Source organism: Sporosarcina ureae DSM 2281 (assembly GCF_000425545.1).
GTDB classification, from domain to species: domain Bacteria; phylum Bacillota; class Bacilli; order Bacillales_A; family Planococcaceae; genus Sporosarcina; species Sporosarcina ureae.
Window position 1 is genome coordinate 1 of sequence record NZ_AUDQ01000007.1, and the last position, 57,671, is coordinate 57,671.

Here is a 57,671-nt window from a genome sequence, read left to right on the forward strand (position 1 = left end):
CCCACAGGAGTGATTATACATTCGGATCAAGGGAGTGTGTATACGTCATACGCGTATCAAGCCTATATCAAGGATAACGACCTGATCGGCAGCATGTCACGTCGAGGAAACTGTTGGGACAATGCGGTGATTGAATCATTTCATTCGAGTCTGAAATCTGAAGAATTTCAATACGTTAAATTTAATTCATTACGCAATAATATTGTAGTTGAACGAGTAATTGCCTATTTAAATTATTATAATGAAGAACGTATCCAAGAAAAATTAGGCTACCTGACACCGATAAAATATGGTGTCAAAGCAGCCTAATCATGGTGTTTTATATGTGTCTCATATCGCTAGGTCAGTCTACATTGGGGATGTACAAGTGTACCTTTTTTAATGAACTCATTAAATAGTATAGGCAGTTATATAAGCGTAACATAGTAAAAAAATAAATAGTGTATTTATTGCTATGAATAAAAAGATTATGTGAATATATGATTAAACGTTCACTTTTCTATGATATCATGGTTTAATAGTAAATAACTTACTAGTTAGAAAGTGAGGAGAGAGTAATAAAGATTCGAAGTTCACTTCGGTTATATGATGAATTCTTTTTGAGGTTAGTATGTAATGAGTCTCGATGAAAAGGAGGAAAGGTATAATAATAGAATGAAATGATCGCTCCGACCACCATTCGTTGTAAGCGGTTTCAAAACGAAAAATAGCCTCGAAACAAATCCATACCCTCACTTCAGAAATAAAAGCACGTCTCGTAATAGAAAATTTCACTAAAAAAGAAATCATTCATGAAATGTAAAAATTAGCGATGTTGCTAACTAAAAAGGGAGTTTTGGAAAATGAAGAAATTCATACTGATGATCGTACTACTAGCTGTATCTGTATTAGTACTTGCCGCTTGTGGTACCGATGATGAGAAAGCATCTGAAGGTACTGAAGATCAGGGCTATAAATTAGTGAATGAAGGAAAATTCACATTTGCTGCAAGCGGGCTGTACAAACCATTTAGTTTTGAAGAAGACGGTACACTTACAGGCTTTGATATAGAAATCGGAAATGCGCTTGCTGAGAAAATGGGACTTGAAGCGAACCCCGTGACGAATCCATTTGAAACGATTTTACAAGGGCTAGTTGGGAATAAGTTTGATGCAATTATTGGTTCTATGGCGTATACAAAAGAACGTGCAAAGCAAGCGGACTTCACCGAGCCTTACTATTATTCGGGTGGAATGATTTTCGTTGCAAAGAATAATAACGAAATTACATCTCCTGAAGATTTAAATGGCAAGAAAATTGGTGTAGTAGCTCAGTCCACATATGAAGAACCTGCTAAAGAATTGTCGGACGATATCCAGTATTACAGTAGTGATGTAGTAGCATTAAAAGATTTAACCGTTAAAGATCGTTTAGATGCAGTGATCACCGCGGACATCGTGGGCTATGAAGCGATAGAAAACGGATTTGAAATCAAAGAGGTCGACAAGCCGATGTGGGTAGAACAACCTTCCGTCGCGGTGAATAAAGAAAATCCAGAATTAACAAAAGCGCTTGATGAGGCATTACAAAAGATGATTGACGATGGGACGTATGAGGAAATCTCAAATAAATGGTTCGGTCGTAATTTACTTGATATTGATTTAGAAGGTGTCGAGTTATTGGAGTAAATATAATCTCCACCCATTTTTTAGAAAGTTGGTGTGCCGGTGCCTGAGTTTTTGATTACATTTTATGACGTATTCAAAAATACGTACAAAGGATTTTTACAAGCAGGTTTACTAACCATCGAAATCACGGCGATCGCAGTTGTAATCGGAGTGGTCTTAGGTGTCATTTTTGCCCTAATGAAAATTTCAAACTCCAAAATACTGCAGACGATCGCAAATATTTATATTACGCTAATTCGAGGAACACCGTTAATTGTTCAGATTATGTTCCTATACTTCGGTATCACATCCATTATTGTTTTAGATAACTTTTGGGCAGGTGCCATTGCATTAGGTGTCCACAACGGTGCGTACATTGCAGAAATTTTCCGTGGATCTATTCAAGGAATTGACAAAGGGCAACGCGAAGCAAGTCTTGCACTAGGGATGAATAGTTCATTGACGATGAGACGGATCGTCTTTCCGCAAGCTTTACGTCGTGCGATTCCGCCGCTCGGAAATCAATTCATCATTACATTAAAAGATTCGTCATTAGTCTATGTCATTGGTGTATCTGAAATGTTTGGCGTGGCAAATCGTGTAGCTGCTTCTAACTTTAAACAATTCGAAACGTTTCTCGTAGTGGGTCTTTATTATCTTATTCTCGTTCTTATTTTTAGCGCTCTATTAAGATGGTATGAGAACAAATTGGATGTGGATAAATAATGGGGGCAGATACGATGATAAAAGCAGAAAATATTCACAAGTCATTTGGAGATTTGAAAGTGTTAAAAGGTATCGATATGGAAGTGCACCGTGGAGAAGTGGTGGTTCTCATCGGGGTCAGTGGTTCAGGAAAGAGTACCTTCTTGCGGTGTTTAAACTTTTTGGAATTGACAAATGAAGGCGTAATCACAATTGATGGAAAGCAAGTCAATCAGAAGAAAGACAATTTAGCCAAGATCCGAGCGGAAGTGGGAATGGTGTTTCAACACTTTAATTTATTTCCGCACAAAACCGTCTTAGAGAATGTGATGGAAGCGCCTTTAATGGTCAAGAAAATGGACAAAGTACAAGTGAAGAAGATGGCCCACGAGATATTAAAAAAGGTAGGGCTATCCGAAAAAGCAGCAGTCTATCCTAATAAATTATCTGGTGGTCAAAAACAACGTGTTGCGATCGCTCGAGCACTTGCCATGGAACCGAAAGTCTTATTATTCGACGAACCAACTTCTGCTTTAGACCCTGAACTTGTTGGGGAAGTGTTGCAAGTCATGCAAAACTTAGCGGAGGAAGGGATGACGATGATCGTTGTTACGCACGAAATGAAGTTTGCAAAAAATGTTGCAGATCGAGTGATTATGCTAGACGAAGGAGTCATCATCGAAGATTCTGATGCAGAGACATTCTTCAATCACTCGACAAATGAACGAACACTGCAATTTTTAGAAATGGTGGACGTTTAAGATCAATCAAAGCTCTATTTCGAATTTTACAAGAGGTACTAGATTCCCGAACAGCTCCATGTTCAGGTTTCTGGTACCTCTTTTATTACGTGTAAAGAAACTTCATGGTTGCTAAATTAGGAGTTTTTAAGGAGTTATTCTATTTGCGTTTTATTGGACAACTAAAGGGCAAAATAAAAGTAAAGATGTATATAGAAAACTTCTACTAGTCTACAGATCACCTATTTTGTAAGACATTACATTGTGAAACAGAAAGGAGAAATACAATTTATGAAAAGTTACGGAAGATTTTTAGCTATGATTGCAACCTCTACTGTTGTGATGTTTGGACTCATGTACGTAAACACCTATGCATTCGATCACGTGTTTTTTAGTGAAACACGTCTGTATATGGCCTTGTTGATGGGGGCTGTGATGGCGGTGATCATGATGGGGTATATGTGGAAAATGTATGAGAATAAAAAGATGAATGCGGGGATCATGGCGGCAAGCGTCATCATATTCGCTTTATCTTTATTTTTAATCCGAAGTCAGACCACAGTAGACGACACTTCCTGGATGAAAGCGATGATACCTCATCATTCCATCGCGATTTTGACTAGCGAACGAGCAAATATTTCTGACCCGCGTGTAAAAGATTTAGCGGATGGAATCATTGAAACGCAGAGAAAAGAAATTAAAGAAATGAAAGAGCTGATTGACGATTTGAAGAAGAAAGATGAGAAGAAGGAAGACTAAGCGCACTGAACGTACCGGTTTCTTAAAGTGTAAGAAATCGGTACTTTTTATTATGTAAAATTTCTAAAGAATATAGCGAGAGATATGGAGACTCCTGAATAAGATCTGTACGTAAGAGATTTCCCAGGAAACGTTGAAGCTTTCGAAATATATACCGATGCTATTTTAGCTAATCTAGCGGAGCAATAGAACGGATTTTCACTCGAAGTATATGTGATTAACTTCTGATGATTCTGGCCATACTGTCAGGAGAAATAGCAAGCACTTTGTTGAGGAGGAATACAGTGGAAAAGAAACAACCTAAAAAGAATGACGGTCAAATGGAAGAGCGAGAAATACTTACGACGCGCCAAGGGCATCCCGTCCAGGACAATCAAAACATCAGAACAATTGGCGACCGTGGCCCTGCTACGCTAGAGAATTATCATTTTATCGAAAAAATCTCTCATTTTGATCGTGAGGAAATACCTGAACGAGTAGTCCATGCAAGAGGCTCGGGTGCGTTTGGTTACTTTGAGACATATGGGAAAGCTGGGAATGAGCCCGTTGAAAAGTACACCCGTGCCAAAGTGTTTTCGGGTGCTGGAAAAAGAACGCCTTTAGTCGCACGTTTCTCTACTGTAGCGGGTGCTAAAGATTCGCCCGAAACGGCACGAGATCCGCGAGGCTTTGCGGTGAAGATGTATACAGAAGATGGCAACTGGGACTTAGTGGGAAATAATTTGAAGATATTTTTCATTCGGGATGCGATGAAGTTCCCTGATATGATTCACGCATTCAAAGCTGATCCAGCTTCCAATATACCGCATCCGCAACGCATGTTTGATTTTGTGTCTCGATCGCCAGAATCTATTCATATGATCACATTTTTGTTTTCACCATGGGGCATTCCCGCAACGTATCGTCACATGCAAGGCTCAGGTGTGAATACATACAAGTGGGTCAATGACAAAGGCGAAGCGGTTCTAGTGAAGTATCATTGGGAGCCAAAGCAAGGTATCCGTAATTTAACACAGGAAGATGCCGATGCGGTACAGGCAAAAAACGTTGCACATGCGACGCAAGATTTATCTGAAGCAATCGAACGTAAAGAGTACCCTGAATGGGAACTTTTTGTGCAAATTATGGAAGATGGGTATCACCCAGAATTGGATTTTGATCCGCTTGATAATACAAAGCTTTGGCCGGAAGAACAGTTTCCTTGGCTGCCAGTAGGGAAGATGGTGTTAGATCGCAACCCTGATGACTTCCATATGGACATTGAGCAAGCGGCTTTTGGAACTGGAGTACTTGTAGATGGAATGGATTTTTCAGACGATAAAATGCTTCAAGGCCGTACATTCTCGTATTCCGATACACAACGTCATCGAATCGGCACGAATTATCTCCAGTTGCCTGTAAATGCACCGAAAAGAGAGGTCCGGACAAACCAGCAACGTGGTCAAATGGACCAACGCGACGCCAACGAGTCGGGAGACAATCCACATATTAATTATGAACCATCCATGCTCGGTGGATTTCGAGAAGCAACAGGGGAAAGCCGGCCTCCGCACAGACCTACGTATAACGCAGCGGCAATGAGCGCGCCAATTGACCGACCGAATAATTATGGGCAAGCAGGCGAGACGTTCCGACAGTTTGAAGAATGGGAACGAGAGGAATTAATCAATAATCTTTCCGATGCGCTCGCAGCGTGTGATGTACGCATACAAAAAGCGATGATCGAACACTTTACGCAAGCGGATTATGAATACGGGCGTCTTGTACAAGCGGGTATTGAACAGAAAATAAAAGAACTGGAAGGATCGGCGGCAGAACCTAACATCCCTGGTCGTGAGTCAGGTCAATCAAAATTTGGACAGGGCACACCTGATTCTAAAACGGCTGTGAAAGATGCAGTGGACAAAGGCCATGAAGCAGATCCTTATTGATGAAAAGGTTTAGCGTCTTTTATCTAAGCTGAAATATGGTGTGAATGAAGAGTGAGTAGCATCTGTATAGGAAACAAATGTGATTGTGCAAGCAACTACATTTGTATCGTATATAGATGTTTTTTTCATTTTCCAATCCTATTTATCACTTTGACGGTTTTATGCAGAGTTTAATAAAGTAAATGACAGAGTAGTTAGAATATTCAATGGAGAAATGATATACTTTATACTAAGTAGTGTCTGTAGGCGATTGCACGGAATGAGTAACATATGCAAAAGATGCAAGTGGAACTAGAGTAGAATACTTGTTTTCATGATAAAAATATCACTTACAACCCGCTAAAAAGATGGGGAGGTGAAGTTGTGAATAAGACCTTTTGGATTCCATTAATAGTTTCATTTGGAACGATGATAGTACTCTATATCATAGGCTTTATAGCGAATATAGATAGTCTTATATTTAATATTTCACTCTCGCATACTGAGATTTCACTAGTACCGATCGGTGTTGGCATAGTCATGGGGTTTATTAGTGAACGGATAATCAAATCGAAATCACATGCCAATTAATCTTAAATTAGAGCATGATCTAGCATCGCACGTAGAGTAGTAGTTATTTTTCAAAAAATGCAAGTAGTTATTTATAGTGAAGTATGTAGTGGCTACCGTTGTTCAACGAGCGAAATACGAAAAATCATACTATGTAAAAGGGGGGCACAGTGTATGAATATTTCTAAAATAGATGAAATCAATAGTCTTTATCGAAGATTAATAGACACGTGGAACAACCGTGATGCAAAAGGAATGGCTGAACTATTTACAGAACAAGGAATTCAAATTGGTTTTGATGGAAGCAAAATGGTTGGACGAGAAGATATCTTATCGCATCTCGCATCCATCTTTGAAAATCACCCCACTGCCCCTTTTGTAACTAAAGTAAAAGACGTTCGGGCAGTAGGAACAGATACGGCAATAGTACAAGCTATCGCAGGGATGATTCCACCTGGAAAAACAGATATTGAGCCCACAGTAAACGCCCTTCAAACTCTTGTCACAGTTAACAAAGACGGTAATTGGAAAATTGAGCTCTTCCAAAATACGCCCGCTCAATTTCATGGGAGACCAGAACTAGTTGAGCAAATGACAGATGAGTTAAGGCGATTAATTAACGAATGATAAAGTCGTAACCGCGTCATGTATTTTGGCCATGAAGTGGAGAAACTTTACTTCGTGCTAATCATTATCTATCTCTATATATCCTTTAAGAGCGAGCAGGTTTTCGTCCCAATATGGTCCAAAGAAACTAAGCCAGTCCCTCAATTCAATCAATGGTTCGGAAGTAAGCGTATAGCGGATTTCATGTCCCACTTCTGACGTCTAACAAGCCTCGCATTAAAGAGAATGTGAAGATGCTGATTTACTGCTGTACGGCTTAAATGATAGAACTCCACACTATCAGTTATGGATCATTCTTTTTCAGCAAGCAATTTTAACAGACTACGACGAGTTGGATCAGAAATTGCTTGGGAAATATCTTGCTTAGATGATTTCTCCACACTTAAGCCTTTAGTACGGCAGGAAGTTTCTCTTTTACAATACGTTCCCAACCGCTCTCCATAAATCCACGAACAACTGTGTGAGGTTGTTCAAATTCGGATACTTTACAAGGTGAGTCTCCAAATTGCTCTGTATGAAGTGCAAATTCATATCCTACAATTGGTTTAAGTGAATATGGCATCCACCATGCAGCAATGCCATACTTTTTCAAGCGGCGTTAAGTATAACAGTTTTACGAATATCTTCTAATTTTTCTTGTGAATTCATGATTCATACTTCCTATCTAAATATTGACATTTGGTATCGATGTGAAAAAACTATGACTATTTGATTAAACATCATTACTTAAACAAAAACGAGAGTTTGGCTCGAGTCGCTCTGATTTCCATGTTGCTGACGAATATCTGCTCTGCGTATTGGATGACTGATTGGATTCATTGAAGCATATAGATTGAAGGTGATTGATCGAAAAAGGCGAATGAGTAAAGTAGGAGGGAATATACATGAATAAAGGACAAGCTCAATCGAACGAGAATGCTGGGAAGAAAGAGTATATCGAAACACCTGTTAAAACGATTTTTAATAAATTTGCCAACCAAAAAGACGTGACCTTCATATACGGAGAACCGATTGAACTTGGTTTGCAAAAAGTAGTCCCTGTGGCGAAAGTTAAATATGCAGTAGGTGGGGGTGGTGACGGTAGTGGAGGGGAAGGTGGAGGCGGTGCTTTTACAATTAAACCCATTGGCGTCTATGTAATTACACCAGACCAGGTGAAGTTTGAGTCTACGTTGGATGTGAAGAAACTCACTGCGTTGACTGTGGTTGTTGGTGGAGTTCTAGGTTTATTGGCACTTTGCAAGGGGAAATGAACGAAGCTCGAAAAAGTTATAGCTGTTCGATTTGTTCCATTCATTACGCTAATCTAATTTTTGAAATCAAAACTTTTAGAGCGTGTCTTCTAGGTAACTTACTAACCTAGAAGACACGCTCTATTATTCAACACCCTATGGACTATGGAAAGAGGAGCTGTCTCATTTCGGGCTTGTACTTTTCCGTGAGCAGCATAATCTAACGCTTTTTCCATAAATTAAAACCCTTGCGCTTCTTCACTTTCCTTTTTTCAATGGGAACATTCGGCGTAGGTGCAGGGTTGTAGGGCTCTACATATAGACCCGAATAGGATTTATACCATGTAAAGATATGCTCGACAATTACCTTAATAACAGCATAAGCTGGAATTCCTAGTATAACACCTGGCACGCCGAATAATTTCCCAGCTGTCAGCAATACGATAATAATAGTTACGGGATGTATTTTTAAATTACTGCCCAAAATCAACGGTTGGATCAATCTGCCTTCAAGTGCTTGTTCAACGGCAAACACAATAATGACTTTCACCAACATGAAAGGTGAAGATGCTAATGCAATAATGACAATCGGTATAATCGCAAGGAACGATCCTAAATAAGGAACTAAGTTTAGGACTCCTGCTACGATCGCAAGTAGAACGGCATACTCAAGGCCGACAATCGCTAAACCAATCCAGAACATCAATCCTACAAAAAATGCTACTACTAATTGCCCACGGATATATTGACTGATTTTCGTATTAATTTCTTTTAATACTCGATACGTAGTGGCACGCATCTTCGTCGGCAACAGTTTCATCGTATGATACGGTAAATCACGTCCGTCTTTCAATAAAAAGAATAAAAGAATCGGCATAGTGAGCAATGCGATGACCACATTGGTCACAGTTCCGAGTACGCTACCGATACCCGAGAAAGCAGAATCCATAAAGCCTTTCGATTGTTCTGTTATCGAGTCTATAATACTTTGATCGATATCGTCCAACTTACCTTGCAATTGAGAAAATAAATTACTACTTAATAAGCTCTCAAATTGTGCCAATAATTGAGTCCAATATTCCGGCCAGTTTTGAATGAGGCTGGTAGCTTGCTCGCGTATAATCGGAATGAGGATGATCACGCCCCATGCCACTAATCCACTGATGACCATGAAGACTAGTGCAATTCCCCAAACACGCTTGATTTTCTTTCTTTCCATCATATCGATCAATGGATTTACTAGATAAAATAGAATCCCCGCCATGATGATAGGTAATGCCACTACACCGAGAAACTCTTTTACAAAATGAAACATATGCATAACTTTCGAAAAAACTAGTAAGTTCAATAAAATGACTAATGATATCAATAATATAGCGACTACTTTATTATCCAAAAACCAGTTTCGGAACCAAGTAGTCATAGTTCGTATTTTATCATTTTCCATGTCTTGCACCTCTTCTCGTGAAATAACTTGGATTCAACATCCATCTTATGTCTCACCAGAAATCCGTTCGCTAGTATCTACGTCTTGACCCGCCAACCGCTTTTCAAAAGTCTTCCGCCAGCTAGGGGACAACTCTTCAACTTCCAGCAATCGACGCACCGATTCCCAGTCATGCTTGTCCTGATGCATCAGCCGATTCGCTTCAGCTACTGAAATAGCATGTGCTTGGCGTGTTAACGGAACTAACCGATCGGTCGGCGAAACCAACCCTTCTTGCAACACGCGGAAATAAAAGCCTGTAAAACCTGTATCCTGTACAAGAAGCGGCAAATCTTTTCGGTCATAGACAAGCGCCAACTTAAAACAAGGCTGGCGAGGCTGACTCACTTGAACAATCGCTTCGCCAAGCTGAAAGGAGTCACCAATACAAACATCTTCCTCTGTCATCCCAGTTATAGTAAGGTTTTCGCCGAACGCTCCGTACGGAAGTGTCCTCTCCAATGTGCGTTCCCAATGAGGATAATGTTTACATGGATACACACAAACTGCTTTATGAACACCACCGTGATGAACGAGATCTCCCTGACCATCTCCAATGAAGTGTACAGAGGATAAAAAAACCGCTTGCTGCACCCGCTCTTTGAAAAAGCCGGTCGTAACAGATTTCTTTCCAAAAACGATATCTTTAGGTTTCCCTACATTTAATGAAAGAATCTCCACCTTATTCATGGAATCACCCCCCAGCACAATCAATATATCACTTGGATATAAGTGTATCACTATCACTAGAACTTGTTAAATATCTTTCGGGATCTACTCTTCGTCTTTATCCAACACTTCTACACCTGTTCAAACTAGTAAACTAGAGAGAGTACGCCAGACTGTAAAATGAAAGAAAACCATACGCCACAAACTATATAAGAAGCTAAGCCTGACGAAATGAAAACGATCTACGTTACAACCAGATCCAAAAGAAAGTTGGATGACATAGCTTCCATCGTTGTCATGACACTTTATCGAAGAATTATAGAATGGAACGAAGGAGTAAGCGTCTCAGATGTACATGGCCTTTCCTATCCTGCATTGCTAAACATCCGTTGACAGTTGGAAGCCTACTTAGCTTTCACATACATACTTTAAGACGATTCATTGCTAGAAGACCGAGCCAAGGCATAACCTCTCGCTCGTGTATATAGTGTATTGTCAGTCGATGCCCATACTTAGTCCGTATTTGCCGGAATAGTAAGCAGTTGTTTGCCTATCGTGGTAGCGTGGACTAATCCCTGCATCAATAATTCTTTTATAGTTTCAAATCCAAGCAATTCAGTTCCACCCAATACAAATACATGTTTCATCCTGCTTCACTCCTCTTAAATCACCTCTTTACTTTCTACCCTCTTGTTTAAAAAGTATTCAAATTAGAAAAAGAATCTACTTACCATTAATAAAGGAGTCCTTGGTACTGAATAATAGAAAATAAAAAATGTTCTTTAATTCATTTATAGTTCATATCTTCCTGGTTTAATTACATAAGCTTATATGCAATGGATCATGCTTTCGTTCACTTCATTCTTTAAAAAGGCCCATAATGTTGAAGATATTGTGATCCAAAATGAGATCGATTACGTTAGCTATAAAATGATAACTAACTAGATGAGGAGGGGACACGATGAAAAAAGGTACATACAATCGTTTTTGGAGATGGCACTTCTTTGGTGCATTGTTCATGGCTCCACTTCTAATTACGCTTACGCTGAGCGGAATTGGGTACTTGTTTTACAATGATGTGGAAAACGTTGCGTACAAGGATCTTTTCTTTGGTACTAGCGAAGAAACGTCCCAACTGACGATCGACGAAGGAGTTTCTCTTGTGAAACAGGAGAACAAAGGATTTGAAGTTTCGAAGATTATGATCATGGACGAGCCGTATAATACGAGGCTGACATTGAAGTCCGAGTCAGGCGAAGAGAAATACGTATTTTTAGATGACCATAACGAAATAGTCGGCTCTCAAAATCCAAAGTATACGTACGCCAATATTATGAGAAATGTTCATAGTTCACTTTTCGTTGGCGGAACTGTCGTCAATTACTTAGTTGAATTAGCTGCATGCTGGGCAATCTTTTTATTATTTTCTGGACTGTATATGACATTCAAAAGTCGTGCGCTGAAGAAACCGAAGAAATCGACACGACGACTTCAATTTAAACGGATTCATGCGTTAATCGGTACAATCATCACTATTCCCATGATTATTCTCATTTTTACAGGTCTTCCTTGGTCCGCATTCATGGGGAATTTCATCTATACTGCCTCTCAAGAACATCCTTCTATCGGAACGCCGTTGCTAAAACAACAGCCACCTACTTCTGATATGAGTGAGATTCCTTGGGCAACTCGTAAAGAAGCAGCCCCTACATCCGAAAAACCGGATCCTCACGCGCATCACGGTGGGAATGGGGAAATGCCTGGAATGGATATGGGCCATAACGGGATTTCTGTTGAAGAATTGATGGGGAAAGTACAGGATGAAAGGATTTCGAAACCGTATTCAATCGTCTATCCGTTTTCTGAAGATGGTGTGTTCACGGTATCCAAAGGTAGTAACACCGGAGTAACAGGGTTAGATGTACATCCTTCTGAAGAGATGACTTCTTATTTCGATCAATACAGCGGCAATTTGATTTCCAAAGTAGGCTACGAGGAGTATGGAATCTTGGCGAAGTGGTTTACGTGGGGAATTCCTCTGCACGAGGGTCATCTGTTTGGCTTGCCGAATAAAATTATCAATGTAATTGTCTGCCTCGCATTTTTATTCCTCATATTCTATGGCTTCAAGATGTGGTTGTCGCGCAAGAGGAATGGAAATATTTCGGCACCACCTAAGACGACGAGTAAAATTTCGATAGGGTTTGTTGTGCTGATGGTGATCTTAGGTGTCATCATGCCGCTCTTCGGGATTTCATTGTTGGTCGTACTTGCGATCGAAGGGATTTTGTATTTGTTTCATCGTGGGAAAGGTGATATGCGGACTGAGTAATAGTGAAAATAGAAGACGCTGCCTAGGAAGTCAGTACGTTGACTCTAGGTAGCTTTTTTTAAGTTCTGTTTCGTCGCAGTCAGAGAGCTACTACATTCTTTTATAAAAATATGAACAATTCAATTTCGCCTTCAAAAACACCTCAAAAACGAATTCTCGATATCAAATTCCTCATATCTACCGCATTCTCTCCCTTACACAATTCAATTTCCAGGTTTTGACGATTTTCTGTTCTTGTCATATGCTGATTTCAATACAGCTACTAACAGAACAGTTAGAAAAGTCATCGGAAAAATGATATACTTTATTCTAAGAAGTGTGAGGAAAATACATGAACAAGCGGGCAATGAAACGTATTTATTTAAAGAATCTAGTCGATTTGAAAATTGATTTTGCGTTTAAAGAATTGTTTGGTAGCGAGAAGAACAAAGCAATTACGATTGTTTTTCTGAATGCCATTCTCTAACGAACCGACCGGGATTCCATTAAAGAAGTAACCTTCAGAAATCCGGAAATCGGCGCGGTATATGAAGACGACAAGCTATCGCGTCTGGATATTCTTGTCGCCACGCAAGACGGACATCCTATTAATATTGAAATGCAATTTACCAACCAATACGACATGGTCAATAGAAGTCTCTATTATTGGGCCAGATTATACAGTGAGCAAAATAAAAAAGGATTGGCATACAAGACGCTACAACCTACGATCATGATGAACATCTTAAACTTTGACTTGATTACGCAAACCGATGCGTATCATTTACACGAGGATGAAAAGAAATTTCGTATAGCGGACGGATTGGAGTTACATTTCATTGAAATACCTAAGCTACTTGCGCATTGGTATGATGAAAAGTTGGATCCGTGGAGTGATGTATTGGCTCGTTGGTTGCTTCTGTTGAGTATAGTGGATCAGCGGAAACAACATATTTACGAAGACATATACAAAGAACTGGAGGCGATTGCGATGACTGACAAACATTTACAAGAAGCATTTTCGAGTTGGAATGAAATGAGCCTCAATTCGGAAGAACGACTTGCTTATGAAGTGCGCTTGAAACAGGTTCTAGATCAGGAAGCTGCGGTCAATGAAGCAAAGTGGAGATTAGAAGTTGCTGAAAAAAGAGCAACGGAACGAGGAATAGAACAAGGAATAGAGCAAGGAAAAACAGAGGAAAAGGAACATATAGCACGTAAACTTCTACTGAAGGATCTGGATATTGAACTCGTAGTTGAAACAACGGGGTTATCGTTAGAGCGTGTACAAGAGATGAAAGCAGAATTAGGATTGTAATTTGTAGCTAATGAATTTCAATGTTTCGGAACCGGCACTTTATATACACGGCATAGTTGATAAGACGCTTACTTTCGACCTGTTATAGGGGAGAGTAGATGTCTTTTTATTATTGAGGTGGGGGTGAAAAACAATTATTACTATCTAATTAACCATTCTTAATAAAACAAACTTGTAAACTTGACGAACAGGTACGTCTTAAGAGACTCGAAAATAAACCAACTACCCCTACCGTTTAAGTGTGTCGGTTTTCAATTATATTTCAATATACTTCTTACCTACAAACTTACAGCGTCATAATCAAAGTTACTGTAGCATTCATCACATCAGTTGACGTCTGCCCCTACATCGCCCTCCACCTTTAAGCGAAATACTTCTCTCTCTTTGCAAAAACACGACATCAATACAATAACTTCCTACATCTTTTTGAGTTTGCCTGCGACCATTGATAAAATATCAACTTTTCTAACGGAATTAATCTCCAGTAGAATCTATATATCATCTGGATATGTGTATAATGATCACCAGGAATTGGTCAATGTCTTTCGTAGTCAGTATTTCCAGCTGATTGAAGTCGGAACATCATTTATGCTAGTAGACCACTCGCTAATAATTAAATACATTCCAGGGGAGCGAAACAGCGCTAAAACCCTTCTCATTTCATTGACTGCAATCCAGCTTTTCCACCTCCAGCACCTCCCCACTCGCACCCCAAACCCAATCAATGCTATAATAAACACATTCTATATAATCACTACCTGTGCAAAGATTGATGGAGGGAACCTTACATGAAAACCGAAGCGAAACTACAAAAAGAAGCAATGAAAGTCCTAAAAGAGACAAGCCGTACATTCTACATACCAATTAAATTACTCGAATCAAACGTTAGAGAAGCTGTTGCGTCTGCGTACCTGTGTATGCGTGCAATCGACGAAATCGAAGATCATGAACAACTAGACGTGACGATCGTCATCGACTTATTGAATAAAGTAAGCGACATACTGGATCACACAATTGCAACAGGTGAATCGATGGCGTCTGCATTGGACGAATTGTTCGCACCATATCGTGATCAGTTGCCTGAAGTGACGTTACGCTTAGCTGACTGGGTAGAGTTCTGTCCGGAAACGGCACGTAATAAAGTACTCGAATCGACTGCGATCATGGGGCGTGGCATGGCGGAGTGGGCAGGTAAGGACTGGGTGATCGAGACGCGTGAAGATCTCGATGATTATACGTACTTTGTCGCTGGATTAGTGGGCGTCATGCTTGCGGATATTTGGCGCTGGTATGATGGCACCGAGACGGATCGAGACCTTGCGATAGGCTTTGGCCGTGGGTTGCAGTCTGTTAATATTCTTCGTAACTACAAGGAAGACGCAGTGCGTGACGTGAACTTCTTCCCGAATGACTGGAAGCTACCGGAAATGTTCGCGTATGCGGAAGAGAATTTGGCACTTGCGGATGCATATATTGAAGACATTCATACGAAGACCATTCTAAACTTCTGTAATATTCCATTGGCGCTAGCGCATAGTACACTCGATGCACTTAAAGAAGGACGCGAGAAGATGTCGCGGATCGAAGTGGTATCGGTCGTGAACAAAGCGATTCTAAAATGACCTATAGGTAATCGAGTGAATGGAGGATGGCGATGCTAGATTTACTGATCATTATGTTAGAACGGGTCGGAATGATTGTGGCGGTCGCTTTCCTTCTGACTCGTTTTCGATTTTTCCAAAATATGATCCATCAAGATGTATTGGATCGTCGGCAAGAGCTGACAGCGATACTCTTTTTTGGATTGTTTGGCATTTTCGGAACGTATTTCGGTGTGGCGCTGGATATGCAGACGTTTCATTTTGAAAATATGTCGTGGCAACTCCAGACCGATGAGGCGATTGCGAATTCCCGTGTGATTGGGGTGGTCGTCGCAGGTTTACTTGGTGGCTATCGACTCGGGATCGGTGCTGGACTCATTGCCGGGATTCACCGGATGTCTTTAGGTGGATTCACGGCTATTTCGTGTGGGATTTCCACTATTATTTCTGGAATCCTTGCAGGTTACTTCTATAAGAAGGGCAAGCACATCAGTCCACTTTTAGCATTCGCGATTGGTGCGGCTGCGGAAGCGTTGCAGATGTTGCTCATTCTTGTTATTGCGGACCCGTTTGAGAAAGCGTTTGCATTGGTACAAGCGATTGGCTTGCCGATGATTTTAGCAAACGGTATGGGGGCTGCGTTATTCATGCTGATTGCGTATAACGTTATTAGTGATCAGGATAAAAAGACGGCGTTGCAAGCGCAGAAAACATTACGTATCGCGGATCAGACGCTTGGCTATTTACGGACAGGTATGCGAAAAGATACCGCTTCGGCCGTGTGCGGTATTCTCATGAACGAGTTGCAGCCAGGTGCTGTCGCGATGACAGATAAAACGGATATTCTTGCGTTTGTCAGCTCCAAAGGCACGATTATGCAAGGCTCGATTCAGACGGATTTAACGCGTCAAGTAATTCAAGATGGACGGCTCATTGTCACGGATTCCGTCACGCATGATCACCCGAGTGTCTCGGCATCAGGGGCCATCGTCATTGCGCCACTCAAAACGCGCGGTGAAACGATCGGGACGTTGAAACTATTCTATCCTTCACGTAAAGCAATTACGGATGCCACGATTGAATTAATATCGGGACTCGCTGAATTACTCAGCAACCAACTTGAAATTGCCGAAGCGGATCATGCTTATCAACTAGCGAAGGAAGCTGAAATTCAAGCGTTGCAAGCGCAGATCAGTCCGCATTTCCTGTTCAATTCAATGAATATTATCATTTCATTGATACGGACAAATCCGGATGAAGCGCGGAAATTGCTGTCGTCGTTGTCGTCGTTGTCGTTTTTCTTGCGTCAGAATCTTGAAGGGACGACTGCGAAGATGGTTACGTTACAGCAAGAGCTTGCGCACGTCGAAGCGTATTTGATGATTGAAGAAGCGCGTTTTATTGATAAACTGAAGATATGTATCGACGTCGATCCGAGCGTCATGCAGGAGAAGATTCCGCCACTGACGTTGCAACCGATCGTTGAAAATGCGATTACCCACGGTATTAAAGATTTGGACGCAAACGCGATGGTCCATATTTCGATACATGAAAGTGGAGACGTCATTCATATTATGGTGGAGGACAACGGTGAGGGAATTGGTCCTGAGCGTCTCGCCGTGCTTGGGCAGGAACAAGTTCAGTCTGAAAAAGGTACTGGGCTCGGTCTGTATAACGTCAATCGACGCTTACTGATGACGTTTGATAAGAATTCAGGACTCGCAATAGAAAGTACACCGAATAAAGGAACGAAGATTTCATTCTACATTCCGAAGTCGGAGGTGAACGGATATGACGGAAATGATTCGCGCATTGGTCGTGGATGATGAAAGGTACGCGCGCGAAGAAATGATTTATTTGCTTGAGCAATTTGAACGGGTGAAGATTGTCGGGGAAGCCGACTCGGGAGAATTAGCGATTATTAAGGCGATGCAACTGCAGCCGGACGTGGTTTTTCTCGACATAGAAATGCCGAAAGTGGATGGCATGGAAGTGGCAAGGACACTCGGCTCGCTAAAGAAAGTACCGCTGGTCGTCTTTGCGACAGCCTATCCGCAATTCGCGGCCGAAGCGTTTCGTGTTCATGCGATCGATTATTTACTGAAGCCGTATGATGAAGAGCAATTGCGGCAGACGATTGCCCGTGTGGAACAGTTGCTACAGCCAAAAACCGATGCGTCACCGAAACGAATCGATCGATTGCCGGTCGAAATGGAAGGCGAGATCCACTATATCCCGATTGGCGACATTCTCTATGTACACCGGGAAGAAAATTGGACGAAGATTGTTACACCTACGCGAGATTACGAAACGCGCATGACATTGAAAGAACTTGAGAACAGATTGACATATTCATCGTTCTTCCGCATCCATAAAAGTATTCTCGTGAACCTCGTGCACGTCAGTAGTTTGACGCCGTGGTTCAACGGAGCGTATCAACTAGAAGTGGATCAACGTCCGGAGAAATTGTCAGTTAGCCGAAATTATGTCAAAGAATTACGTCAACGCCTCGAAGGATAAAAAATCTCGTAACATGTTAATCTCCCGGAGTGCATCTTACTTCGCGATACTGACATGTTGCGAGATTTTGTCATCATTTGGACACCTTTCTATTATAGTTAATGTAAGCGTTATCACTTTAAGGGAGGGAAAGTAGCAATGATTACATTTTTATTTTCTATTGTATTATTAATAGTCGGATATTTTACGTATGGTAAGTACATCGTCAAAATGTTCGGCGTCAAGGAAGAACGTGCGACACCGGCGTATACGAGCGCGGACGGAGTCGACTATGTGCCGATGAGCACTAGCAAGAACTCACTGATTCAATTACTAAATATCGCAGGTGTAGGCCCGATTTTTGGCCCGATTATGGGGGCGTTATACGGACCCGTCGCATTTATCTGGATCGTCGTCGGGGCAATATTCGCAGGCGCTGTACACGATTATTTGACAGGAATGATCTCCATTCGAAATCGCGGAGCACACTTGCCTGAACTGGCAGGAAAATTCCTCGGGAAATTTATGAAACACGTCGTCAACGCATTTGCACTTTTATTACTCGTTCTAGTCGGTACCGTATTCGTTTCGGCACCAGCAGGATTGCTGTACAACCTGATGAATGGTTGGATGGCTATGGGAATCATCCTTGCACTTATTTTCCTTTATTATATTTTGGCCACACTATTACCGATCGATAAAATCATCGGTCGTTTCTATCCAATCTTCGGCGCACTACTGGTGATCAGTGCAGTTGGTATCGGAGGCATGATGGTCATCAAAGGTGTTCCGATTCCGGAATTGACATTTGCGAACTTACATCCAGATAATATTCCGATCTTCCCGTTATTGTTCTTGACGATTTCATGTGGAGCGCTATCTGGTTTCCATGCGACTCAGTCTCCGATTATTTCCCGGACAACGAAGAATGAAAGCCAAGGTCGCAAAATTTTCTACGGCATGATGATCGCAGAAGCTATTATTGCGATGATCTGGGCAGCGGCTGGTATGGCGTTGTTCAACGGTGTAACATTGAATGAATTACTTGCAGCTGGCGGACCAGCAGTTATTGTGAGCGAAGTATCTATCACGATGCTAGGTGCTGTTGGAGGAACACTTGCGGTAATTGGTGTCATCATCTTACCTATCACATCAGGCGACACGGCATTCCGTAGTGCACGCATGATTATTGCGGACTACATTAAGTACCCACAAGCGAAAATCATGAGCCGTCTATGGATTGCACTTCCGATGTTCGCAATCTCGATTGCCTTAACTCAAATAGACTTCAACATCCTATGGCGCTACTTCTCCTGGGCCAATCAGTCCACGGCCGTCATTGCGTTATTTGTCGGAGCGATGTATCTCTTCATTGCCGGTAAGAACTACTGGGTCGCACTCATACCTGGGACGTTCATGCTGATGGCGACGACGACGTATATACTAAACGCAGCCATTGGATTCGGCTTACCAATGAATGTCTCTTTAATTGGAGCGACTGTCATCTCGATCTTCCTAGTAGCTCTGTTCTTTAACGCTGCAGTAAAAGCTCGAGCTGCACAGATTCCACTAGAGGAAGATATTACAAACTGGGATTCTACAAGAACCATTTAATACGCTATATTTACAACCTGTTGAGCTTCGGTTCAGCAGGTTTTTCTATGTAGATTTATATAGTAATTTAGATTGTGATACACTGTTAGTGGAGTTAAAAGCCAATTTACTCGAATGAGGAAAATATACACAATAATCATCTCAATTACAACTTAAATCACTTAAGTAACTAATAGTGTAAATATACACTATTAGTGCAAAGGAGGAATAAAGCGTTGAATAAGCAGACGGTTATGGACTTAGTGTCGCCCCGCTTGAAGTTAATTCGGACAGAAATGAACTATACACAAGATCAAATGGCGGAGATTATAGGCATCTCTAAGAAGACATTAGTGCAGCTAGAGAAAGGCCGACAGGAAATTGGTTGGGCTACGGCGGTAGTGGTTTGCGCGCTGTTTCGTGAGAGTGCTCTGTTGCGCTCGGTTATGGGAGAAGATCCAATTGAGTTGGCTGAAATGGCAGTGCATGCAGAGATTCATTCGCGGGAAACCGCAGCGAGCGCGTCGATCAATTGGTGGACGGAGATGGGGCAATGGCAGCAATATAAGTTGCAACAACATACCGCGGGTGGACATTATCGCATAATCGGAGCGGATCATAAGCGTTTATTTAGTACGGGGGATCGTGAAAAAGCTTTAGCTGAATTCAAAAAGTATATGGACATGCTCTAATTATTATATGAAAATAATACGTGAAAAACAGATAAAAACCGGCTGTACTCCTTTAAGAGTGAGCCGGTTTTTCAATGTGAAATGAATATTTTTGAGTGGTTGTACATACGCCTTTTTCGTATGTGCGCTCTTCGAATTCTACATGATCTTCGCTATCTATTGTCAGTACCGTTGTGCATCGTGTGCCATAGTCTTTTGACGCAATAAAGATCGAAGACAGTAAACTCTCGAGATCTTCACCAACGCCAGTATCAGGTAGTTGCTCAGTCGGAAATCGTTCCGCTCGTTGCATCATGCCGAATAATACATCTGGATTGAACGTCTCCGTTTGTTCCAAATATTCCGCCAGCAAAGCTTTCGTTTTATCCACCTTAGGCCACGGAGTATTTAGAAATGCATTACTAAGTCCGTGTGTACCGTGAGTTAACTGTTGGATAGATCGCTCGATGTTCGAGTAGTAATACATCTCTTTTGCTGACCCAGCAAGTACGTTGCAGCCGGCATAATCCTCTCGGTTTGTATGCAGTTGCTCCATGAATGCGCGTGCTGATAGCTCCGATTGTAGATAGGAAGATACGATGTGACCGCGTGAGAGTTTGCCTGTTTCTGGTAGCGTGAAGTCACGATAATTCGTCAGCGCAGCGACTTTCCCTTGTTTATTAATGCCGAGCCACGTGCCCATTTGTTCGAGATCGCGCCCTGCTAAAATGTCGGGATAATCGTTCCAGAAGTTGGCTGGTGCTGTCGGACGTCCGTACGCTTCATCTCGGTTCGCCATCATGACGAGTTGATACTTCGGATGGCTTTGTAATTGAAATGCTAGTAAACACATAATGTCACCCCGTTTGTGTATGTATGAAAGTAGTGTATCACGTGTGATTTTGTTTGGCGACTGTATGGTAGTGCTGCAAACTAGAGAGTAAACAAAACGATGTATTGTTTGCTTCGCTATTGAAGTCAGAGTATATACGAGGTATAATAGATCATAACGGATAAACAAATAGTGATTTTGTTTGTTGGTGCTGAAAATGTAATAGGAGTGTGGGATGCATGGAGTTTACGGAAACGTTTTGGGATGCTTCGTTAACGGAATTAAAGCAAGGGTATATAGAAAATTCCACATCGTATAATTGTTTATTATGCGGTAAACAAATTGAAAAAGGTGTCATTTATCCGTACGAGAATGCATTGTATGAAGCGGAGCGATTTATGCATGTGCATATCGAACATTCGCATCAGTCGGTGTTTGCGTATTTGCTTGAACTCGATAAGAAATGGTCAGGCATTACCGATCATCAAGGTGATCTGTTGCGTTTATTCTATCAAGGAAAAAGCGATAAAAGTATACAGGAAGAATTGGAGATTGGCAGTGCGACGACTGTGCGGCATCATCGCTTTGCATTAAAAGAAAAAGAACGGCAGGCGAAAGTGTTCCTTGCGATGATGGAATTATTGAAAGAACGTGAATTGTACGAGCAGGCGTTTATTCCACCACATAAAGCATCTCAGTTATTCCACGATGATTATTTGGTTGCCGAGGAAGAGCAGCAAGCGATACTACGGACGTTTTTCCCTGAAGGAAACGACGGCCAGTTAAAAGAGATGCCGGCGACAGAAAAGCAGCGGAGAATTATTGTCCAGGAAATTAGTAAGCGCTTTGACGGAGACATTTCGTACAGTAAACATGAGATGAACGATCGGCTTTCGGAAATCCATGAAGATTTCATTACACTTCGGAATTATTTAATTGAATACGGCTATTTCGGTCAGACGCGCAATGGCAGTCAATATTGGCTGAAGTGAGTTGCTTGCAATCCTTTTAAGGTTTAGAAAATGTCGAGGTGGGAAGACTAGGAGTAATCGCGAAAGGAGCGGAAATAAATGACTGCAAAAGACACAGTACAGAAAATCTTGGATGAGAGCATGATAGGAACGATGGCAACGGTGGACAACAATAAACCGTACAGCCGGTATATGACATTCATGAGTGATGGTTTGACTTTGTATACACCTACTAATAAGAAAACGGAAAAGGTGGATGAGCTCGAAGATCATCCTTATACGCATATTCTTCTTGGCTATGAAGGCGAAGGATTTGGTGATGCATTTGTGGAGTATTCGGGTCGTGTCACGATTTCCGATGACGAAAGCTTAAAAGAGAAGATCTGGAACGATCATATGAAGGCATGGTTTGATGGTCCTGAAGATCCGAATTTAGTTATTTTGAAAATTGAACCAGAGGCGATTCGTTTGATGAATAAATCAGGCCAACCCCCTCAAGATATTTCCCTGTAAATAATTACTATATTATAAAAGTATACCTGAATAGTATATCCCGAAAGTGAGAGGTCGCACTCTGATTTTCGGGGTATTTTTGTTTAGTTGGAGAAATCACCACAAATACACGCAAATTCCGCGAATTTCCATTGCTTGAACGCAATAAATGGGGGTATACTACTCATAAGAACATGTGTTCCTTTGAGAGGTGAATACCATATGAAACCATTACCGAATAGAAAAATTGCGTGCCTCGATATGCGCAGCTTCTACGCGAGCTGTGCCGCGGCAATGGAAGGACTCGACGTAATGGAAGTGCCGATTGCGATTGTCGGCAATATCGAAAGAAAAGGCGGTGTCGTACTGGCTGCTTCGCCGCCATTGAAAAAGCGATTTGGTGTGACGACAGGTATGCGTCTATATGAGATTCCGGACGATCCAAGCATTCGTTTAATTGAACCAAAAATGCAGTTTTATATCGATGTGTCGATGGAATTAACGAGGTTGTTGAACCGCTATGTGCCAAAAGAAGCGATTCATGTGTACAGTATCGATGAAAGTTTCGTCGACTTTACGGGTACGGAAAAATTGTGGGGACCTCTTGAGACGTTGATTTTCCGCATTCAGGATGAGTTGTACCGGCAATTTGAGTTGCGTTCAGCGTGCGGAGTCGGGCCGAATATGTTGCTGTCGAAACTTGCACTAGATCTAGAAGCGAAGAAAACGGGGATTGCGTATTGGACGTATGAAGATGTACCCGAGAAGCTATGGCCTGTTGCCCCGCTTCATAAAATGTGGGGCATCGGCAAGCGTGTGGAGCGGACACTTGAAGATATGGGCATTTATTCAGTCGGTGATCTCGCGCACACGCCGCTTGAGAATTTGGAGAAGAAGTTCGGTGTGATGGGTAATCAACTCTATTATCATGCGCACGGTATTGATTATTCCGACCTCGGCTCCGTGTTAATCGAGGGGCAATTGAGTTACGGCAAAGGCCAGACATTGTTGCGCGATTATACGAAGACTGACGAAGTGTTGGCCGTCATGCTTGAGATGTGTGAGGATACGGCGATGCGCGCGCGGCTTGCGAAAAAGAAAGGGCGCACGATTACGTTGTCGTTCGGTTATTCAAAGCACGCGTTAGGTGGCGGTTTCAATCGTCAAAAAACATTGCCAGAAGCGACGAATGAAACGATGGCGATTTATCGCGTCTGCCTGGAGTTGTTTGAAACGTTCCATGACGGGCGTCCCGTGCGCCATATTTCCGTCAGTTTGTCGAATCTCGAAGAACATGACAGTTTTCAACTCAGTTTATTTGAACCGATGAACTGGAAGCAGCAGAAAATCGGTCAGGTGATGGATGAAATTCGCGTGAAGTATGGATCTGCTGCTATTCTTCGCGCAGTGTCCGTTACGCCAGGCGGTACCGCATATAGAAGAAATCAATTAATCGGTGGTCATTATAAATGAAAATCAGTCGAATTACGTCGTATAGTCTCACTATATAGAAAGGATTTATTTCAAATGCTGAAATATCCCAGTTCCGGAACTTTCGATATGCTAGAAGTTTTGCTAAACTCAAATAGCGAGCATTGTAAAAAATACTGCAAGAGAAGTGGTGCAGAACAAAGGAGGAAAGCCAGTGAAAGTATTACTGGATTTACGCTGGTTTTTTTCTGAGAGAAAAAAACAATACAGCATAGGGATCACAGCCCTGATGATTGTTGCGTTACTGCAACTGGCACCGCCGAAAATTATCGGTTTTATTGTCGACGCGGTCGCGAAAGATGAATTGACCGCAGAGATGCTGACACGCTGGATGATTATTTTGGCAGTAGCGGGAATCTTGATGTATGTCTTGCGCTATATTTGGCGCGTGATGATATTTGGCTCATCGGTATACCTCGCCCGCGTCATGAGAGAGCGTCTATTCACACACTTCACGCGCATGTCGCCTTCATTTTATCAGCGACGACGTGTCGGAGATTTAATGGCACACGCAACGAATGATATCAATGCGGTGCAACAAACGGCAGGGTCAGGAATTCTGACACTCTTCGATTCGATTTCGACAGGTGGTTTCGTCATCTTGATGATGGCATTTTCGATTAGTTGGAAATTAACGCTGATCGCCCTTCTACCGATTCCGGTGATGATCATCCTGACAAGTTATTATGGACGGTTATTACGTAATCGATTCCGTGTGGCGCAGGAAGCATTCTCCGATTTGAACGACAAAGCACAAGAGAGTATTTCAGGTATTAAAGTGCTGAAGACGTTTGGTCAGCAAGAAGAAGATGTCGAATCGTTTACGAAACGCTCCGAACAAGTCGTCAAGGAAAATATGCGCGTAGCGAAAGTGGATGCGTTGTTCGATCCGACGATTGCAGGGATTTTTGCGATCTCATATGTTCTATCCTTTTATTTCGGTACACGCTTCATTTTATCAGGTGAATTGTCGATCGGGGATTTGGTCGCGTTCACTTCCTATTTGGGACTGTTAACATGGCCGATGCTAGCAATTGGTTTCCTATTCAATATTGTCGAACGAGGAAATGCATCGTACAGCCGAATTCAAGATTTACTTTCGATTGAGCCTGGCATTCAAGATCGTCCGAATGCGGTGAGTCAATTACCGCACGGAGATATCGTCTTCGATATCGATACGTTCAAGTTCCCAGACGATAAGCGGGCATCATTGCGTAATTTACACTTTACGATCAAGCAAGGGGAAACACTTGGCGTCATCGGGAAGACGGGTTCAGGGAAAACAGCGATTCTCAAGTTATTAATGCGAGAATTCGAAGGGTATTCAGGAACGATTACGTATGGTGGCATTCCGATTACGCGATATAAGAAGGAATGTTTGCGCCAGGCAATCGGTTATGTACCGCAAGACCATTTCTTGTTCTCGACGACACTTGGTGAAAATATTGCCTTTACGAACCCGAAGATTGATCCGGAGAAAATTGTGGCGGCTGCGAAATCCGCGCATATTCACGAAGATATTCTGACGTTTGAAGAAGGCTACGAGACGATGGTTGGAGAACGTGGCGTATCGTTATCCGGTGGACAGCGTCAGCGTGTGTCGATTGCGCGTGCGTTGCTCATGGATCCGGAGCTATTGTTGCTGGATGATTCATTGTCCGCAGTAGATGCTCGGACGGAGGAAGCGATTCTTCGTTCATTGAAAGAGGAAAGAACGGGGAAGACGACCATTATTACGTCGCACCGCTTAAGTGCTATTCAGCATGCTCATCAGATTATCGTTCTCGATGAAGGCGAAGTCGTCGAAATTGGCGATCATGAAAGCTTAATCGCACAAAACGGGATATATAAAGAAATGTACGATCTGCAACAGCTAGAGTCGATCGTAGAGCAAGGGGGCGGCGCAGATGAATAACAAACAGAAGATGTCCGCCAGAGATCAGTTCAACACGTTCGTGCGGCTAGCGAAATACGTCTTACCAATGAAGAAAAGTGCATTGATTGCAACTCTATTATTGCTGTTGACGGTGACATCAACGATTCTTGGACCCCTAGTGATTCAGCGATTCCTCGATGACTATGTCGTACCGCTAGATTTCCCAGCGAAAGAAGTATGGATCATCGCACTAATTTACATCGGACTACAACTCGTCAATATTGTCGGGTCGTATTTCCAAACATTGCGGTTTCAGGAGCTCGCACTCGCGATCATCCAGCAAATCCGGATCGATGCATTCTCGAAAGTCCAGAAGTTAGGACTACGATACTTCGATCAGACACCTGCTGGCGGAATCGTTTCACGTGTAACGAATGATACGGAATCGATTAAAGAAATGTTCGTCAGTGTGGCAGTTACGTTCATGCAGGCGATCTTCGGAATTGTTGGCGTCTATATTGCGCTCTTCACGCTAGACGGGAAACTTGCGCTCTATACACTGATCCTGTTGCCACTATTCCTAATTCTCGTATCGGTCTATCGCTATTATAGTGCAGACTTTTATCAGGATATCCGGGAACGACTAAGTGAGCTGAATGCGAAAATCTCCGAGTCCTTATCCGGTATGGACATGATTCAGGCCTTTCGCCAGGAGAAGCGTTTGTCTGACGAATTCATCGAAGTCAATGAAGGACATTACCGCGTCGGACTGCGAAATATTCGTTTCGATAGCTTGATGCTTGGGCCATTCATCGACTTGATGTATGCCTTATCGATCGTTGCGGTACTTAGTTATTTCGGAACGGCATCTCTTACGTCGGTCGTCGACGTCGGGATTATCTATGCGTTCACTACGTTGCTAAGACGTCTATTCCAGCCGATCAATCAAGTGATGCAACGTTTGTCGATGTTCCAGCAAGCGATCGTCTCTGCGTCACGAGTATTCACGCTAATCGACAATCCGGAAATTGAACCGAAACAAAAAGCAGTATCTACTCAGAAGATTCAAGAAGGTACGATTGAATTCCGTAATGTAACATTCAGTTACGACGGTAAAAATGATGTACTGAAAGATATTTCCTTTACCGCGAATGCAGGCGAAACGGTCGCACTTGTCGGTCATACGGGAAGCGGAAAGAGTTCGATCATCAATCTATTTATGCGTTTCTATGAATACGAGCGCGGCGACATCTTCATTGATGGCGTATCGCTAAAAGAGTATCCAATAGAAGAATTACGGAAGAAAGTAGGACTTGTCCTGCAAGATCCGTTCATGTTTTACGGTGATATCGCAAGCAACATCCGTCTGCATAACGAAGAGTTGACGGATGAAGATGTGCGGGAAGCTGCAGAGTTCGTCCAAGCCGATCACTTTATTGAAGAGTTGCCAAACGGCTACGAACAGAAAGTGACAGAACGCGGTTCGACGTTATCAAGTGGACAGCGTCAATTGATCGCGTTCGCACGGACGATTGCGATGAACCCGAAAGTTCTTGTGCTCGACGAAGCGACAGCGAATATTGATACGGAAACGGAAGTTGCGATCCAGAAAAGTTTAGAGAAGATGCGTGAAGGCCGTACAACGATTGCGATCGCTCACCGTCTAAGTACGATCGCCGATGCAGAATTAATTCTCGTACTTCATCACGGCGAAATCGTCGAACGTGGGACACACGCAGAGTTGCTTGCACAAAAAGGCTTGTATTACACGATGTATGAATTGCAAAACGGCGCACAAGCGTAAATTTGCGCGATTGTCAAAAAGATTTCACAATCAAATGGAGCGTAATCTAGCCTCTTGTTTGGTACGATAGAGTGGGAATGTTGGCGTTCGCCGGCATTCTACTTGTCCTACTGTTAAAGGAGGAATTTTGTTGGGGACGGATGTTAATATTTTCTTTGCGTTTGGAGCAGGTTTCCTGAGTTTTATTTCTCCATGCGTACTGCCACTATACCCGGCCTTTATATCGTATATCACCGGCATGTCACTGGATGAACTCGGAGATAAGAAAAAAGGAATGAACCGTGCAGGCATGTTGCACACGCTGTTCTTCCTACTTGGATTCTCGATCGTATTCATTATTTTAGGATTCAGTACGTCCTTTATCGGATCCATCTTCTTGCAATATCAAGATTTGATTCGTCAGGTAGGTGCGATTTTCATCATCATCTTCGGACTGATGACGATTGGATTATTTAAACCAGAATTTCTAATGAGAGAGAAAAAGCTCCAATTTAAAAATCGACCTGCGGGTTACTTCGGTACAGCGCTGATCGGTCTAGCTTTTTCCGCTGGATGGCAGCCATGTATGGGACCGATCATCGGTGCCATCATCTATCTAGCAGCGACGAACCCGGCATCTAGTATGTTGTATATGATGCTCTATGTACTTGGTTTCGCGATTCCATTCTTCTTCTTGTCATTCTTCATTACAAGAATTGGCTGGATCCGCAGACACAGTATGAAGATTACGAAAGTAGGCGGCTACTTGATGATCGTGTTCGGTATTATACTGTTCTTTAATGGAATGGTCTATTTCACAAGTTGGCTTAGCCCAATATTTGGCGACTTCCAAGGCTTTTAATGTAAACTGGTAAGCAGAAAAGAGGTGTATGATGAAAGAAATTACTTCTTTTGACGAGTGGCAGCATGTATTGAATGAGACGCCGCAGTTTCTGTTGTTCGTGAAGACGAATAACTGCTCCGTCTGCGAAGGACTTTATCCGCAGGTGGCGGCACTTGAAAGCGATTATCCGTTTAACTTCTACCGCGTGAACGCAGCGGAAGTTCCGGAAATGGCTGGACAATTGTCACTCTTTACAGCGCCGGTCGTCTTATTATTTAACGAACAGAAAGAGTTGACGCGTTTCGCACGGATTGTTCCAATGAATGATCTGAAAAAACGCCTCGATGAGCTGGTGCAGTGGGGGAACACAGATGCATAAAATACAAGAACTGATAGATTATGTCTTCACAAGTATTCCATCCATTTACTTGATTATCGGTTCGACGGTAATTTTCGTCGTGATGACAACAATCGTCTATACGATGCGAGCCAAGGCGTCAAATAAGCCGATTCTGGCGAAGAAGATCATCTTACCGCCATTGTTCATGTCGACGGGGATGTTCATGTTCTTATTCGACGAGTTCCGTGTACCATGGACGCAAGTACTCGAGGCGAGTCTCGTCGGTATACTATTTTCTGCGTTTTTGATTTATACGACAACGTTCGAGATGAAGAACGACAGAATTTATATGAAGAAGTCGAAAGCATTCCTGATCATCTTGCTTGGCTTGCTAGTCATTCGCATGGTCGGCAAGATCGTCCTCAGTAACACGATCGATATCGGCGAGCTCGGCGGCATGTTCTTCATCCTCGCATTCTCGATGATTTTGCCGTGGCGAATCGGTATGTTGGTGAAGTATAAGAAGCTTGAGAAGAGTATGTAGGAAAGAAGTCGTCCTTGTGACGGCTTCTTTTTTTATGCATGGAATGAAGGGGGAAGGCAGGGGCTAGGGGTAGGGATTTGCGCTCTAGGCGGACGCGTTCTGGAGAGGCCGCCTTCAAGTGCAAAGATATGCTCCTAACGTTCCGCTTTTACTCGCAATGTAAGTGGAAGATACTTTTTATTGCGCATTAAAGTAAGTGTTGAAATCCATTTTGAACTTCAGTACTTGAATTTAAATAAGTTAAGACACAACAATAATTCACACACTGACTTCAGTGAGCGATCTAAGTGCTAACACTATTAACGTAGGATGGAAGCGGAAGCTGGCGACTCCTGATGGATCAGCTCACCGCGAGCCCATAGGAAGCGTCCGCCAGCTGGAGCTTCCATCCCATGACGTATCCCCCTAACTCACTGAACTTATGAACTTGAACTAAATACTCAAATCCACACAAAAACAGGACGCCCCATCAATAGGGACATCCTGTTTTTTCATACTCACGTAAATAAATGCTCATACGGCTGAATATCAATTTCCATCTGATTAAGCTTCTTGCGCAAGAAGTTATGGTCGCGCTTTGGCGTAGCCAGAATATAACCTTTGATAATATGATCAAACTCAATAGTTTTGGCGCGGTCTTCTAACGCAATCTCACCGATCTTGGCACCGATCTTCTGCTTCGCCACGTCGCGGAACAACTCCGGCACAGGCGTAACGAGTTCGTTGAGCATACTCTTCGCCTCGTCATTCCATAAATGCAACGACTCATTGACGTAATGCTCTTCCCAATCCAGTGTCGATTTTCCGTCTTCTTTCGGCAATACTTTGAGGAATTTCCGGAACATAAAGAATCCACCGATAGCGAATAAGCCGATCATCACAATACCCCAAAATATAATAAACCACATAAATAGGTCTGGCACGGTTTTTTCACCTCTTCCATTCTATCCTCCATTATAAAAGCAATTGAGAAATATTTCACTAACAAAGTATCCTTTTCATGATTTCTGTCTATATAGCGGATGAAAGGAGGTGATACACATGGCAGCATCATTAGAATTCAGTCAGGCTACGGCTAGGATCCACTTTAACGCAGGCGTTAACGAGAAAGGTCACTTCATTCACAAGATTAAAACGTACAAATTCATCAATGATGACGCAACACCAGCAAATATGTACACCGCTTTGACACAACTGGCTTCATTATCAAGCTACCCGTTTATTCAGCTCGAGAAAGTTGTAACAGAAGATATTCATAACTAAAACCGTACAGGAGGAGAGTGCATATGGCAAAAGTATTAGAATTAACATTTTTAACCGCGGCGAATAAGCCCGTGAAATTAACGGTGGATGAACCGCATGAAGACCTTACGGAAGGGCAAGTCGAAGCCGCTATGCAACAAGTGATCGCAAGCAATATCTTCCTCATTGAAGAATCTCCACTCGCTACAATCAAAAGTGCACGAATCGTTGCACGTGATACACAAAACATCGTCAGTCGATAAGTTGCGGCCGGTTTTCAGTCACGTACTGGAAGCCGGCTTTTTCATTGAATGAAAACTAGAGAGGGGGAGTGAACAATGGAGGACTGGCTACAGCTTATACAAGATGTCGGATTCCCGATTTTCGTATCGTTTTATCTACTACATCGTTTGGAAGTGAAGTTAGAAGCGATTCATGGCGTTCTCTCGGATATCAAAAACAGATAACTTCATAGGAACTTCATGATTCGGACAAGATTTAGCCAAAATGGGGGACGTCTTCACCTTGTATGAGGTGTGAACTTTCGTTATGATAAAGTAACTATTACAAGGTGGAGGAATCGAAAATGTATAAAAAGCTTTTGGTACCGTTGACACTTATATTCGTGCTGATGTTGAGTGCGTGTGGTGGCGGTTTTAAACCGGACCATAAATACAAAGTGGATTCATTTGAATTTACTAACCAAAACAATGAAACTGTAACCGATGAAGATTTGAAAGGCTCCATATGGCTGGCACAGTTCGTATTCACGAAATGTACAACCGTTTGTCCGCCAATGATGAGCAATATGGTCACGTTGCAGGAAAAATTGATTGATAATAATATCGAGGATTACAACATCGTGTCATTCAGTGTAGACCCGGATGTGGATACACCAGAAGAACTTGCGAAGTATCTCGACATGTTTAGCGCACCGGATGAAAGTAAATGGCAGATGCTGACAGGATACGATATGAAGACGATTGAAAAAATAGCGGCTTCATCATTTAAACAATTAGTGAAACAAATTCCTAACGATGATCAAGTCATCCATGGTGTCTCTTTCGGCTTAGTGAATCAGAACAATGAAGTAGTAAAATTGTATGGTGGGAACGAAGATGTAGACTATGATACAATCGTAAAAGACATAAAAGCACTCATCAAAGAAGGCAAGTAATCAACAGAAGGGGTGAGGCAATGAAGAAATTAAAGAAAAAGAGGCTGAGTCGATCCGGACGCGTTATGGTCGCTTTTTTGGTTTTATTAGTACCTGTTGCTGTCACACTCTTTACGATTTCCGCCATTCTTTGGGTGAATTTCGGAAAACACGACACCATCACAGAAACTGCTACGGCGTTATTTCATATACAAGACCGTAAAACTGGAGAAGCCGTCCCGCAGGAATTTATTCCAATCTATATTGAAGCAGCAAAAGAATACAATATTCCTTGGACATTGCTTGCAGCGCATCACCGCATTGAGACCAGGTTCTCTACAATGAAAACTGACGTTTCGCCTGTTGGAGCGGAAGGACCGATGCAGTTCATGCCGTGTACCTTCGTTGGCTGGGATTATCCTGGTTGTAAGGAGTTAGGCAAGGGAGATATTCCTGAACGCGACAAGATTGATCCTGCTGTCATCGAGCAATACGGCGGCTACGGTGTCGATGCAAATGGTGACGGAATAGCGGATCCATTTGATATAGAAGACGCCATCTTCAGCGCCGCGAATTATCTATCGGATAGTGGTGCAGCTGACGGAGATATACAGAAAGCTGTTTTTACTTATAATCACAGCGATCAGTATGTAGAAGATGTATTGTGGTACTATAATGAGTTCGAAGAGCAACGCATAGCATCTGAGAAGCAAGTGAAGAAATAAAACGTAGAGTCCACCGAATATGGTGGCTCTGCGTTTTTTATTTTCTTTACGTTTGAGAACTGCAGAAACACGGGAGGCGTAATGAGCGGTTACAAGGCGTATGTGAGCGGATATGGACCGTGATAGAGCGGTTGCCAAGTAGGATAGAGCGCTTCACGGTGACCATAGAGCGGTTACGCATGAACTATGAGCGCTTAGCCGAATTAATGAGCGAAAAAGCGAAATTGCAAGACCTTCATTTACAAAACAAAAAACGTGAAGATCACCGAATGGCATCTTCACGTTTTAATGTTTAGTTTTATGAAGCTTTACGCATACTCTTCATAATCAAGCTCACAATGAATACAAGTACGATCGCACCGATTAGCGCTGGTACGAAATAGAAACTTGAGATCTGTGGACCCCATTCTCCTAATAGTGCACCACCAATCCATGCACCTACAATACCTGCAATGATGTTACCAATAATACCGCCGGGAATATCTTTGCCTAAAATAAGTCCAGCTAGCCAACCAATAATACCTCCGATAATTAAGAACCATAAAAAGCTCATGTTGCTCATCTCCTTTTCAAATTGTTATGTAGCTCTCGCTTAGTATTGGTATTACCATCTTTTTAATACCTCAAACATTTTTCGAAAAAAAGTTCAGACAGGAAAAATACCTGCTGAATTTTTGTATCGTTTTATTTGGCTAAAACGGTTGCGCCCAATGTGTTTTGGAAGTGGGAGAGAGCCCAGTCGTGGCCTGCAGCATTGAAACTTGCGACACCGCCTTCGTGGACGACAATCGTGTAACCGAGGTTGTACGCATCGACTGCAGTATGTAAAATGCAAATATCCGTACATACACCCATAAGATGAATTTCTGTAATGCCGCGTGCACGCAATTGGATATCGAGGTCTGTTCCGGCGAATGCACTGTAACGTGTTTTATCCATCCAGATCATTTCCTCGTTCTGTTCGGTATAGAGATCGTGCAGTTTCCCATAAAGATTTCTGCCTTCCGTGCCTCGAATATTGTGAGGAGGGAATAGCTTGCTTTCAGGATGATATTGATCATTTTTTTCATGCAGGTCGTTGATGACGAATACTGGCAGTTGTTGTTTCAAATAAGCTGCTGTCTGATCCACGATATACTCCTCTAGCGCGATACCTGGTTCACCGCAAGTCAACGCGCCTTCCTTATCTACAAAATCCACTGTATAATCTACAACGAGTAACGCTTTCTTCATATAGAACAACTCCTTTTCTTTATTTTTTCATAGTGGCGGCTCGGTGTCTAAACATATGTAAAGACATCTTTAGCATTATTCATCTACATAAATACATAAAATTATAATAAAAAATAAAATATTTTAATTAATTATTTTACCAATAAGATATACAATAAATGTCATAAACGGCCTATTTACGAGTGAAATGCGCGCTATTTGAGAATGCAAATGACTAATTGAGAATTCTTAACGATATTTCGATTAGTCATAAGCTTTTCTTATGTATACCTATAAATTATATGTATTTTACTATTGTTCTTTGATATACTAAGATGGAATAGAGGAAAGATGTAAACTTTTCGTCTTTCAGTACATAAAGGGAGGAAACATAAAAATGGCAAAGAGCAATTTGCATAATAGCCGTCAGTCTTTTACAGTAAACGACAAGACGTATAACTACTACCGTTTGAAAGCTTTAGAAGAAGCAGGACTAACAAAAGTATCGAAACTTCCTTATTCCGTAAGAGTATTACTAGAATCAGTACTTCGTCAACACGACGGATACGTAATCAAGGACGACCATGTTGAAGATTTAGCTAAATGGGGCACTGTACAAAACGCAGACGCTGAAGTTCCATTCAAACCTTCACGTGTAATCCTACAAGACTTCACAGGAGTTCCTGTTGTAGTGGACTTGGCTTCACTGCGTTCTGCAATGAACGAACTAGGTGGAGATCCAAACGAGATCAACCCTGAAATTCCAGTGGATCTAGTAATTGACCACTCAGTACAAGTAGATAGCTATGGTACGCAACAAGCTCTACAACTGAACATGGAACTTGAATTCGAACGTAATGCTGAGCGTTACCAGTTCTTAAGCTGGGCACAAAAAGCATACGATAACTACCGTGCAGTACCACCTGCAACTGGTATCGTTCACCAAGTAAACCTTGAATATCTTGCAAACGTTGTTCACGCTGTTGAAAACGAAGATGGATCATTCGAAACATACCCTGATACATTAGTTGGAACGGACTCCCATACAACTATGATCAACGGGATCGGCGTACTTGGATGGGGCGTTGGTGGTATTGAAGCGGAAGCAGGAATGCTTGGACAACCTTCATACTTCCCAATTCCAGAAGTTATCGGTGTAAAATTGGTTGGAGATCTTCCAGACGGAACAACTGCAACTGACTTAGCGCTTAAAGTAACTCAAATCCTTCGTGCACAAGGTGTTGTAGGTAAATTTGTTGAGTTCTTCGGCCCTGGCGTTTCTAAATTGCCACTTGCTGACCGTGCGACAATCGCAAACATGGCACCTGAATACGGTGCAACTTGTGGATTCTTCCCAGTTGACGAAGAGTCACTTAACTATATGCGCTTAACAGGCCGCGACGAAGAGCACATTGCAGTAGTGAAGCAATACTTGATCGAAAACGATATGTTCTTCACTCCTGAAAAGGAAGAGCCGACATTCACTAAAGTTGTAGAAATCAACCTTAGCGACATCGCTGCAAACCTTTCAGGCCCTAAACGTCCACAAGACTTGATTCCATTGACTGAAATGCAACAGTCGTTCAAAGACGCAGTTGTAGCTCCAGAAGGAACACAAGGCTTTGGCTTAACTCCAAAAGAGCTTGAGAAAAAAGGCACAATTAAGTTCGAAGACGGACGTAAAGTGGAGCTTAAAACAGGTGACGTTGCGATCGCAGCTATCACTTCTTGTACAAACACATCTAACCCTTACGTTATGTTAGCGGCTGGATTGGTTGCGAAGAAGGCTGTTGAAAAAGGACTTACACCTCCTGCATACGTTAAAACTTCATTGGCACCAGGTTCAAAAGTTGTTACTGGCTACTTGAACGAATCAGGTCTATCTGATTACATGGATCAAATTGGATTCAACACAGTAGGTTACGGATGTACTACATGTATCGGTAACTCTGGTCCATTGCTTCCAGAAATCGAAAAAACAATCGGTGACGAAGATCTTCTAGTTACATCTGTCCTTTCAGGTAACCGTAACTTTGAAGGCCGCGTACACCCATTCGTTAAAGCGAACTACTTGGCTTCACCTCCACTAGTTGTGGCATACGCACTAGCTGGAACAGTGAACATTGACTTCGCAAAAGATCCAATCGGAACGGACAAAGACGGTAATGAAGTATTCTTCAAAGACATCTGGCCTTCTACACAAGAAGTCAACGATGTATTGAACGCTACGGTTACACCTGAATTGTTCCGTAAAGAATATGCTCGCGTATTCACTGAAAACGAAGCATGGAACGCAATTGAAACGACTGACGATTCTCTATACGATTTCGATGAGTCTTCAACATATATTCAAAATCCACCGTTCTTCGAAAACCTTTCGAAAGAACCTGCGGATATCGAGCAGCTTAAAGGCTTGCGTGTAATCGGTAAGTTCGGTGATTCGATCACGACTGACCACATTTCACCTGCTGGAGCGATCGGCTTAAATACACCTGCTGGAATCTACTTGCGTGAAAATGGCGTAGAGCCACGTAACTTCAACTCTTACGGTTCACGTCGTGGTAACCACGAAGTCATGATGCGCGGAACGTTTGCGAACATTCGTATTCGTAACCAAATCGCAGCTGGCACTGAAGGTGGATTCACTACGTACTGGCCAAACAAAGAAGTTATGCCGATCTATGATGCAGCTATGAAGTATCAACAAGACGGTACGGGTCTAGCTATCCTTGGTGGTAAAGACTACGGAATGGGCTCTTCACGTGACTGGGCAGCAAAAGGTACAAACTTACTTGGTATCAAGACAGTAATCGTAGAAAGCTTCGAGCGTATTCACCGTTCGAACCTAGTGATGATGGGTGTACTTCCACTTCAGTTCATCAATGGTGAAAACGTTGAGTCTCTAGGCTTAACTGGCGAAGAAGAAATCAGCGTCAATATCGCTGAAGGCGTAAAACCACGTTCTATCCTTAAAGTTACAGCGAAAGCTCCAGACGGCAAGGAAACTGAATTTGAAGTACTAGCTCGTTTCGACTCTGAAGTTGAAGTGGACTACTACCGTCACGGCGGAATCCTTCAAATGGTTCTACGTAATAAATTAGCAGCAAAGTAATACGGAATAAATGAGGGTGCCCGGCATTGCCGGGCATCTTTTTTGCGTATTTTACAAGTACAATAGCGAAGAAATAGTGAAAAACATTGCGTAGGCGCTCATTAATTCGCCTAAGCGCTCATAGTTCATGCGTATCCGCTCTATGGTCACCGCGAAGCGCTCTATGATACGAGGCAACCGCTCTATCGCAGTCCGTATCCGCTCATACCCAACTTGCAACCGCTCATAAGGATGTTCTAAATGCTCTATAACAACAATCTACCGCTCTATCACAGTCCGTATCCGCTCATCCCCGACTTGCAACCGCTCATAAGGACGTCCTAAGTGCTCTATAGCAACTATCTACCGATCTATCATAGTCCGTAAACGCTCATAGCCTCACTTCACTTCTCATTATGAACTAGAAAGCGCAAATCCCAAACGCGACTCTAACTATACTTTCGACCCCATCATAATGTCTATCACAAGCAATCCACTTTCCCATTCGCTATACTAGACGATGAGGTGATCACATGTTTACCAGTGAAAAAGAAATCGAAGTACGATACGCAGAAACCGATCAGATGGGCGTCGTTTACCATGCCAACTACTTAGTTTGGATGGAAATCGGCCGCACCACGCTGATCAAAGACCTTGGATACGAATATGCGCAGCTCGAACGTGAAGGCTACCTAGCGCCTGTAACAGAGCTGTCAGTGAAGTATAAGGCGGCGAGTACATATGGTGAGACCGTTACAGTCAAAACATGGGTGGAGTCGCACGGCAAGCTACGGACGGTCTATGGCTACGAGATCTTACATGCGGATGGATCGATTGCGGCAACGGCCGTGACGGAACACGTCATAGTCAAAAAAGAAAATTTCCGCCCGGTATCGTTGCGCAAAATTCATCCGGAATGGGACGCGGTGTATACAAAAATCCAGCGAGGCGAAAGCTGATGGCATTCGGAATTAATCGCCAGCAATTAAAAGAGTGGAAAAATGCGGTCCGACGTGAGGAAATTGCGTTTTTGACACATTATTGGCTAGACGACCGGTTTCCGACAGTAAATACAGTCACAAAAGCGGGATGCAGTAATGTGGAAAAGCTCATACAGTGGGGAAGACAGTATGGTTTGCAACCGGAATGGATCCACGCACGCGAAGAATACCCACATTTTGATCTGCTCGGCGAACGTCAAGTGGAAATTCTAAAGCAAGAAGGGCAATTACATCAATTAACCCAATTAAAAAATGGTAAGCATAACTCTCTATAGGAGTTGTGCTTACCATTTTATTTGTCATTTACGCTACTTGATAGTCAAAGGATAACTCTTTCGTTGACGTATCCACATCAATATGCAGGTCATGTCCATCGAAGAACCAAACATCGCGTTCTTCTACGTAATAATGCACATCATTCACAATGGTTTCGACTGCCAGTTCATCCGGCTCTTCTTTCGTAATCCCTATGGAAAAGCCTTCATGCAACGGGCTCGATCCGCCATAACGCGCGAAAAATTTCACATAATCGCCTGCAGCGACTTCCATATCTTCTTCAAACCATTGAATTGCTAGTTCGGATAGGTGAATATTCATGCTTTATACATCCTTTCCAGTGGATAAACCTATAACCATTTCACTTTCGGCTCGGTCCCATTTTTAATTCGACTAATATTGTCACGATGGCGATAAAAAATGAAGAAGCCCATCAGTGCGACGACTAAAAATAAATACAGGTCGCCACCCATAAAGTAATATATGAGACAGTATAGTGGTCCCAAGACCGACACGATGATGGATGTTAACGATACCATCTTCGTTAGTTTTAATGCAATTAAAAACGTAATGACGACCAATAAGAAAATCGGCCAATTAAAGCCAAGTAATACACCGCCAGAAGTCGCAACGGCTTTTCCGCCCCTAAGTCCTGCGAAAATAGGGAAGATGTGTCCAAGAACTGCGACGACTCCAAGTATTAATGGATGAATCGCTGTATCGTGGAAGAACGGTAAAAGCGGTAAGAGGACAGCTGCTGTTCCTTTGAAGATGTCCAGCAGTGTGACAACGATGCCAGCTTTTTTTCCAAGTACCCGAAATGTATTTGTCGCGCCCATGTTTCCACTGCCATGCTGTCTAACATCCGTTCCATAAAAAAGCTTGCCGATCCAGAGAGCGGAAGGGATGGAGCCAAGTAAATAAGCTGCCAGAATGATAACGTAATTTTCCATAGTGAACCCCTTTATGCATGATAAACAATTTTATTATTAGTGTAGCAGATGCATAAGTTCTGGACAATAATAGAATTCTAGAGGAAGATGAAGAACAGGCGAAAAAAGGAATTTGCGCATAAATCGTTCGGCGCGTTGTCATCGTTTGCTCGTTGCATTCCGTACATTTCTTCTATACAATAGGTTGAGCTGAAACAAAACGTTGATTTGACAAGGTTTATCAGAAGATGTATGATTAAAATAACAGAACATTTGTTTGACGGGGGTTTCATTTTGACGAAACAGAAAATACAAAATACGTATGATGATAGTTCCATTCAAATTTTAGAAGGCTTAGAAGCGGTACGGAAAAGACCGGGAATGTACATCGGTTCGACCGATACGAGAGGTCTGCACCACTTAGTCTACGAAATCGTCGATAACTCGGTGGATGAGGCGCTGGCAGGCTTCGGTAACGAGATTGATGTCACGCTCCATAAAGACGGCAGCATTAGCGTACGAGACTATGGACGTGGTATGCCGACGGGGAAACATGAGTCAGGGAAACCAACTGCTGAAGTCATTATGACAGTATTGCACGCAGGTGGAAAGTTCGGGCAGGGCGGCTATAAAACGAGTGGCGGCTTACACGGTGTTGGGGCATCCGTTGTCAATGCATTGTCCGAGTGGCTCGAAGTGACGATCTACCGTGACGGCAAGAAATTTCTTCAGCGCTTTGAGCACGGTGGTAAACCAGCTACGACACTTGAAGAAATCGGTAAAACTAGAGAAACAGGAACGATGATCCATTTCAAACCGGATACGACGATCTTCTCTACGATTAAATATCAATACGACACACTGGCAGAAAGATTGCGTGAGTCCGCTTTTCTATTGAAAGGTTTAAAGATTACGCTAAAAGAAGAAGGCACGGACAAGCAAGATATCTTCCATTACGAATCCGGTATCGAAGCATTTGTTGCCTATTTGAATGAAGAAAAAGAAGTACTGCACGACGTAGCGTACCTCGAAGGTGAAGTTGACGGCATTGAAGTCGAATTTGCGTTCCAGTTCAGCGATGGCTATGCCGAAACGATTCTTTCATTCGTCAACAATGTTCGAACTAAAGACGGCGGAACGCATGAAACCGGTGCAAAAGCTGCGATGACACGTGTGGTGAATGAATACGCACGTAAAGCGGGCTTATTGAAGGAAAAAGATAAGAATCTCGATGGCTCTGATATTCGCGAAGGGATTGCGGCAATCGTTTCGGTTCGTATACCGGAAGAAATCCTGCAATTTGAAGGGCAAACGAAAGGGAAACTCGGTACTAGTGAAGCACGAACGGTGACAGATGCCGTCATTTCGCAAAAAATGCTGTATTTCCTTGAAGAAAATGCGGAATTGAGCGCAAATCTTGTCCGGAAAGCAATCCGTGCCCACCAAGCACGTGAAGCCGCACGAAAAGCGCGTGAAGATGCGCGTTCAGGAAAGAAACGTAAAAAATCCGATACATTGTTGTCTGGTAAATTATCCCCGGCACAATCCCGTAACGCTGCGAAGAATGAATTATACCTCGTGGAGGGTGACTCAGCCGGCGGTTCAGCAAAACAAGGTCGTGATCGTACGTTCCAAGCAATTTTGCCGCTCCGTGGTAAAGTCATCAATACGGAAAAAGCGAAACTCGAAGACATCATGAAAAATGAAGAAATCAACACGATTATTCATGCAGTTGGTGGTGGAGTGGGTGCTGATTTCCAAATTGAAGATGCTGCGTACGACAAAGTCATCATTATGACCGATGCCGATACCGATGGTGCGCATATTCAAGTGTTGCTCTTGACGTTCTTCTATCGCTATATGAAGCCATTAATTGAAGCAGGTAAAGTATATATCGCACTGCCGCCTTTATTTAAAGTATTTAAAGGTACCGGTAAAAGTGAAAAGCTTGCCTATGCGTGGACGGATGATGATCTTGAAGAAGCTATCGAAAAAGTTGGAAAAGGCTATATGCTTCAACGCTACAAAGGTCTTGGTGAGATGAATGCTGATCAATTATGGGAAACAACCATGGATCCATCGACACGGACGTTGATTCGTGTAACGATTGAAGATGGAGCGAAATCCGAGCGTCGCGTGACCACATTGATGGGAGATAAAGTCGAACCACGTCGTAAATGGATTGAAGAGAATGTCGATTTCGGCTTGATTGAAGAACATAATATTTTAGACAATGCATATATACATGTTGAGGGGGATACGAAATGACACAGTCAGAAACGTTTCAAGATCTGCCCTTGGAAGAAGTAATTGGTGACCGTTTTGGGCGTTATAGTAAATATATTATCCAGGACCGTGCAATTCCAGATGCGCGGGACGGATTAAAGCCGGTGCAACGTCGTATTTTGTATGCGATGTTCCATGAAGGCAATACACATGAAAAAGCGTTCCGTAAATCCGCAAAAACCGTCGGTAACGTAATCGGTAACTATCACCCGCACGGTGATACGTCCGTCTACGATGCAATGGTCCGGATGAGTCAGTCATGGAAACTGCGTCATGAAATGATAGATATGCAAGGAAATAACGGTTCGGTCGACGGAGACTCCGCGGCCGCAATGCGTTATACCGAAGCTCGACTGTCTGCTATTGCGAGTGAAATGTTGCGCGATATTCGTAAAGAAACAGTCGATTTTGCCTTTAACTTTGATGATACGGAACTTGAACCCACTGTCTTACCGGGGCGTTTTCCCAATTTGCTAGTAAATGGTTCTACAGGTATCTCTGCTGGTTATGCGACTGATATTCCGCCTCACGCACTGCATGAAGTCATCGATGCGGTCTTAATGCGCTTAAAGAAGCCGAACGTCACCGTAGATGAGCTAATGACGGTCATTCCTGGGCCAGATTTCCCGACAGGTGCGATTATTCAAGGAACAGATGGAATCCGCACTGCCTATCAAACTGGCAAAGGGCGTTTCATTATTCGCGCGTTGTGGGAAATCGAGCAGTTAAAAGCAGGTAAATCTCAGATTGTCATTACAGAAATCCCGTATGACGTCAATAAAGCCAATTTAGTGAAGAAGATGGATGAACTGCGCCATGACCGTCGATTGGATGGTATTGCGGAAATTCGTGATGAATCCGACCGTACAGGCATGCGGATCGTAGTCGAGTTGAAGAAAGAAATAGACGGCACAGCCATCATGCAGTACTTATTGAAGCATACAGATCTACAGATTACGTACAACTTCAATATGATCGCTATTGCGGGCAGACGTCCGATGTTAATGTCACTACCCATGCTTCTTGATGCGTATATTGATCACCAAAAAGACGTCATTACACGACGTTCCAACTTCGATATTCGAAAAGCAAAAGAACGACTACATATCGTAGATGGCTTAATGAAAGCTTTATCGATCCTTGATGAAGTCATTAAGACAATTCGCGCGTCAAAAGATAAAAAAGATGCAAAATTGAACTTGGTCAATGCATATGATTTCACTGAAGTTCAAGCAGAAGCCATTGTTTCATTGCAACTCTATCGATTGACGAATACCGATATTACGGAATTAAAACGCGAGGAACAAGAACTCCGTGATTTGATCAAAGAGTTAGAAGCGATCCTGGCAAGCGAGGCTAAATTGATATCTGTTTTGGTAAAGGAACTGAAAGGGATCCGCAAGCAGTTTTCTGAGCCACGTCGTTCTGTCATCGAAGAAAAAATTGAAGAGTTGAAAGTAGATCTCGATATCCTAATTCCTAGCGAAGAAGTCATGGTATCCGTCACAAAAGGCGGCTATGTCAAACGCACCAGTATGCGTTCTTACTCCGCATCAGGTGGAAAAGGCCAAGAAATGAAGGAATACGATTATAATCTAATCGAATCTCCCATGAATACACAGCATCACTTGCTGTTGTTCACATCATTCGGTAATTACATCTACCAACCGGTCCACGAGCTGCCAGAGATCCGCTGGCGTGATTTAGGGCAGCATTTATCTAGCATTTGCGGACTCGAGCCAGGCGAAGAGCTAGTGGACGCGATCGCCCTTGAGAAATTTGATGAAAATAGCAGTATTTTGACTGCTTCATCCAATGGGAATGTAAAAATCTCGAAACTGACGGACTTCCAAGTGCAACGTTTTAACCGTACATTCAAAGCAATGAACGTCAAAAAAGACGATCGATTGGTGGGGGCACGGGTTATAACGGGTAAAGAAGACGTATTATTGGTAAGTAAACAAGCCTATTCACTTCGATTTGCCTTGTCAGAACTCGCGATTACCGGTATCCGTACAGGTGGCGTCAAGGGAATCAATCTGAAAGCCGAAGACGAGCTTGTGGCGTTTGAAGTGATTACAGAGCAAGCACGCAATGTATTTGTAGCTACACAGCGTGGAACCATCAAAAGAATGAACATTTCAGAGTTCGAGACAAGCTCTAGAGCGCTTAGAGGTGTCACGATCATTAAAGAGCTAAAGTCCAATCCATATCGAGTGGTAGATATGAAGCTTGTGAAAGACGAAGAAGAGTTCGTGATTCATACGTCTAAAGGTCTAAAGATAGAGGTTGAGCCGATGTCGATAAAAAATTCTAATCGTCAGTCTACAGGAAGTTCTGTAGTGGACGAGGCGAAAGACGGACAGATTGTGCAAGTGGTGACGGTAAAGAAGGATAGAAAGTAACTAATAAGAGAGCGTCCCCTGAAGTTACATAACTTCAGGGGACGTTTTTTGCTTTGTTTTACGTTTAAAATCAAGTATTACAGGCTTCAGCCTCTATTAGTAACCTCGCGATAAATATTACACAAACCATGCACGATAACCCTTGAATTCCACAAAAAAGCGCCCATCCCTCTCCGAAGTCGCGGCCATTTAGCACGTAAGTCGGGTCTATCATGACTAGTCAGAAAATAATAAATGTATAAAACGTTTACACAGCAAGCACTGAGCGGCCGCTCAATTTATAATTCCACCCCTAATAACATTAATTATTTAATGCAAAAAAGAAAATGTAATGGAAAACCCCTTTTGCTATGATTCTACTCAAGCAAGTAAATAGAAAAGTTGATAAGAAAGCGTAGAGGTGAAGAGATGATGAAAATGATGAATGAAGTACTACCATCGAATATTGAGCTGGATCCCTTATTCAACCCAAAAAGAGTTGCCGTACTAGGTGCTTCGGAAAACACGAACAAAATTGGTTACTTGCAATTGAAAGCGCTACTAGACGCAGGCTTTGAAGGCGAGATCTACCCCATCCATCCTACAGCGAAAGAGATTGGAGAATTGCCTTGTTACACAAGCGTAGGCGACACCCCGGAACGAGTCGATTTGGCTATTCTCTGTGTCGGCATAAATCAAGTAGAGAAATGTTTGATCGATTGCGGTGAAAGCGGTGTCAAGGCGGCGATTGTCTTTGCATCCGGCTACTCGGAGATTGGCGAAGAAGGAATTATTGCACAAAACCGCCTGAAAGAAATCGCTGAACAATACCATATGCGATTGATCGGTCCAAACTGTGTAGGTCTACTCAATACAACAAATGGCTTGATGGGGACATTCTCTCCAGGACTTACGAATGTGCCGCTTGGCAAGAAACGTGAAGTGGGATTTGTTACGCAAAGTGGCGCGTTTGGCGTGTTGACATATATTGCAGCAGCTCAACATGGATTGACGTTTAATTACTTCGTCAGTGTCGGCAATGAAGTCGATGTAAGTTTCTCCGATGTTATTGAATACATGTTGCATGACCCAAAAACAAAAGTAGCAAGCGGTTATTTGGAAGGCGAGAAAAACGCAGCCAAGTTACGGAAACTAGCGAAATTCGCACTTCAAATCAATAAACCGATTGTCATCATGAAGTCCGGACGAAGCAGTGCAGGCAGTCGTGCAGCGGCATCACATACCGGCTCATTGGCAGGTGCTGATAAAGTCTATGACGGATTCTTCAAGCAAGCCGGTATTGTGCGTGCAGACGATTACGATGACATTCTTTCATTCTCTAAATTATTCTTGGCCAAAAAACTCCCGACAGGCAAAAATACAGTGATCGTCACGAGTTCAGGCGGCAGAGGAATCAACGAAGCGGATCGTTGTGAATCGTACGGATTAAACATCCATGCGCTAAGCGATAAAGTGCGAAAAGAAATTGAGAAAGACATTCCTGATTTTGCAAGCGCTTCCAACCCGGTTGATTTAACCGCAGCCGCATCGATCACCAATCCGGAATTGTATCTCGCACCTTTAAAAGTACTAGTCAATGATCCTGATACGGACATTATCTTATTTCCTGAATTCCCTATTCACTGGGATGAAAACACGCCACTTCTTCAGGAATTCGTCGAGATCTGTAAAAACTCGGATAAGTTCGTGTTGATATCGAACTTCCCGCTAAAAGGCATGTCGATCCCTAAAGGTGTCCAGTATCTTGAGGACAACGGCATTCCATTCATTCTCGGTGACATGAATCCGATCCGCTCGCTTGCAAAATTAGTGGATTACGCAGAAGCGTATAGAAAAGCGCACAAGATCAATGATGAGCCTGCAAGAAAAGAACTCGACGTATCGAATATCCGCCACCTGTTACCGGCAAATCAAACATTGAGCGAATCGCAATCTAGCGAAATCCTCTCCGAATACGGTATCCGCACAACGAAGCGAATCACTGCCAAGACGGCGGACGATGCAGTACAAGCTGCGAACAACATGGGGTATCCAGTCGTCATGAAAATCGATTCACCTGATATTCCACATAAGACGGAAGTTAACGGCATCCGATTGAATGTCCAGAACGGCCAAGAAGTACGCCAGGCGTTCAAAGAAATCTATGACAGTGCGAAAGAACATTGTCCGACAGCGAACCTTCACGGGATATCCGTCCAGGAAATGTTGCCTGAAGGCGTGGAAGTCATCGTCGGTGTGACGAGCGATCCGACATTCGGTCCCGTCATTATGTTTGGTCTCGGCGGTGTCTTTGTAGAAGTCTTCAAAGATGTATCATTCCGTGTCGCACCGATCACAAGACAAGATGCGATCGATAAGATGGAAAGCTTGAAAGGCTATCAAATCCTACAAGGTGTACGCAATAAAAAGCCCGTCGATCAAGAGGCCATCATCGACGTGTTACTGAAAGTTTCTAGATTAATTGAAGACTACTCGGATATCATTCAGGAAATAGACATTAACCCGTTAATCGTTTACGAAGACGGAATTGTAGCGGCAGATGCATTGATCATCACCAAATAAGAGGAGGATGGAAAATGGACTTGGATAAAAGCGTTATAGGCTTAACGAGTGACGAATACGTGTTTGAAGTCGAAAGTCGGCATGTCGGCCAATTCGCCACTGCCATCGGAGACGACAATCCACTCTATACAGACGACAGATATGCGAAGGAGTCGGCATACGAAGGGCTAGTTGTCCCGCCGACATTCCCGATTGCGATGAACGACGGCAAAGTAGAAATGCCAGTGCAGCTCGACCACCGCCGGATGTTGCACGGTGAGCAGGAATTCCTATACTACAAACCGATCCGCATAGGAGATCAACTACGCTGCCAGATCAAAGTAAGCGATCTGTATGACAAAGAAGGAAAGAGCGGCAAGATGCAGTTCTTGAAGCTCGATACGGAAATGAAAGACGAAGCGGGCGAACTGGTCTGTATTAGCCGAATGAATATCGTCTATCGCGCAGCGAAAAACTAATTGGAGGAACTTTATATGATCAAAGATTGGGTGTTGGAAGAATTGACCGTGGATCAGAAACTTGAACCGATGGTAAAGTCGCCGATTACGAAAGTGCAGCTAGCACAATATGCAGGTGCTTCTGGGGATTTCAACCCGTTGCATCTGGACGATGGTTTTGCGCAGAAAATCGGAATGGATGGTGTTATAGCGCACGGTATGCTCGTAATGGGTTTCCTTGGGGAGTACGTGATGAAAATTGCTGGCAAGGAAGCACGCGTCGCAAACTTTAAGATGCGTTTCGGCAAAATGACGGTACCGGGTGATGAAATACGCTGTTCGGGTGTAGTCGAACGAACATATGAAGAAGATGGCAAGAGGTGCATCGCACTGGAACTGACGGCCGAGAAAGTATCGGGAGAAGTTGTTGGAGCAGGCAGCGCCATCTTGCAACTGACATAAACAGACGTGAAATAGGAGGAAATGTATCTATGAGAACTATTAAGGACCGCTATGCCATTGTAGGCGTAGGAGAGAGCGAACGCTCAAGAAAATCGGGAACAACGCCTCTGCATTTGGCGCTCGATGCGGCCAACGCAGCAATCAAAGATGCAGGTTTGAAAGCAACAGACATAGACGGATTCATGAACTATAACGAAGGGGATTCCTGTACGTCTCACCAACTGGCAACGTATCTTGGTGTACGACCGAAGTACGTTAAGGATATCCAGGGTGGCGGAGCGAGTACGGAAATGTTGATCGCGGATGCAGTGGCGCTCATTGAAGCAGGCCAACTGAACACGGTTTTGATCTATCGTTCTATGAACGGTAGTTCGGGGACTCGTGTAGGCCGAGGGTATGATCCTGATATGCTGCAAGGGGCATTGGCTGGCGGAAGTTTTGTGATTCCGTACGGATCGGCAAGTCCATCGCAATGGTTCGGCATGTATGCGACGCGTCACATGCATGAAACAGGCATTACGAAAGAACATCTCGGACATGTCTGCTTGAGTTTCTATGAGCATGCACAACGTAATCCGAAAGCCTTTCTGCACGGCAAGCCGTTAACGATGGAAAACTATCTCGCTACACCGGATATTAGTTCTCCATTCAATATCCATGATTCGTGCTTGGAGCTCGATGAAGGAAATGCGATCATCGTCACATCTGCCGAAAAAGCGGAAGACTGTACGTCAAAACCAGTCTATATCATGGGAATGGCAGCAAGACAATGTCATCCGCACGCTCATTACTGGAACGATATCGACCATGTCGCTTCAGATTACGTAGCGAAAGAACTCTACGAAAATGCGGGTGTAACACCGGACGATATCGATGTTGCCTCCATCTATGACTGTTTCAGCTGGGTTGTTATGCGCCAGCTTGAAGCATACGGATTTGCGAAACGCGGAGAAGTGGGAGAATTTGTTGCTGAAGGCAACTTGAAGATCGGCGGCAAACTGCCAACCAATACAGCGGGCGGCATGTTATCGGAAGGCTATACGCACGGAATGAATAACGCCATTGAAATCGTCAGACAGCTACGCCATGACTACGATGGAACAGCACGCCAAGTGGAAGATTGCAAGATCGGTATTTGTACAGGCTGGGCTGGACCGGATATCGCTGGCGCTATGATCTTACGAAACTAGGAGGAATCACTATGACACAATCAACGACTGCTTATCAAAAACCTATTCCATTGAAAGATATAGATAATGCCCCGTACTGGGATGCAGCGGACCAACATCAACTGGCTCTGCAAAAATGTGATGATTGCAATGCATACTCACAACCGCCAGGCCCTACGTGCGCAAAATGCGGAAGTGAAAACGTTAGCTGGGAACAGTTCGGCGACGATATTACAGCCACAGTCTATTCGTATGTGGTTTCCTACCGTCCATTCTTACCAGGCTTCCAGGATGAGTTACCGACGATTATCGCACTCGCACAGCTCGACAAAGTGCCGGAAGTGAAAATCATGGGCAATATCTTGAATTGCCAGGAAAAAGATTTGGAAATCGGTATGCCGATCCAAATGACATGGGTGGATATTACGGAAGACCGTGCATTGCCACAGTGGATTCCAGCGACGAATTGATCGATAGGCGATATAGAAAGGATGAGTGAGTATGGATTTCTCTTTCACGAAAAAAGAAGAAAAATTTAGAACCGAACTACGAACATGGCTTGAAGCGAACCTTCCTGAAGGGTGGCTAGAAGGCAAGCGCGATTTGCCGGAAGACTTGGATGAATACTCCCGTGTATTACGTGCATGGCAAAATAAATTGTATGAAGGTGGATGGGCAGCCATCGCTTGGCCGAAAGAATATGGCGGTCGCAACGCTAGCTTGATGGAAGAAATCATCTACCATCAAGAAATGGTACGCGTCAAAGCGCCGCCACTTATCAACTATATCGGAATCCATATGGTAGGTCCTACGTTGATCGACATTGGAACGGATGAACAAAAAGAGAAATATTTGAAGAAAATCCTGACGGGTGAAGAAATATGGTGCCAGGGCTATTCAGAGCCGGGTGCAGGATCAGATTTAACAGGACTTAAAACACGTGCGGTAAAAGACGGCGATCACTGGCTCATCAATGGCCAGAAAGTCTGGACGAGTTTTGGCCACGTGGCGGATAAATGCTTCCTGCTGACGAGAACGAGTACGCACCCGGAAAAGAAGCACCGTGGGATTACCGTCTTCATGATGGATATGCACCAGCCGGGAGTCGAAACGCTTCCGATTGTGCAGATGGATGGACATAAAGACTTTAACGAAGTGTATATGACAGACGCTGTAGCGACAGATGCAGATATCGTCGGACAAGTAGACTCGGGCTGGCATGTATTGATTGCGTTGATGCTCCATGAGCGTACAGGGATCGGTGCGGAACTCTTCACACTCGAAAAGCAATTCAACGATACAGTGGAACTGGCACAGCAGTATAAAGTAAATGGCAAACCATTGATTGAAAATCCTGTAGTCAGACAAAAATTGGCGAATTTCTATGCCCGCGTACGTGGATCGCTACTGAATTACTATAAAAATCTGACCACTACGATCAAAAACGGTCAACCAGGAGCGGAAACATCTATCGATAAGTTGGTGGTAACCGAATTGAACCAGGCACTCTCTGCATTTGCAGTGGAGATTCAAGGACATCAAGGTGTGCTATTTGATAAGGATGCCGTAGCGGATCCGAAGTGGCAGCATTTATTCCTCGCATCATTCGGACAGACAATCGGTGGCGGTACGAGTGAAGTGCAACGCAATACGATCGGCGAGCGCGTTCTGGGATTGCCGAAAGACATGGGACGTTAATAGATTTGGAGGGATGAAGTATGGACTTTTCACTAACAGAAGAGCAAGAAATGTTCCGTGGACATATCCGCAAAATGTTGGATAAATTCGGCGGTACACAGCTGGCTCGAGAAATGATTGACAATAATCCGCAAAACCTGAAGAAGGTGTACACGACATTAGCTGAACTTGGATGCGGCGGCATCAACATTCCTGAAGAATACGACGGTATGGACTTGGATGCACTCGATCTCGTTCCGACGTTCGAAGAGATGGGACGTTCACTAGTACCCGGCTTGTTCATGGAAACTTCCGCGTTGGTAGTACCGATCCTTAAGAAATACGGAACAGAGCAGCAGAAACAACAGTATCTACCGAATATTGCTTCAGGAGAAAAACTCGTTTCATTCGCGGCACTGGAGCCGTTCAACGACTTTTCTCCCGCAGGTATCCAATGTACATTGGTGCGCCAAGACGGACAGTACGTGCTAAACGGCACGAAGACCCTTGTACCGGAAGTTGAACTTGCGGATGCATTCCTCGTATTGGTACGCACAAACCAAACGGATCAAGAAGACGGATTATCTCTTGTGTTGATCGACAAGACAAAAGGAATAAACATCGAGAAACAATCTTCTTTTGACGAATCAAAACATGTAGCGAAGATCGAATTCAATAATCTCGTTATCAAAGAAGATCAAATTATAGGTGAAGTAGACAAGGGATGGACACAGCTTCAAGAAGGTCTGTTGTACTTCAATGCCGCACTTAGTTCCTACATTGTCGGTGCAATGGAAAGCGTCGTCAATATGGCTACGGAATATGCAAAGATCCGGGAGCAATTCGGCCAAGCGATCGGACGTTTCCAGGCGATCAAACACAGTATCGTCAATATGAAAGTGAATTTGGAAATTGCCCGCTCCCTCAGTCATTATGCCAACTGGGTAGTGGACACGGACGAACTCGACCGAGAAGCGGCTGTTTACAGCGCCCGTACATATGCGACGGAGAAATTCATCGAAGTCTCGGCACATAACGTCCAAATTCATGGCGGCATCGGATTCACGGAAGAAATTGATTGCCACTTATATGTCAAGCGGGCTCGTTATTATGACCAGTATTTAGGCTCCACGCCTTTCTATCAAGAAAAAGTAGTCGCTTCACTAGGCTGGTAATTTGAAGGAGGAAAACATATGACGAACGTATCCGAGAAATCTAAATTGACGACTTACGGCAATATCATTAACGGCAAGTCGGTACAGGCGCAAGACGGAGCTGTATCAAACAGTATCGATCCATCTACAGCGGAAGTATGGGCGACCATTCCTTCTAGTAAAAAGGAAGACGCAGAACTGGTCATCCAGGCAGCACGCGCAGCATTCGATGACTGGGCGAATCTACCTGCCCGTACACGCGGCGACTATATGCGTAAGATTGGGGACATGATTCCCGAGTATGCTGCGGAGTTGCTTGAACTTGAAACACGTAATAACGGTTGGGTACTAGATGAGTATCAGTATTTGGCGGAAGTGTTAAAGCAGGTTTGGTATGACGCAGCGGGAGCGGCATCTCTCGTAGGTGCACAAGGTCGTACGGTACAGATGGGCACAGGGGATTTTGGTTTCACTTCACGAAAGCCATACGGAGTAGTAGTTGGAATCTTACCTTGGAACGCACCTTTATTCACCTTTACAATTAAGGCTGCCTATGCGCTAGCGGCAGGGAATACGGTCGTCATTAAACCGTCTGAGAGTGCAGCGGTCGGATCATTGCGATATGGCGAGTTGATTTCACAAACCTTACCGCCTGGCGTACTGAATGTCATTTCAGGTGCGGGTCGTGAAATCGGGGATTACCTCGTCTCTCACAAAGAAGTGAATAAAGTGAGTTTGACAGGATCGAAAGCAACAGCGGAGCGTATCACAAAAGCGACTGCGCATTCACCGAAGTCGTTGATCTTTGAACTCGGCGGAAAATCTCCGAATATCGTCTTTGAAGATGCGGACATCGAGCAAGCGGTACACGGATTGATCAACGGCATCTTCACACCGAACTCTGGCCAGATTTGTGTGGCAGGTTCACGCATGCTGATCCAGCGCTCTATTTACGACGAAGTGATTGGGCGTTTAAAAGAGTTGATGACGGACAATGAATTCGTCAAACACGGTGATACTCAGGATACGAGCAACACCATGGGGCCTATCGCGAATGAAGCGCAATTTCAGTCGGTATGCGGGTTTATCGATGAGGCATCAAAAGAAGAGTATGAAGTCGTCTTCGGAGGAAAATACGGTGGAGAAGCTGTCCTACCGGGGCAACCAGAATTTGCGGACGGTTATTGGGTGCAGCCTACGCTCGTTAAAGTAGCCGATAACAGTTCAAAACTAGCTCGTGAAGAAATTTTTGGTCCGGTGGCGGTCGCTATTCCGTTCGATACGGAAGAAGAAGCCGTTCAAATTGCCAATGACACGAACTTCGGTCTGGCAGCGGGCGTATGGACGCAAAATCTCGGTCTTGCACATCGTATGATTGATAAGCTTCAGGCAGGTAATGTTTGGGTCAATACGTACGCTAGAGTAGGTGCAGATCTTCCATTTAGCGGCGTTAAAGAGAGCGGTTACGGTACAGACTCGGTTCTGGATTATACACTAGAAAAAGCTTGTGTCATCAATATTCGGTAAACAACCAGTAACGTCTGATCTGTGGCGGGAGGGCTTCGGTTTTGCACCAAGCATATCGAAACCTTCTTCTGCAGATCTTCACTTTAAACCACACCTAGATTTGACATAATGAATAAAGCTTGTAAGAACTATGACACCATCGATAAAGGGGGGCCACTATATGAATGAAGCGGCATTGAAAGATCAATCGATTAATAGGGGTTTTTTATTCATAAGTTTCGGAGCATTCTTTATTATGTTAAGTTTAGCAACCCATCTTCCCGCATATCCGCATATGCTGGCGGAATTTAATCTGACGCCGGGATACGCAGTCTGGATGCAGCTGGGTCTGGCTGTTGGTTTAACAGGATTCCAGCCATTACTTGGATGGATTGGAGATTCGTTCGGATTGAAGATCGTCATCCTAATTGGCGGTATTTTCATGGTCATCGGATCATTGCTCGTAGCCTTCTCGTTTTCTTTCTGGGTGCTCGTTCTTGGTTTATTCTTTAAAGGTATTTCGGGCGCGGCGATTGCACCATCAGGGATTGCCTATGCTGGTAAATTCATGGTCGGGACACAGCGGGGAAAAGCGATTGGAACGTTTGCGGCGTTTATTACAATCGGTGCAGTATTTGGTCCAGTCATCAGCGGTATGATTGTTGATACAGCGAACTGGCAGGCAAGCTTTATATTCACTGCTATTCTTGGTGGTTTAGGCATTGCACTCTTTGCTTTTGTTCCGCATGTCAAAGTACAAGCACGTAAGAAGCTGGATGTTCTAGGATTGATTTTCGTCATCGCTCTATTGCTCGGTTTGCTGACGATTCCAACCTTCATCAACAGCTTCGGAATCGAATCTGGAATGTGGATTCCATCATTGCTAGTATTCGTCACTGCGTTGATCATGTTGATCTTTGTAGAGAAAAAACAAAAAGCACCGTTGCTCGATTTGGAGTACGTTGCGAATCGGAACTTCTGGGTACCTACAACGATTGCTGTATTCATCTTCCTTGGTTACTCGGGTGTGATGTACTTATTAACATTCTTTGTACAGAACGTACAAGGAAAAGCCGCTACAACAGTAGGCTTCCTGCAGATGGCCGTATTCCTTGGCACATCGGTTGCAGCCTATTTAAGCGGAAGAATTATGAAAAAGCTATCAGCACGATTGATTATGGGATCGGGAATTCTCGTCTTTTCTTCCGGAATCATCATGTTAAATTTCGTTACACTTACAACATCGTTTACGTATTTGTTCATTGCTATGAGTCTGGTCGGTATCGGTGTTGGTTTCCAAACACCTGTAGTCAAAGGACTTGTCGTGTCTAAAGCTTCAACTGAACGAATGAATGTCGTGACATTTACGAATACGGTAATTGAAAACCTGGCACAGAGAATGGGCGCGTCGTTAGCACTTGTTGCTTTCTCTATCTTCTCAGCGAGCGGTAATAATGTTGGGGCAGTAGTGAATACATCTTGGGTGATTATGGGCTTCATCGTCATCGCGTTGTTATTCTTACCATTGATTCCTCGAACGATTCCTGGAATTCACACGAGTGAAGCCGATTTGGTCGATACCAATGTAGTGCCGAAAGCGTTACAAACTGAAGAAATCAAATAAATTGCGCGACAAAGTATAGAGAGGAGTCTTTAATATGAATATTTATGTACTACTGAAAAAAACATTCGACACGGAGGAAGCGATTTCCGTGTCGGGCAATCAAATAGATGAAAGTGGTGCGGAGTTCATTATTAATCCATACGACGAATACGCAGTCGAAGAAGCGATCCAGCAACGCGACAAGCACGGCGGAACTGTAACGGTTGTGACGATTGGTGATGAGGACTCAGAGAAGCAATTGCGTACGGCACTTGCGATGGGTGCGGATGAAGCGGTACTCATCAATACGAGTGACGACCTGGATGAAGGGGATCAATTCACAACAGCTAAGATTCTCGAGACATTTTTTGAAGGAAAAGAAGTGGATTTGATCCTCGCGGGAAATGTAGCAATTGACGAAGCAAGCGGACAAGTAGGACCTCGTCTTGCGGAGCGTTTAAATATGCCTTTCATTACGACGATCGTCAAGCTGGATATTGAAGACGGCACGGCGGAAATCGAGAAAGACCTTGAAGGGGATCTCGAGAAAATTGATGTATCCTTGCCGGTGCTCGTAACGTGTCAGCAAGGACTGAATGAACCGAGATACACGTCCCTTCCAGGTATCATGAAGGCAAAGAAAAAGCCGCTTGAGCAACTTGAACTCGATGATCTAGATCTCGATGAAGACGATGTGGAAGCAAAAACGGCAACGATTTCTATTTTCTTACCACCTAAAAAGCAAGCAGGACGCATTTTGGTAGGCGAAACGGGAGAGCAAGTCAAAGAACTGGTCAGCTTATTGTCTAGTGAAGCGAAAGTAATCTAAGCAATCTACAAAACGAAAGGAGTTTTACTATGAGTGAAAAGATACTAGTAATCGGGGAATTGCAGCAAGGGGTTCTTCGTAAAGTAAGTTATGAGACGATTGCAGCGGCAAAACAACTAAATGCTAACGCAGAAATTTTGGCATTGGTACTAGGTGACGGAGACTTGCAGCATCCGGCTGAAGAAATGATTCACTATGGTGCAGATCGAGTCATTACCGTCTCACATGCAAACTTGAGCAATTATACATCGGAAGGCTACGGACAGGTCATTATGGAAGTGATGCATGACGAGAACCCATCTGGCATTATCATGGGTCATACGTCAGTCGGTAAAGATGTGACACCTAAAATCGCAAGCCGCTTGGAACTTGGATTGATCTCAGATGCGGTGGCAATCGAAAAAGAAGACGATCAAGTCATCTTCACTAGACCGATTTACTCCGGTAAAGCGTTTGAAAAGAAAGTGATGAAGGACGAAGGTCTGCTATTCGCCACGATCCGTCCGAATAATATTTCTGCATTGGAACCTGACGCTAGCCGAACGGGTGACATCATAGCAAGAGAAGTGGATGTCAAAGACTTGCGTACGATCGTTAAAGAAGTGATCCGCAAGAAAACGGAAGGTGTAGATTTATCTGAAGCGAAAATCGTAATTGCGGGCGGACGCGGTGTTAAGAGCGCCGAAGGGTTCAATGCATTGTATGAGCTGGCAGACTTGTTAGGTGGCGCTGTAGGGGCTTCTAGGGGCGCCTGTGATGCAGATTACTGCGATTACTCGCTGCAAATCGGTCAAACCGGAAAAGTGGTTACGCCCGATCTCTATATCGCGGTAGGTATTTCCGGTGCGATCCAGCATATGGCAGGTATGTCGAACTCCAAAGTGATTGTCGCGATCAACAGTGACGAAGAAGCAAATATCTTCAAGATGGCAGATTACGGCATCGTCGGCGACTTGTTCGAAGTTCTGCCGTTATTCATCGAAGAACTCAAATTGCAAGGCGCGTTAGTATCCTAACTACTAACCATTCATAAAACAGCTTGGAAAGTTCGATTACCGAACTTTCCAAGCTGTTTTTGCGTTCTAGTTTTTACTACATATCACTTCTACTGAAACAAAAGTAAATAGTGAAACTTGGAAATCCATGTTATACTATTCTGAACTTACGGTTTATCGGAGGGGACTATATTTGATTAATTACGATTTACTGTTGAATACTACGCACTATGAATTAATCCATCATCAAAATATTGCCAATAAAATTGACCACTTCCAAGTAATCGTCATCTATGATCCACAACCTAACTTTTTTGACTATAACTACTTAATCAATTTTCCGTGTGAAAAAGTACGAAAAAAAGTAGCAACGAATCACATTTTTCCAAGAGTGAAAAACGAGACGTTCATCGTCCGACAGCACAACTACGATGAAAATTTTCAATTATTTTTCAAATTGCGTCTGCGGGCCAGATATGAAATGTTAGCGAAAGTGACAGAATTCATGACAGCTAAATTTTTTAGTACTTATGAGAGTCATCTCACACCATTACTTGAAAATAAGCCTACTCTCAAATGGGAAATAATAAATAAATTATACAATAAATACGCAAAGATGCTGAATACAACCGCTTGGCTAAATGATGAGGAATCATGGAGTGTATTTAGTTCGTGGTACAAAACATATTTAATCAATCATACCGTGAATGAAATGATTAAAATTCACGGCTACAACACACTAGATGCACTATCTAATGAAGAGTTGAACAAGTTATTTCTTGAAAGAATAAATACTAGCTTTGCTTCTAACGATAGTTTCCTAAATACATTCACAACAGACGTCAATGTCTATATAGAGCAAATGGTATCTGAAACACTTGCGGTTTTCGAGTTAGAAAAAGATTCAATGAAGCAAATTAATGAATTACTCGGCGTGAACAATCGGTTATCCGAGCATCAACCGATTGAATCCACAGTAAAAACTAATAATCTCATAGTGATGAGCAACGCCATTTATCAATTCATCACAGAAGCTATTTCCAACCAAAAATTTACTTGTGAGCCAGATCAATGGCCACAGGCGACGATACGTAGTACGACGCTGACAGGTTCTTTGCAGCTACTTCCGCGTGAAGAGGATCGGACAGCAAGTCGTATGAATCAACTGCATAACGATTCGAGGACGTTATCAGAAGTCGATGTGGACGTATTAGATTCCCTATGCCATATGTATTTGACGCAATTAGGGCAGGTAGGTGACCGCGTAGAAATCCGCTTCGATGATCTGCTTACAATCCGTGGACTGAAGACAAAACTAGGAGGAACAGGTAGGCGCGGTGGCTATGAAAAAGAACAACGCATCCATGTGATGAAAGCGCTTTCTATAATACGATCACTATGGATGGAATTAGAAACGGTCTTAGTATATGAACAAGGTAAA

56 protein-coding genes and 1 pseudogene (1 of these 57 running past the window's edge) are annotated in these 57,671 nt (G+C 43.2%); 47 read left to right on the top strand and 10 right to left on the bottom strand.

From position 1 onward, the window contains the following. The first annotated feature begins 93 nt into the window (after nt 1-93). From H605_RS0108150 to H605_RS0108185, 8 genes are all read left to right on the top strand, one after another. Nucleotides 94-309 carry an integrase core domain-containing protein gene (locus H605_RS0108150; protein ID WP_476715112.1) on the top strand — a complete coding sequence of 72 codons (216 nt, stop codon included), beginning with the start codon at nt 94-96 and terminating at the stop codon, nt 307-309. Nucleotides 310-842: 533 nt separating this feature from the next. Then, a complete protein-coding gene (locus H605_RS0108155; RefSeq protein WP_029053767.1) occupies nt 843-1,667 on the top strand; it encodes a transporter substrate-binding domain-containing protein in 825 nt (274 codons plus the stop codon). A gap of 51 nt (nt 1,668-1,718) precedes the next feature. Further along, the gene (locus tag H605_RS0108160) at nt 1,719-2,372 is read left to right on the top strand and encodes an amino acid ABC transporter permease (protein WP_232321225.1); all 654 of its coding nucleotides are present in this window, start codon (nt 1,719-1,721) and stop codon (nt 2,370-2,372) included. A gap of 14 nt (nt 2,373-2,386) precedes the next feature. Further along, nucleotides 2,387-3,112 carry an amino acid ABC transporter ATP-binding protein gene (locus H605_RS0108165; RefSeq protein ID WP_029053769.1) on the top strand — a complete coding sequence of 242 codons (726 nt, stop codon included), beginning with the start codon at nt 2,387-2,389 and terminating at the stop codon, nt 3,110-3,112. A 270-nt stretch (nt 3,113-3,382) separates the two neighbouring features. After that, a complete protein-coding gene (locus H605_RS0108170; RefSeq protein ID WP_029053770.1) occupies nt 3,383-3,850 on the top strand; it encodes a DUF305 domain-containing protein in 468 nt (155 codons plus the stop codon). Nucleotides 3,851-4,170: 320 nt separating this feature from the next. Continuing rightward, a complete protein-coding gene (locus H605_RS0108175) occupies nt 4,171-5,781 on the top strand; it encodes a catalase (protein ID WP_051210528.1) in 1,611 nt (536 codons plus the stop codon). Nucleotides 5,782-6,144: 363 nt separating this feature from the next. Further along, on the top strand, nt 6,145-6,351 hold the full coding sequence (locus tag H605_RS0108180; protein WP_029053772.1) for a hypothetical protein: 207 nt from the start codon (nt 6,145-6,147) through the stop codon (nt 6,349-6,351). A gap of 153 nt (nt 6,352-6,504) precedes the next feature. Further along, nucleotides 6,505-6,957, top strand: a complete 453-nt coding sequence (locus H605_RS0108185) for an SgcJ/EcaC family oxidoreductase (RefSeq protein ID WP_029053773.1) — start codon at nt 6,505-6,507, stop codon at nt 6,955-6,957. 382 nt (nt 6,958-7,339) lie between these two features. Here H605_RS0108185 and H605_RS0108190 read toward each other — a convergent pair whose 3' ends face one another. Next, nucleotides 7,340-7,549 carry a hypothetical protein gene (locus tag H605_RS0108190; protein WP_029053774.1) on the bottom strand — a complete coding sequence of 70 codons (210 nt, stop codon included), beginning with the start codon at nt 7,547-7,549 and terminating at the stop codon, nt 7,340-7,342. A gap of 292 nt (nt 7,550-7,841) precedes the next feature. Here H605_RS0108190 and H605_RS17600 point away from each other — a divergent pair, with 292 nt between their 5' ends. Beyond that, nucleotides 7,842-8,210: a spore germination protein GerW family protein gene (locus tag H605_RS17600; RefSeq protein WP_051210518.1), complete on the top strand. Its 369-nt coding sequence runs from the start codon at nt 7,842-7,844 to the stop codon at nt 8,208-8,210. A gap of 199 nt (nt 8,211-8,409) precedes the next feature. On the opposite strand, the gene H605_RS0108200 is transcribed toward H605_RS17600, so the two are convergent. The 3 genes from H605_RS0108200 to H605_RS19550 form a co-directional block, all read right to left on the bottom strand. Then, nucleotides 8,410-9,636 (bottom strand): AI-2E family transporter, encoded by a 1,227-nt coding sequence (locus tag H605_RS0108200; protein WP_029053775.1) that lies wholly within the window; start codon nt 9,634-9,636, stop codon nt 8,410-8,412. Nucleotides 9,637-9,681: 45 nt separating this feature from the next. Next, nucleotides 9,682-10,365: an MOSC domain-containing protein gene (locus H605_RS0108205; protein WP_029053776.1), complete on the bottom strand. Its 684-nt coding sequence runs from the start codon at nt 10,363-10,365 to the stop codon at nt 9,682-9,684. Nucleotides 10,366-10,856: 491 nt separating this feature from the next. Then, nucleotides 10,857-10,991 (bottom strand): hypothetical protein, encoded by a 135-nt coding sequence (locus tag H605_RS19550; RefSeq protein WP_257788252.1) that lies wholly within the window; start codon nt 10,989-10,991, stop codon nt 10,857-10,859. A gap of 314 nt (nt 10,992-11,305) precedes the next feature. Here H605_RS19550 and H605_RS0108215 point away from each other — a divergent pair, with 314 nt between their 5' ends. The 7 genes and pseudogenes from H605_RS0108215 to H605_RS0108245 all read left to right on the top strand — a co-directional run bounded on the left by H605_RS0108215 (nt 11,306) and on the right by H605_RS0108245 (nt 20,358). Beyond that, entirely contained in the window at nt 11,306-12,676 is a 1,371-nt protein-coding gene (locus H605_RS0108215; protein ID WP_029053777.1) for a PepSY-associated TM helix domain-containing protein, read from the top strand. Nucleotides 12,677-13,022: 346 nt separating this feature from the next. After that, nucleotides 13,023-13,973: pseudogene (locus H605_RS18390) on the top strand (Rpn family recombination-promoting nuclease/putative transposase). A 788-nt stretch (nt 13,974-14,761) separates the two neighbouring features. Continuing rightward, complete coding sequence (locus H605_RS0108225) at nt 14,762-15,595, top strand: squalene/phytoene synthase family protein (RefSeq protein WP_029053778.1); 834 nt, start codon at nt 14,762-14,764, stop codon at nt 15,593-15,595. 32 nt (nt 15,596-15,627) lie between these two features. After that, nucleotides 15,628-17,400 (top strand): LytS/YhcK type 5TM receptor domain-containing protein, encoded by a 1,773-nt coding sequence (locus tag H605_RS17610; protein WP_037561767.1) that lies wholly within the window; start codon nt 15,628-15,630, stop codon nt 17,398-17,400. Continuing rightward, entirely contained in the window at nt 17,366-18,094 is a 729-nt protein-coding gene (locus H605_RS0108235; protein ID WP_029053779.1) for a LytR/AlgR family response regulator transcription factor, read from the top strand. Before H605_RS17610 ends, H605_RS0108235 begins: the two co-directional genes overlap by 35 nt. A 138-nt stretch (nt 18,095-18,232) precedes the next feature. Continuing rightward, nucleotides 18,233-19,687 carry a carbon starvation CstA family protein gene (locus H605_RS0108240; protein WP_029053780.1) on the top strand — a complete coding sequence of 485 codons (1,455 nt, stop codon included), beginning with the start codon at nt 18,233-18,235 and terminating at the stop codon, nt 19,685-19,687. A gap of 215 nt (nt 19,688-19,902) precedes the next feature. After that, nucleotides 19,903-20,358: a helix-turn-helix transcriptional regulator gene (locus H605_RS0108245; RefSeq protein ID WP_029053781.1), complete on the top strand. Its 456-nt coding sequence runs from the start codon at nt 19,903-19,905 to the stop codon at nt 20,356-20,358. 52 nt (nt 20,359-20,410) lie between these two features. Here H605_RS0108245 and H605_RS0108250 read toward each other — a convergent pair whose 3' ends face one another. Then, nucleotides 20,411-21,190: an NRDE family protein gene (locus H605_RS0108250; RefSeq protein WP_029053782.1), complete on the bottom strand. Its 780-nt coding sequence runs from the start codon at nt 21,188-21,190 to the stop codon at nt 20,411-20,413. A 218-nt stretch (nt 21,191-21,408) separates the two neighbouring features. On the opposite strand from H605_RS0108250, the gene H605_RS0108255 reads away from it, so the two are divergent. From H605_RS0108255 to H605_RS0108290, 8 genes are all read left to right on the top strand, one after another. After that, on the top strand, nt 21,409-22,161 hold the full coding sequence (locus H605_RS0108255) for a DUF2087 domain-containing protein (protein ID WP_029053783.1): 753 nt from the start codon (nt 21,409-21,411) through the stop codon (nt 22,159-22,161). A 78-nt stretch (nt 22,162-22,239) separates the two neighbouring features. Continuing rightward, nucleotides 22,240-22,653, top strand: a complete 414-nt coding sequence (locus H605_RS0108260; RefSeq protein ID WP_029053784.1) for a pyridoxamine 5'-phosphate oxidase family protein — start codon at nt 22,240-22,242, stop codon at nt 22,651-22,653. 201 nt (nt 22,654-22,854) lie between these two features. After that, a complete protein-coding gene (locus tag H605_RS0108265) occupies nt 22,855-24,105 on the top strand; it encodes a Y-family DNA polymerase (RefSeq protein WP_037561769.1) in 1,251 nt (416 codons plus the stop codon). Between the two features lie 172 nt (nt 24,106-24,277). Continuing rightward, nucleotides 24,278-26,038 carry an ABC transporter ATP-binding protein gene (locus H605_RS0108270; protein ID WP_029053786.1) on the top strand — a complete coding sequence of 587 codons (1,761 nt, stop codon included), beginning with the start codon at nt 24,278-24,280 and terminating at the stop codon, nt 26,036-26,038. Next, on the top strand, nt 26,031-27,803 hold the full coding sequence (locus H605_RS0108275; RefSeq protein WP_029053787.1) for an ABC transporter ATP-binding protein: 1,773 nt from the start codon (nt 26,031-26,033) through the stop codon (nt 27,801-27,803). Before H605_RS0108270 ends, H605_RS0108275 begins: the two co-directional genes overlap by 8 nt. A 130-nt stretch (nt 27,804-27,933) precedes the next feature. Beyond that, nucleotides 27,934-28,644 (top strand): cytochrome c biogenesis CcdA family protein, encoded by a 711-nt coding sequence (locus H605_RS0108280; RefSeq protein WP_029053788.1) that lies wholly within the window; start codon nt 27,934-27,936, stop codon nt 28,642-28,644. Nucleotides 28,645-28,675: 31 nt separating this feature from the next. Then, nucleotides 28,676-29,005 carry a thioredoxin family protein gene (locus H605_RS0108285; protein WP_029053789.1) on the top strand — a complete coding sequence of 110 codons (330 nt, stop codon included), beginning with the start codon at nt 28,676-28,678 and terminating at the stop codon, nt 29,003-29,005. Then, the gene (locus H605_RS0108290) at nt 28,998-29,510 is read left to right on the top strand and encodes a CcdC family protein (protein ID WP_037561771.1); all 513 of its coding nucleotides are present in this window, start codon (nt 28,998-29,000) and stop codon (nt 29,508-29,510) included. The genes H605_RS0108285 and H605_RS0108290 overlap by 8 nt, the downstream gene beginning before the upstream one ends. Nucleotides 29,511-30,007: 497 nt before the next feature. Here H605_RS0108290 and H605_RS0108300 read toward each other — a convergent pair whose 3' ends face one another. Next, nucleotides 30,008-30,418, bottom strand: a complete 411-nt coding sequence (locus H605_RS0108300; protein ID WP_037561795.1) for a DUF2621 domain-containing protein — start codon at nt 30,416-30,418, stop codon at nt 30,008-30,010. A 133-nt stretch (nt 30,419-30,551) separates the two neighbouring features. Between H605_RS0108300 and H605_RS17615 the strand changes: the two genes are divergently transcribed. From H605_RS17615 to H605_RS19220, 6 genes are all read left to right on the top strand, one after another. After that, complete coding sequence (locus tag H605_RS17615) at nt 30,552-30,773, top strand: DUF1659 domain-containing protein (protein WP_037561773.1); 222 nt, start codon at nt 30,552-30,554, stop codon at nt 30,771-30,773. A 23-nt stretch (nt 30,774-30,796) separates the two neighbouring features. Next, nucleotides 30,797-31,015, top strand: coding sequence for a DUF2922 domain-containing protein (locus tag H605_RS0108310; protein WP_029053792.1), 219 nt, complete (start codon nt 30,797-30,799; stop codon nt 31,013-31,015). Between the two features lie 75 nt (nt 31,016-31,090). After that, on the top strand, nt 31,091-31,219 hold the full coding sequence (locus H605_RS18630; RefSeq protein ID WP_081657891.1) for a YvrJ family protein: 129 nt from the start codon (nt 31,091-31,093) through the stop codon (nt 31,217-31,219). 119 nt (nt 31,220-31,338) lie between these two features. Next, on the top strand, nt 31,339-31,929 hold the full coding sequence (locus H605_RS0108320) for an SCO family protein (RefSeq protein ID WP_029053793.1): 591 nt from the start codon (nt 31,339-31,341) through the stop codon (nt 31,927-31,929). A 20-nt stretch (nt 31,930-31,949) separates the two neighbouring features. Continuing rightward, entirely contained in the window at nt 31,950-32,633 is a 684-nt protein-coding gene (locus H605_RS0108325) for a lytic transglycosylase domain-containing protein (RefSeq protein ID WP_029053794.1), read from the top strand. 131 nt (nt 32,634-32,764) lie between these two features. Further along, nucleotides 32,765-32,929: a hypothetical protein gene (locus tag H605_RS19220; protein ID WP_211225427.1), complete on the top strand. Its 165-nt coding sequence runs from the start codon at nt 32,765-32,767 to the stop codon at nt 32,927-32,929. Between the two features lie 2 nt (nt 32,930-32,931). On the opposite strand, the gene H605_RS0108335 is transcribed toward H605_RS19220, so the two are convergent. Together H605_RS0108335 and H605_RS0108340 are read right to left on the bottom strand one after the other, a co-directional pair. Next, nucleotides 32,932-33,186 carry a GlsB/YeaQ/YmgE family stress response membrane protein gene (locus tag H605_RS0108335; RefSeq protein ID WP_029053795.1) on the bottom strand — a complete coding sequence of 85 codons (255 nt, stop codon included), beginning with the start codon at nt 33,184-33,186 and terminating at the stop codon, nt 32,932-32,934. Between the two features lie 131 nt (nt 33,187-33,317). After that, nucleotides 33,318-33,866, bottom strand: coding sequence for a cysteine hydrolase family protein (locus tag H605_RS0108340; RefSeq protein WP_029053796.1), 549 nt, complete (start codon nt 33,864-33,866; stop codon nt 33,318-33,320). Nucleotides 33,867-34,242: 376 nt separating this feature from the next. On the opposite strand from H605_RS0108340, the gene acnA reads away from it, so the two are divergent. The 3 genes from acnA (at nt 34,243) to H605_RS0108355 (ending at nt 38,212) form a co-directional block, all read left to right on the top strand. Then, nucleotides 34,243-36,957, top strand: a complete 2,715-nt coding sequence (gene acnA / locus H605_RS0108345) for an aconitate hydratase AcnA (RefSeq protein WP_029053797.1) — start codon at nt 34,243-34,245, stop codon at nt 36,955-36,957. Nucleotides 36,958-37,469: 512 nt separating this feature from the next. Further along, nucleotides 37,470-37,895 (top strand): acyl-CoA thioesterase, encoded by a 426-nt coding sequence (locus tag H605_RS0108350; protein WP_029053798.1) that lies wholly within the window; start codon nt 37,470-37,472, stop codon nt 37,893-37,895. After that, complete coding sequence (locus H605_RS0108355) at nt 37,895-38,212, top strand: hypothetical protein (protein WP_029053799.1); 318 nt, start codon at nt 37,895-37,897, stop codon at nt 38,210-38,212. The genes H605_RS0108350 and H605_RS0108355 overlap by 1 nt, the downstream gene beginning before the upstream one ends. A 28-nt stretch (nt 38,213-38,240) precedes the next feature. On the opposite strand, the gene H605_RS0108360 is transcribed toward H605_RS0108355, so the two are convergent. Next, nucleotides 38,241-38,534: a HesB/YadR/YfhF family protein gene (locus tag H605_RS0108360; protein WP_029053800.1), complete on the bottom strand. Its 294-nt coding sequence runs from the start codon at nt 38,532-38,534 to the stop codon at nt 38,241-38,243. Nucleotides 38,535-38,563: 29 nt separating this feature from the next. Beyond that, nucleotides 38,564-39,166 carry a glycerol-3-phosphate 1-O-acyltransferase PlsY gene (gene plsY, locus H605_RS0108365; protein WP_029053801.1) on the bottom strand — a complete coding sequence of 201 codons (603 nt, stop codon included), beginning with the start codon at nt 39,164-39,166 and terminating at the stop codon, nt 38,564-38,566. 231 nt (nt 39,167-39,397) lie between these two features. Between plsY and parE the strand changes: the two genes are divergently transcribed. The 14 genes from parE to H605_RS0108435 form a co-directional block, all read left to right on the top strand. Then, entirely contained in the window at nt 39,398-41,413 is a 2,016-nt protein-coding gene (gene parE, locus H605_RS0108370) for a DNA topoisomerase IV subunit B (RefSeq protein WP_211225428.1), read from the top strand. Then, nucleotides 41,410-43,836: a DNA topoisomerase IV subunit A gene (gene parC / locus H605_RS0108375; RefSeq protein ID WP_029053803.1), complete on the top strand. Its 2,427-nt coding sequence runs from the start codon at nt 41,410-41,412 to the stop codon at nt 43,834-43,836. The genes parE and parC overlap by 4 nt, the downstream gene beginning before the upstream one ends. Nucleotides 43,837-44,244: 408 nt before the next feature. Next, on the top strand, nt 44,245-46,398 hold the full coding sequence (locus H605_RS0108380; RefSeq protein WP_232321226.1) for an acetate--CoA ligase family protein: 2,154 nt from the start codon (nt 44,245-44,247) through the stop codon (nt 46,396-46,398). A 14-nt stretch (nt 46,399-46,412) separates the two neighbouring features. Next, a complete protein-coding gene (locus H605_RS0108385; protein WP_029053805.1) occupies nt 46,413-46,856 on the top strand; it encodes an FAS1-like dehydratase domain-containing protein in 444 nt (147 codons plus the stop codon). Nucleotides 46,857-46,871: 15 nt separating this feature from the next. Next, nucleotides 46,872-47,297: a MaoC/PaaZ C-terminal domain-containing protein gene (locus H605_RS0108390; protein ID WP_029053806.1), complete on the top strand. Its 426-nt coding sequence runs from the start codon at nt 46,872-46,874 to the stop codon at nt 47,295-47,297. Nucleotides 47,298-47,326: 29 nt separating this feature from the next. Further along, the gene (locus H605_RS0108395) at nt 47,327-48,487 is read left to right on the top strand and encodes a thiolase C-terminal domain-containing protein (protein ID WP_029053807.1); all 1,161 of its coding nucleotides are present in this window, start codon (nt 47,327-47,329) and stop codon (nt 48,485-48,487) included. Between the two features lie 11 nt (nt 48,488-48,498). Continuing rightward, nucleotides 48,499-48,936, top strand: a complete 438-nt coding sequence (locus tag H605_RS0108400; protein WP_029053808.1) for a Zn-ribbon domain-containing OB-fold protein — start codon at nt 48,499-48,501, stop codon at nt 48,934-48,936. A 31-nt stretch (nt 48,937-48,967) separates the two neighbouring features. Further along, on the top strand, nt 48,968-50,164 hold the full coding sequence (locus tag H605_RS0108405; protein ID WP_029053809.1) for an acyl-CoA dehydrogenase family protein: 1,197 nt from the start codon (nt 48,968-48,970) through the stop codon (nt 50,162-50,164). Between the two features lie 20 nt (nt 50,165-50,184). Next, a complete protein-coding gene (locus tag H605_RS0108410) occupies nt 50,185-51,318 on the top strand; it encodes an acyl-CoA dehydrogenase family protein (protein WP_029053810.1) in 1,134 nt (377 codons plus the stop codon). Between the two features lie 18 nt (nt 51,319-51,336). Further along, nucleotides 51,337-52,824, top strand: a complete 1,488-nt coding sequence (locus H605_RS0108415) for an aldehyde dehydrogenase family protein (protein ID WP_029053811.1) — start codon at nt 51,337-51,339, stop codon at nt 52,822-52,824. Nucleotides 52,825-52,984: 160 nt separating this feature from the next. After that, nucleotides 52,985-54,427 carry an MFS transporter gene (locus tag H605_RS17620; protein ID WP_051210520.1) on the top strand — a complete coding sequence of 481 codons (1,443 nt, stop codon included), beginning with the start codon at nt 52,985-52,987 and terminating at the stop codon, nt 54,425-54,427. Nucleotides 54,428-54,461: 34 nt separating this feature from the next. Continuing rightward, nucleotides 54,462-55,235, top strand: coding sequence for an electron transfer flavoprotein subunit beta/FixA family protein (locus tag H605_RS0108425; protein WP_029053812.1), 774 nt, complete (start codon nt 54,462-54,464; stop codon nt 55,233-55,235). Nucleotides 55,236-55,264: 29 nt separating this feature from the next. Continuing rightward, nucleotides 55,265-56,251, top strand: a complete 987-nt coding sequence (locus tag H605_RS0108430) for an electron transfer flavoprotein subunit alpha/FixB family protein (RefSeq protein ID WP_029053813.1) — start codon at nt 55,265-55,267, stop codon at nt 56,249-56,251. Nucleotides 56,252-56,423: 172 nt separating this feature from the next. Then, nucleotides 56,424-57,671: the 5' portion of a helix-turn-helix domain-containing protein gene (locus H605_RS0108435; protein ID WP_029053814.1), read on the top strand. Its footprint extends 753 nt past the window's final position; the window shows 1,248 of its 2,001 coding nt (coding positions 1-1,248); its start codon is at nt 56,424-56,426; the stop codon falls past the right edge of the window.

What these genes read in the sequence shown, in the direction of transcription:
- H605_RS0108335 (WP_029053795.1), bottom strand. Translation starts at nt 33,186, where the DNA reads ATGAGCTTTTTATGGTTCTTAATTATCGGAGGTATTATTGGTTGGCTA.
- H605_RS17615 (WP_037561773.1), top strand. Translation starts at nt 30,552, where the DNA reads ATGGCAGCATCATTAGAATTCAGTCAGGCTACGGCTAGGATCCACTTT.
- H605_RS0108235 (WP_029053779.1), top strand. Translation starts at nt 17,366, where the DNA reads ATGACGGAAATGATTCGCGCATTGGTCGTGGATGATGAAAGGTACGCG.
- H605_RS0108170 (WP_029053770.1), top strand. Translation starts at nt 3,383, where the DNA reads ATGAAAAGTTACGGAAGATTTTTAGCTATGATTGCAACCTCTACTGTT.
- parC (WP_029053803.1), top strand. Translation starts at nt 41,410, where the DNA reads ATGACACAGTCAGAAACGTTTCAAGATCTGCCCTTGGAAGAAGTAATT.
- H605_RS0108290 (WP_037561771.1), top strand. Translation starts at nt 28,998, where the DNA reads ATGCATAAAATACAAGAACTGATAGATTATGTCTTCACAAGTATTCCA.
- H605_RS0108390 (WP_029053806.1), top strand. Translation starts at nt 46,872, where the DNA reads ATGATCAAAGATTGGGTGTTGGAAGAATTGACCGTGGATCAGAAACTT.
- H605_RS0108310 (WP_029053792.1), top strand. Translation starts at nt 30,797, where the DNA reads ATGGCAAAAGTATTAGAATTAACATTTTTAACCGCGGCGAATAAGCCC.
- H605_RS0108150 (WP_476715112.1), top strand. Translation starts at nt 94, where the DNA reads ATGTCACGTCGAGGAAACTGTTGGGACAATGCGGTGATTGAATCATTT.
- H605_RS0108265 (WP_037561769.1), top strand. Translation starts at nt 22,855, where the DNA reads ATGAAACCATTACCGAATAGAAAAATTGCGTGCCTCGATATGCGCAGC.
- H605_RS0108320 (WP_029053793.1), top strand. Translation starts at nt 31,339, where the DNA reads ATGTATAAAAAGCTTTTGGTACCGTTGACACTTATATTCGTGCTGATG.
- H605_RS0108360 (WP_029053800.1), bottom strand. Translation starts at nt 38,534, where the DNA reads ATGAATATTCACCTATCCGAACTAGCAATTCAATGGTTTGAAGAAGAT.
- H605_RS0108205 (WP_029053776.1), bottom strand. Translation starts at nt 10,365, where the DNA reads ATGAATAAGGTGGAGATTCTTTCATTAAATGTAGGGAAACCTAAAGAT.
- H605_RS0108215 (WP_029053777.1), top strand. Translation starts at nt 11,306, where the DNA reads ATGAAAAAAGGTACATACAATCGTTTTTGGAGATGGCACTTCTTTGGT.
- H605_RS0108285 (WP_029053789.1), top strand. Translation starts at nt 28,676, where the DNA reads ATGAAAGAAATTACTTCTTTTGACGAGTGGCAGCATGTATTGAATGAG.
- acnA (WP_029053797.1), top strand. Translation starts at nt 34,243, where the DNA reads ATGGCAAAGAGCAATTTGCATAATAGCCGTCAGTCTTTTACAGTAAAC.
- H605_RS18630 (WP_081657891.1), top strand. Translation starts at nt 31,091, where the DNA reads ATGGAGGACTGGCTACAGCTTATACAAGATGTCGGATTCCCGATTTTC.
- parE (WP_211225428.1), top strand. Translation starts at nt 39,398, where the DNA reads ATGATTAAAATAACAGAACATTTGTTTGACGGGGGTTTCATTTTGACG.
- H605_RS0108355 (WP_029053799.1), top strand. Translation starts at nt 37,895, where the DNA reads ATGGCATTCGGAATTAATCGCCAGCAATTAAAAGAGTGGAAAAATGCG.
- H605_RS0108200 (WP_029053775.1), bottom strand. Translation starts at nt 9,636, where the DNA reads ATGGAAAATGATAAAATACGAACTATGACTACTTGGTTCCGAAACTGG.
- H605_RS0108300 (WP_037561795.1), bottom strand. Translation starts at nt 30,418, where the DNA reads ATGTGGTTTATTATATTTTGGGGTATTGTGATGATCGGCTTATTCGCT.
- H605_RS0108425 (WP_029053812.1), top strand. Translation starts at nt 54,462, where the DNA reads ATGAATATTTATGTACTACTGAAAAAAACATTCGACACGGAGGAAGCG.
- H605_RS0108175 (WP_051210528.1), top strand. Translation starts at nt 4,171, where the DNA reads ATGGAAGAGCGAGAAATACTTACGACGCGCCAAGGGCATCCCGTCCAG.
- H605_RS19550 (WP_257788252.1), bottom strand. Translation starts at nt 10,991, where the DNA reads ATGAAACATGTATTTGTATTGGGTGGAACTGAATTGCTTGGATTTGAA.
- H605_RS0108380 (WP_232321226.1), top strand. Translation starts at nt 44,245, where the DNA reads ATGATGAAAATGATGAATGAAGTACTACCATCGAATATTGAGCTGGAT.
- H605_RS0108415 (WP_029053811.1), top strand. Translation starts at nt 51,337, where the DNA reads ATGACGAACGTATCCGAGAAATCTAAATTGACGACTTACGGCAATATC.
- H605_RS0108185 (WP_029053773.1), top strand. Translation starts at nt 6,505, where the DNA reads ATGAATATTTCTAAAATAGATGAAATCAATAGTCTTTATCGAAGATTA.
- H605_RS0108340 (WP_029053796.1), bottom strand. Translation starts at nt 33,866, where the DNA reads ATGAAGAAAGCGTTACTCGTTGTAGATTATACAGTGGATTTTGTAGAT.
- H605_RS17620 (WP_051210520.1), top strand. Translation starts at nt 52,985, where the DNA reads ATGAATGAAGCGGCATTGAAAGATCAATCGATTAATAGGGGTTTTTTA.
- plsY (WP_029053801.1), bottom strand. Translation starts at nt 39,166, where the DNA reads ATGGAAAATTACGTTATCATTCTGGCAGCTTATTTACTTGGCTCCATC.
- H605_RS0108350 (WP_029053798.1), top strand. Translation starts at nt 37,470, where the DNA reads ATGTTTACCAGTGAAAAAGAAATCGAAGTACGATACGCAGAAACCGAT.
- H605_RS17600 (WP_051210518.1), top strand. Translation starts at nt 7,842, where the DNA reads ATGAATAAAGGACAAGCTCAATCGAACGAGAATGCTGGGAAGAAAGAG.
- H605_RS0108395 (WP_029053807.1), top strand. Translation starts at nt 47,327, where the DNA reads ATGAGAACTATTAAGGACCGCTATGCCATTGTAGGCGTAGGAGAGAGC.
- H605_RS0108225 (WP_029053778.1), top strand. Translation starts at nt 14,762, where the DNA reads ATGAAAACCGAAGCGAAACTACAAAAAGAAGCAATGAAAGTCCTAAAA.
- H605_RS0108255 (WP_029053783.1), top strand. Translation starts at nt 21,409, where the DNA reads ATGGAGTTTACGGAAACGTTTTGGGATGCTTCGTTAACGGAATTAAAG.
- H605_RS0108325 (WP_029053794.1), top strand. Translation starts at nt 31,950, where the DNA reads ATGAAGAAATTAAAGAAAAAGAGGCTGAGTCGATCCGGACGCGTTATG.
- H605_RS0108430 (WP_029053813.1), top strand. Translation starts at nt 55,265, where the DNA reads ATGAGTGAAAAGATACTAGTAATCGGGGAATTGCAGCAAGGGGTTCTT.
- H605_RS0108275 (WP_029053787.1), top strand. Translation starts at nt 26,031, where the DNA reads ATGAATAACAAACAGAAGATGTCCGCCAGAGATCAGTTCAACACGTTC.
- H605_RS17610 (WP_037561767.1), top strand. Translation starts at nt 15,628, where the DNA reads ATGCTAGATTTACTGATCATTATGTTAGAACGGGTCGGAATGATTGTG.
- H605_RS0108155 (WP_029053767.1), top strand. Translation starts at nt 843, where the DNA reads ATGAAGAAATTCATACTGATGATCGTACTACTAGCTGTATCTGTATTA.
- H605_RS0108250 (WP_029053782.1), bottom strand. Translation starts at nt 21,190, where the DNA reads ATGTGTTTACTAGCATTTCAATTACAAAGCCATCCGAAGTATCAACTC.
- H605_RS0108410 (WP_029053810.1), top strand. Translation starts at nt 50,185, where the DNA reads ATGGACTTTTCACTAACAGAAGAGCAAGAAATGTTCCGTGGACATATC.
- H605_RS0108260 (WP_029053784.1), top strand. Translation starts at nt 22,240, where the DNA reads ATGACTGCAAAAGACACAGTACAGAAAATCTTGGATGAGAGCATGATA.
- H605_RS0108385 (WP_029053805.1), top strand. Translation starts at nt 46,413, where the DNA reads ATGGACTTGGATAAAAGCGTTATAGGCTTAACGAGTGACGAATACGTG.
- H605_RS0108400 (WP_029053808.1), top strand. Translation starts at nt 48,499, where the DNA reads ATGACACAATCAACGACTGCTTATCAAAAACCTATTCCATTGAAAGAT.
- H605_RS0108240 (WP_029053780.1), top strand. Translation starts at nt 18,233, where the DNA reads ATGATTACATTTTTATTTTCTATTGTATTATTAATAGTCGGATATTTT.
- H605_RS0108165 (WP_029053769.1), top strand. Translation starts at nt 2,387, where the DNA reads ATGATAAAAGCAGAAAATATTCACAAGTCATTTGGAGATTTGAAAGTG.
- H605_RS0108405 (WP_029053809.1), top strand. Translation starts at nt 48,968, where the DNA reads ATGGATTTCTCTTTCACGAAAAAAGAAGAAAAATTTAGAACCGAACTA.